The 57,411-nt window shown below is 42.1% G+C and carries 58 protein-coding genes and 1 pseudogene (2 of these 59 running past the window's edge); 31 read left to right on the forward strand and 28 right to left on the reverse strand.

Features of this window, described 5'->3' with window-relative positions; genetic code table 11:
- Together FTV03_RS00275 and FTV03_RS00280 are read left to right on the forward strand one after the other, a co-directional pair.
- Nucleotides 1–337 carry the 3' portion of a TSUP family transporter gene (locus FTV03_RS00275; protein ID WP_180008735.1) on the forward strand. The gene continues 437 nt to the left of window position 1, outside the view, so the window shows 337 of its 774 coding nt (coding positions 438–774); its start codon lies off the left edge, out of view; the stop codon is at nt 335–337.
- 125 nt (nt 338–462) lie between these two features.
- Complete coding sequence (locus tag FTV03_RS00280; protein WP_180039423.1) at nt 463–924, forward strand: hemerythrin domain-containing protein; 462 nt, start codon at nt 463–465, stop codon at nt 922–924.
- A 128-nt stretch (nt 925–1,052) separates the two neighbouring features.
- Here the strand turns inward: FTV03_RS00280 and FTV03_RS00285 are convergent, their stop codons facing one another.
- The 3 genes from FTV03_RS00285 to serA form a co-directional block, all read right to left on the reverse strand.
- Nucleotides 1,053–1,922 carry a DMT family transporter gene (locus FTV03_RS00285; protein WP_180008737.1) on the reverse strand — a complete coding sequence of 290 codons (870 nt, stop codon included), beginning with the start codon at nt 1,920–1,922 and terminating at the stop codon, nt 1,053–1,055.
- Between the two features lie 242 nt (nt 1,923–2,164).
- The gene (locus FTV03_RS00290; protein ID WP_180026081.1) at nt 2,165–3,034 is read right to left on the reverse strand and encodes an EamA family transporter; all 870 of its coding nucleotides are present in this window, start codon (nt 3,032–3,034) and stop codon (nt 2,165–2,167) included.
- A gap of 117 nt (nt 3,035–3,151) precedes the next feature.
- Entirely contained in the window at nt 3,152–4,384 is a 1,233-nt protein-coding gene (gene serA / locus FTV03_RS00295) for a phosphoglycerate dehydrogenase (RefSeq protein WP_078192852.1), read from the reverse strand.
- Nucleotides 4,385–4,754: 370 nt separating this feature from the next.
- Between serA and FTV03_RS00300 the strand changes: the two genes are divergently transcribed.
- The gene (locus FTV03_RS00300) at nt 4,755–6,164 is read left to right on the forward strand and encodes an FAD-binding oxidoreductase (protein WP_180039425.1); all 1,410 of its coding nucleotides are present in this window, start codon (nt 4,755–4,757) and stop codon (nt 6,162–6,164) included.
- Nucleotides 6,165–6,335: 171 nt separating this feature from the next.
- Here the strand turns inward: FTV03_RS00300 and tnpA are convergent, their stop codons facing one another.
- Nucleotides 6,336–6,743: an IS200/IS605 family transposase gene (gene tnpA, locus FTV03_RS00305; protein WP_180039427.1), complete on the reverse strand. Its 408-nt coding sequence runs from the start codon at nt 6,741–6,743 to the stop codon at nt 6,336–6,338.
- A gap of 24 nt (nt 6,744–6,767) precedes the next feature.
- Between tnpA and FTV03_RS00310 the strand changes: the two genes are divergently transcribed.
- The 4 genes and pseudogenes from FTV03_RS00310 (at nt 6,768) to FTV03_RS00320 (ending at nt 10,281) form a co-directional block, all read left to right on the forward strand.
- On the forward strand, nt 6,768–7,835 hold the full coding sequence (locus tag FTV03_RS00310; RefSeq protein ID WP_180039429.1) for an RNA-guided endonuclease TnpB family protein: 1,068 nt from the start codon (nt 6,768–6,770) through the stop codon (nt 7,833–7,835).
- 89 nt (nt 7,836–7,924) lie between these two features.
- Nucleotides 7,925–8,296: a hypothetical protein gene (locus tag FTV03_RS00315; protein WP_180039431.1), complete on the forward strand. Its 372-nt coding sequence runs from the start codon at nt 7,925–7,927 to the stop codon at nt 8,294–8,296.
- Nucleotides 8,297–8,505: 209 nt separating this feature from the next.
- A pseudogene (locus FTV03_RS17840) lies at nt 8,506–8,761 on the forward strand (hypothetical protein); the annotation flags it as partial.
- A gap of 290 nt (nt 8,762–9,051) precedes the next feature.
- Entirely contained in the window at nt 9,052–10,281 is a 1,230-nt protein-coding gene (locus tag FTV03_RS00320) for an MFS transporter (protein WP_180039433.1), read from the forward strand.
- A 103-nt stretch (nt 10,282–10,384) separates the two neighbouring features.
- Here FTV03_RS00320 and FTV03_RS00325 read toward each other — a convergent pair whose 3' ends face one another.
- The 4 genes from FTV03_RS00325 to FTV03_RS00340 form a co-directional block, all read right to left on the reverse strand.
- The gene (locus FTV03_RS00325; RefSeq protein ID WP_180039435.1) at nt 10,385–10,684 is read right to left on the reverse strand and encodes a DUF3817 domain-containing protein; all 300 of its coding nucleotides are present in this window, start codon (nt 10,682–10,684) and stop codon (nt 10,385–10,387) included.
- Between the two features lie 343 nt (nt 10,685–11,027).
- Nucleotides 11,028–11,576, reverse strand: a complete 549-nt coding sequence (sodC, locus tag FTV03_RS00330) for a superoxide dismutase family protein (protein ID WP_180003399.1) — start codon at nt 11,574–11,576, stop codon at nt 11,028–11,030.
- A 116-nt stretch (nt 11,577–11,692) separates the two neighbouring features.
- The gene (locus FTV03_RS00335) at nt 11,693–12,814 is read right to left on the reverse strand and encodes an AI-2E family transporter (RefSeq protein ID WP_180026123.1); all 1,122 of its coding nucleotides are present in this window, start codon (nt 12,812–12,814) and stop codon (nt 11,693–11,695) included.
- A gap of 150 nt (nt 12,815–12,964) precedes the next feature.
- Complete coding sequence (locus FTV03_RS00340; protein ID WP_180039437.1) at nt 12,965–13,609, reverse strand: ParA family protein; 645 nt, start codon at nt 13,607–13,609, stop codon at nt 12,965–12,967.
- 132 nt (nt 13,610–13,741) lie between these two features.
- Here FTV03_RS00340 and FTV03_RS00345 point away from each other — a divergent pair, with 132 nt between their 5' ends.
- Entirely contained in the window at nt 13,742–14,212 is a 471-nt protein-coding gene (locus tag FTV03_RS00345) for a Holliday junction resolvase-like protein (RefSeq protein WP_078192492.1), read from the forward strand.
- A 55-nt stretch (nt 14,213–14,267) separates the two neighbouring features.
- Nucleotides 14,268–14,861: a hypothetical protein gene (locus tag FTV03_RS00350; protein WP_180039439.1), complete on the forward strand. Its 594-nt coding sequence runs from the start codon at nt 14,268–14,270 to the stop codon at nt 14,859–14,861.
- A 47-nt stretch (nt 14,862–14,908) separates the two neighbouring features.
- Here the strand turns inward: FTV03_RS00350 and FTV03_RS00355 are convergent, their stop codons facing one another.
- Nucleotides 14,909–15,535, reverse strand: a complete 627-nt coding sequence (locus tag FTV03_RS00355; RefSeq protein WP_180039441.1) for a class I SAM-dependent methyltransferase — start codon at nt 15,533–15,535, stop codon at nt 14,909–14,911.
- Between the two features lie 304 nt (nt 15,536–15,839).
- On the opposite strand from FTV03_RS00355, the gene FTV03_RS00360 reads away from it, so the two are divergent.
- Nucleotides 15,840–16,400 carry a hypothetical protein gene (locus FTV03_RS00360; protein ID WP_111884184.1) on the forward strand — a complete coding sequence of 187 codons (561 nt, stop codon included), beginning with the start codon at nt 15,840–15,842 and terminating at the stop codon, nt 16,398–16,400.
- 73 nt (nt 16,401–16,473) lie between these two features.
- Entirely contained in the window at nt 16,474–16,899 is a 426-nt protein-coding gene (locus FTV03_RS00365; RefSeq protein WP_257220641.1) for a protease inhibitor I42 family protein, read from the forward strand.
- Between the two features lie 88 nt (nt 16,900–16,987).
- Here the strand turns inward: FTV03_RS00365 and FTV03_RS00370 are convergent, their stop codons facing one another.
- Entirely contained in the window at nt 16,988–17,320 is a 333-nt protein-coding gene (locus FTV03_RS00370) for a HopJ type III effector protein (protein WP_078189323.1), read from the reverse strand.
- A 168-nt stretch (nt 17,321–17,488) separates the two neighbouring features.
- Here FTV03_RS00370 and crcB point away from each other — a divergent pair, with 168 nt between their 5' ends.
- Nucleotides 17,489–17,872, forward strand: a complete 384-nt coding sequence (gene crcB, locus FTV03_RS00375; RefSeq protein ID WP_078189322.1) for a fluoride efflux transporter CrcB — start codon at nt 17,489–17,491, stop codon at nt 17,870–17,872.
- Between the two features lie 121 nt (nt 17,873–17,993).
- Here crcB and FTV03_RS00380 read toward each other — a convergent pair whose 3' ends face one another.
- Entirely contained in the window at nt 17,994–18,248 is a 255-nt protein-coding gene (locus tag FTV03_RS00380; RefSeq protein WP_078189321.1) for a type B 50S ribosomal protein L31, read from the reverse strand.
- Between the two features lie 104 nt (nt 18,249–18,352).
- Entirely contained in the window at nt 18,353–19,651 is a 1,299-nt protein-coding gene (locus tag FTV03_RS00385; RefSeq protein WP_180039443.1) for an AarF/ABC1/UbiB kinase family protein, read from the reverse strand.
- A 201-nt stretch (nt 19,652–19,852) separates the two neighbouring features.
- Between FTV03_RS00385 and FTV03_RS00390 the strand changes: the two genes are divergently transcribed.
- Nucleotides 19,853–20,065: a DUF1737 domain-containing protein gene (locus FTV03_RS00390; protein WP_180010499.1), complete on the forward strand. Its 213-nt coding sequence runs from the start codon at nt 19,853–19,855 to the stop codon at nt 20,063–20,065.
- Here the strand turns inward: FTV03_RS00390 and FTV03_RS00395 are convergent.
- From FTV03_RS00395 to FTV03_RS00405, 3 genes are all read right to left on the reverse strand, one after another.
- Nucleotides 20,062–20,493: a hypothetical protein gene (locus tag FTV03_RS00395; protein ID WP_180010500.1), complete on the reverse strand. Its 432-nt coding sequence runs from the start codon at nt 20,491–20,493 to the stop codon at nt 20,062–20,064. The two genes, FTV03_RS00390 and FTV03_RS00395, sit on opposite strands and share 4 nt — an antisense overlap.
- Before the next feature lie 123 nt (nt 20,494–20,616).
- Complete coding sequence (locus FTV03_RS00400) at nt 20,617–21,975, reverse strand: MATE family efflux transporter (RefSeq protein ID WP_373687932.1); 1,359 nt, start codon at nt 21,973–21,975, stop codon at nt 20,617–20,619.
- A 41-nt stretch (nt 21,976–22,016) separates the two neighbouring features.
- Nucleotides 22,017–22,475 carry a DMT family transporter gene (locus FTV03_RS00405; RefSeq protein WP_180010501.1) on the reverse strand — a complete coding sequence of 153 codons (459 nt, stop codon included), beginning with the start codon at nt 22,473–22,475 and terminating at the stop codon, nt 22,017–22,019.
- A 125-nt stretch (nt 22,476–22,600) separates the two neighbouring features.
- On the opposite strand from FTV03_RS00405, the gene hemW reads away from it, so the two are divergent.
- A complete protein-coding gene (gene hemW, locus FTV03_RS00410) occupies nt 22,601–23,755 on the forward strand; it encodes a radical SAM family heme chaperone HemW (RefSeq protein WP_180039445.1) in 1,155 nt (384 codons plus the stop codon).
- A gap of 135 nt (nt 23,756–23,890) precedes the next feature.
- The gene (locus FTV03_RS00415) at nt 23,891–24,298 is read left to right on the forward strand and encodes a hypothetical protein (RefSeq protein WP_180039447.1); all 408 of its coding nucleotides are present in this window, start codon (nt 23,891–23,893) and stop codon (nt 24,296–24,298) included.
- Nucleotides 24,299–24,341: 43 nt separating this feature from the next.
- Here the strand turns inward: FTV03_RS00415 and FTV03_RS00420 are convergent, their stop codons facing one another.
- On the reverse strand, nt 24,342–24,644 hold the full coding sequence (locus FTV03_RS00420) for a hypothetical protein (protein ID WP_180039449.1): 303 nt from the start codon (nt 24,642–24,644) through the stop codon (nt 24,342–24,344).
- A 342-nt stretch (nt 24,645–24,986) separates the two neighbouring features.
- On the reverse strand, nt 24,987–26,810 hold the full coding sequence (locus FTV03_RS00425; RefSeq protein ID WP_168379095.1) for an acyl-CoA dehydrogenase C-terminal domain-containing protein: 1,824 nt from the start codon (nt 26,808–26,810) through the stop codon (nt 24,987–24,989).
- Nucleotides 26,811–27,040: 230 nt separating this feature from the next.
- Between FTV03_RS00425 and FTV03_RS00430 the strand changes: the two genes are divergently transcribed.
- Nucleotides 27,041–29,551, forward strand: coding sequence for a hypothetical protein (locus FTV03_RS00430; RefSeq protein ID WP_180039451.1), 2,511 nt, complete (start codon nt 27,041–27,043; stop codon nt 29,549–29,551).
- An 85-nt stretch (nt 29,552–29,636) separates the two neighbouring features.
- On the opposite strand, the gene aroE is transcribed toward FTV03_RS00430, so the two are convergent.
- The 3 genes from aroE to hemF all read right to left on the reverse strand — a co-directional run bounded on the left by aroE (nt 29,637) and on the right by hemF (nt 31,920).
- Nucleotides 29,637–30,425 carry a shikimate dehydrogenase gene (gene aroE / locus FTV03_RS00435; RefSeq protein WP_180039452.1) on the reverse strand — a complete coding sequence of 263 codons (789 nt, stop codon included), beginning with the start codon at nt 30,423–30,425 and terminating at the stop codon, nt 29,637–29,639.
- A 102-nt stretch (nt 30,426–30,527) separates the two neighbouring features.
- Nucleotides 30,528–30,749, reverse strand: a complete 222-nt coding sequence (locus FTV03_RS00440; RefSeq protein ID WP_078189308.1) for a hypothetical protein — start codon at nt 30,747–30,749, stop codon at nt 30,528–30,530.
- A gap of 229 nt (nt 30,750–30,978) precedes the next feature.
- Nucleotides 30,979–31,920, reverse strand: a complete 942-nt coding sequence (hemF, locus tag FTV03_RS00445) for an oxygen-dependent coproporphyrinogen oxidase (RefSeq protein WP_180039454.1) — start codon at nt 31,918–31,920, stop codon at nt 30,979–30,981.
- A gap of 277 nt (nt 31,921–32,197) precedes the next feature.
- Between hemF and hemN the strand changes: the two genes are divergently transcribed.
- The gene (gene hemN / locus FTV03_RS00450) at nt 32,198–33,571 is read left to right on the forward strand and encodes an oxygen-independent coproporphyrinogen III oxidase (RefSeq protein WP_180039456.1); all 1,374 of its coding nucleotides are present in this window, start codon (nt 32,198–32,200) and stop codon (nt 33,569–33,571) included.
- A gap of 94 nt (nt 33,572–33,665) precedes the next feature.
- Here hemN and ribA read toward each other — a convergent pair whose 3' ends face one another.
- On the reverse strand, nt 33,666–34,268 hold the full coding sequence (gene ribA, locus FTV03_RS00455; protein WP_180026067.1) for a GTP cyclohydrolase II: 603 nt from the start codon (nt 34,266–34,268) through the stop codon (nt 33,666–33,668).
- Between the two features lie 311 nt (nt 34,269–34,579).
- On the opposite strand from ribA, the gene dxs reads away from it, so the two are divergent.
- From dxs to FTV03_RS00495, 8 genes are all read left to right on the forward strand, one after another.
- On the forward strand, nt 34,580–36,490 hold the full coding sequence (dxs, locus tag FTV03_RS00460; RefSeq protein ID WP_180039458.1) for a 1-deoxy-D-xylulose-5-phosphate synthase: 1,911 nt from the start codon (nt 34,580–34,582) through the stop codon (nt 36,488–36,490).
- Between the two features lie 112 nt (nt 36,491–36,602).
- Nucleotides 36,603–37,433 carry an inositol monophosphatase family protein gene (locus FTV03_RS00465; RefSeq protein WP_078189303.1) on the forward strand — a complete coding sequence of 277 codons (831 nt, stop codon included), beginning with the start codon at nt 36,603–36,605 and terminating at the stop codon, nt 37,431–37,433.
- Between the two features lie 457 nt (nt 37,434–37,890).
- Nucleotides 37,891–39,759, forward strand: coding sequence for a DEAD/DEAH box helicase (locus tag FTV03_RS00470; protein ID WP_180039460.1), 1,869 nt, complete (start codon nt 37,891–37,893; stop codon nt 39,757–39,759).
- Between the two features lie 407 nt (nt 39,760–40,166).
- The gene (locus tag FTV03_RS00475) at nt 40,167–40,985 is read left to right on the forward strand and encodes an ABC transporter ATP-binding protein (protein WP_218947263.1); all 819 of its coding nucleotides are present in this window, start codon (nt 40,167–40,169) and stop codon (nt 40,983–40,985) included.
- A complete protein-coding gene (mlaE, locus tag FTV03_RS00480; protein WP_078189301.1) occupies nt 40,982–41,761 on the forward strand; it encodes a lipid asymmetry maintenance ABC transporter permease subunit MlaE in 780 nt (259 codons plus the stop codon). Before FTV03_RS00475 ends, mlaE begins: the two co-directional genes overlap by 4 nt.
- Nucleotides 41,761–42,441, forward strand: a complete 681-nt coding sequence (locus tag FTV03_RS00485; protein WP_078189300.1) for an outer membrane lipid asymmetry maintenance protein MlaD — start codon at nt 41,761–41,763, stop codon at nt 42,439–42,441. The genes mlaE and FTV03_RS00485 overlap by 1 nt, the downstream gene beginning before the upstream one ends.
- A 17-nt stretch (nt 42,442–42,458) precedes the next feature.
- Nucleotides 42,459–43,094, forward strand: a complete 636-nt coding sequence (locus FTV03_RS00490) for a phospholipid-binding protein MlaC (protein ID WP_078189299.1) — start codon at nt 42,459–42,461, stop codon at nt 43,092–43,094.
- A gap of 39 nt (nt 43,095–43,133) precedes the next feature.
- Nucleotides 43,134–43,394 (forward strand): lipid asymmetry maintenance protein MlaB, encoded by a 261-nt coding sequence (locus FTV03_RS00495; protein WP_218945760.1) that lies wholly within the window; start codon nt 43,134–43,136, stop codon nt 43,392–43,394.
- 78 nt (nt 43,395–43,472) lie between these two features.
- On the opposite strand, the gene FTV03_RS00500 is transcribed toward FTV03_RS00495, so the two are convergent.
- Nucleotides 43,473–44,486, reverse strand: a complete 1,014-nt coding sequence (locus tag FTV03_RS00500) for a CorA family divalent cation transporter (RefSeq protein WP_078189297.1) — start codon at nt 44,484–44,486, stop codon at nt 43,473–43,475.
- A gap of 155 nt (nt 44,487–44,641) precedes the next feature.
- On the opposite strand from FTV03_RS00500, the gene FTV03_RS00505 reads away from it, so the two are divergent.
- Both FTV03_RS00505 and FTV03_RS00510 read left to right on the forward strand, forming a co-directional pair.
- Nucleotides 44,642–45,247 (forward strand): TIGR00730 family Rossman fold protein, encoded by a 606-nt coding sequence (locus FTV03_RS00505; RefSeq protein WP_180039462.1) that lies wholly within the window; start codon nt 44,642–44,644, stop codon nt 45,245–45,247.
- On the forward strand, nt 45,247–45,654 hold the full coding sequence (locus FTV03_RS00510; protein ID WP_180021593.1) for an NUDIX domain-containing protein: 408 nt from the start codon (nt 45,247–45,249) through the stop codon (nt 45,652–45,654). The genes FTV03_RS00505 and FTV03_RS00510 overlap by 1 nt, the downstream gene beginning before the upstream one ends.
- A gap of 46 nt (nt 45,655–45,700) precedes the next feature.
- On the opposite strand, the gene FTV03_RS00515 is transcribed toward FTV03_RS00510, so the two are convergent.
- Nucleotides 45,701–46,333, reverse strand: coding sequence for a ComF family protein (locus FTV03_RS00515; protein WP_180039464.1), 633 nt, complete (start codon nt 46,331–46,333; stop codon nt 45,701–45,703).
- A 140-nt stretch (nt 46,334–46,473) separates the two neighbouring features.
- Nucleotides 46,474–48,519 (reverse strand): ATP-dependent DNA helicase RecG, encoded by a 2,046-nt coding sequence (gene recG, locus FTV03_RS00520; protein ID WP_180039466.1) that lies wholly within the window; start codon nt 48,517–48,519, stop codon nt 46,474–46,476.
- Between the two features lie 59 nt (nt 48,520–48,578).
- Between recG and FTV03_RS00525 the strand changes: the two genes are divergently transcribed.
- Together FTV03_RS00525 and FTV03_RS17845 are read left to right on the forward strand one after the other, a co-directional pair.
- Complete coding sequence (locus tag FTV03_RS00525) at nt 48,579–49,358, forward strand: NAD-dependent epimerase/dehydratase family protein (RefSeq protein WP_180039468.1); 780 nt, start codon at nt 48,579–48,581, stop codon at nt 49,356–49,358.
- 151 nt (nt 49,359–49,509) lie between these two features.
- Nucleotides 49,510–49,749: a class I SAM-dependent methyltransferase gene (locus FTV03_RS17845; protein WP_257220642.1), complete on the forward strand. Its 240-nt coding sequence runs from the start codon at nt 49,510–49,512 to the stop codon at nt 49,747–49,749.
- A gap of 444 nt (nt 49,750–50,193) precedes the next feature.
- Here the strand turns inward: FTV03_RS17845 and plsB are convergent, their stop codons facing one another.
- Nucleotides 50,194–52,767 carry a glycerol-3-phosphate 1-O-acyltransferase PlsB gene (gene plsB / locus FTV03_RS00535; protein WP_180039470.1) on the reverse strand — a complete coding sequence of 858 codons (2,574 nt, stop codon included), beginning with the start codon at nt 52,765–52,767 and terminating at the stop codon, nt 50,194–50,196.
- Between the two features lie 287 nt (nt 52,768–53,054).
- Here plsB and FTV03_RS00540 point away from each other — a divergent pair, with 287 nt between their 5' ends.
- Together FTV03_RS00540 and FTV03_RS00545 are read left to right on the forward strand one after the other, a co-directional pair.
- Entirely contained in the window at nt 53,055–53,927 is an 873-nt protein-coding gene (locus tag FTV03_RS00540) for an acyl-CoA thioesterase II (RefSeq protein WP_111885408.1), read from the forward strand.
- Between the two features lie 250 nt (nt 53,928–54,177).
- A complete protein-coding gene (locus FTV03_RS00545) occupies nt 54,178–55,437 on the forward strand; it encodes a dicarboxylate/amino acid:cation symporter (RefSeq protein ID WP_171525930.1) in 1,260 nt (419 codons plus the stop codon).
- On the opposite strand, the gene FTV03_RS00550 is transcribed toward FTV03_RS00545, so the two are convergent.
- The 3 genes from FTV03_RS00550 to yihA form a co-directional block, all read right to left on the reverse strand.
- Complete coding sequence (locus tag FTV03_RS00550; RefSeq protein ID WP_180039472.1) at nt 55,434–55,859, reverse strand: VOC family protein; 426 nt, start codon at nt 55,857–55,859, stop codon at nt 55,434–55,436. The genes FTV03_RS00545 and FTV03_RS00550 overlap by 4 nt on opposite strands.
- A gap of 221 nt (nt 55,860–56,080) precedes the next feature.
- Nucleotides 56,081–57,025, reverse strand: a complete 945-nt coding sequence (locus FTV03_RS00555; RefSeq protein ID WP_180021608.1) for a metal-dependent hydrolase — start codon at nt 57,023–57,025, stop codon at nt 56,081–56,083.
- Between the two features lie 157 nt (nt 57,026–57,182).
- A protein-coding gene (gene yihA / locus FTV03_RS00560) for a ribosome biogenesis GTP-binding protein YihA/YsxC (RefSeq protein ID WP_180039474.1) crosses the window boundary here: on the reverse strand, nt 57,183–57,411 show its end. It continues 632 nt past the right edge of the window; 229 of the gene's 861 nt are visible here — the last part of the coding sequence; the start codon falls outside the window, past its right edge — the gene reads right to left on this strand; it ends in the stop codon at nt 57,183–57,185.

Raw genomic sequence — 57,411 nt, forward strand, 5'->3', positions numbered from 1 at the left:
GATTGGCTTTTATGACGGCATTTTTGGGCCAGGCACGGGTAGTTTCTTTATCTTCTTTTTTATTCGTTATCTACAAGCAGACTTTTTACATGCCTCTGCTTTGTCTAAAGTGGCTAACTTAACCACCAATTTGGCTGCATTGAGTTTTTTTGCGCCCACAGGCCATGTGTTATTTGCTATAGGCTTAATGATGGCTGTGGCGAATATATTAGGCTCGATCGTTGGTGTACGTGCGGCGATTAAATACGGCAGTGGCTTTATTCGAATTCTATTTTTGATTTTGGTGAGTATTTTGATTGTACGGCTAGGGTATCAAACCTTTACGGGACAAGCTTAAAACAAAACTTAACAGAGCTGCGCTGTATTCTGATGCGGATATGTTTAGTATAAAAATGAAGCACTTTATTTTGCTGAATTAAAAAAATACTCAGCTATCGCTAAGCATCAGAGGGCATCATCAGAATGAATATTTTTGAAGCTTTACGTCAAAGTCATGAACAACAAAGAGCGCTTGCAGAACAATTAGTACAAACTTCTGGTGATAGTCCAGAACGTCGGGATTTGTTTGACCGACTTAAAAATGAATTATTCGCGCATGCTGTCGGGGAAGACCGATATTTTTATATTCCTTTAATGATGACCGATTCGGGGCTGAATATTACCCGTCATGCCTTGGCTGAACATCATGAAATGGACGAACTTTTAGAGCAGTTGACTGAGACTGAATTTAGCAATCCGGGCTGGCTGGCCATTGCCAAAAAACTTTCAGAAACTGTGCATCATCATTTACAGGAAGAAGAACATGGCTTTTTTCAGCAAGCGGGTAAAATCTTAGATGAAAAACAAAAGGAAAGTTTAGCCAAACAATATTTGGCAGAATATAAAAAATACAAGAAGGCGGATAAAGACAGCCTGACTGGTTAAGTCCTTTATAGAAGCTAGACTTTTTCGAACCTTGTATTTAAAAGCTTAGATGTAGGAGTTCTTAGACAAGGTGTTGAAAAATGGCGGCAATCCCGCCATTTTTATTTAACTATTTTGCCTTTAATAATTTAGTTGGCTGTTTCCGATTTAGAGGAACGCATCGTCACCCCGACTGAGGCGAGCATAATACACAGCAGTGCGATCCATTGCCACATGCCGATACGTTCTCCCAATAAAACCATACCCGTAATAGCTGCCAGAGCAGGTGAGATACTCGACAATGTGCCATAGCTTAGCTTGCTTAGAATCTTTAAGGCTTTGAGGTCTAGGGCATAGGGAATCGCTGTGGCTAAAATGGCAATCAACAGTGCTTTAGGCCAATATTGTGTGTCCATTAAAGCTGCTGCGTTGTTATAGAGGCCGATAGGTAATAAGGTCAATGCCGATAAACTAATGGCAATGGTCAGTGCATGCATGCCAATATTTTGGTGTACCACTTTTTGCCCGAAATAAATATAAAAGGCCCAACAGAGTCCGGCAGCCAATGCACAAGCTGCACCAATCAGTGAGAAATTGCCGCTTTGAGCCTGTCCCCAAGGCACCATCAACGCAATCCCTAAGATCGCCAAAAATACCCAGATATAGTCGCTACGATTTTTTATCGACAGCAGCGCCAAACCTAGCGGCCCAATAAACTCCAGTCCAACGGCAATGCCTTGAGGGAGTTTGCCCAGTGACATATAGAATAAGACATTCATGAGGCACAGGGCTGCGCTATAGCAGAGTAAATCACGCCATTTTAAAAATGAAAGTCGTTTTAAAATGTGCCAAGAGCGAAACATTAAACAAATAATAATTGAAGCAAAACAGAGTCGTAAAATGGTCACACTGAGTGGATCAAGCACCAAAAATAATTGCTTGGCGAATGATGCACTGATCTGATAGGAAATCATGGAGAGCACCATGAAAACAACAGCGAGAAGTTGTGAATTTGGCATGCGGCACACAGTTGTTGGGCGGTGTTGAGCCCTATTTTTGAGTCAGTACAGTATAGCGGTTAATGCTGACAGTTGAGTGAATTTTAACATTTGATCAAATCATGATGGGTTCTAAATTTAATATTCTAAGGTTCGGCGGATGTAAGAGCAGGACTGAGCACATCATGATTCAATTTGAATTCAAAAAATTGAGTCTGAGATTCATGCAGTTCATCCATTGTCAGTGGGAACATATTTTGAATTTAAATGACTTTGGCTTTTTGCGTGGTATAGGTACACCCAATCGAGGCACAGATGATGACAGCAAGGGCTAACCACTGGGTCCAAAGTAATTGTTCATTTAAGAAAACAAAACCAGAGAGTGCTGCAATTGCAGGTTCTAGGCTCATAAGCGTTCCGAAACTGAGTGCCGTTAAATTGCGGAGCGCAATCATTTCTAAGCTAAAGGGGATGGCACTGGCTAAGGTGGCTAAAGCAAGAAAATAAAAGAGGCTCATCGGTTCAAAGGCATGTGCAGGAATCCCTACAAATAATGCAATTGGCATGAGCATACACATGCCGACAAACATACCTAAACAAACCGTATGGTTGCCTGAAACGCCAGAGGGTTTCTGACCTGCCACAATATAGAGTGCCCAACAGGCACCTGCGCCAAGGGCGAGGGCAATGCCAACAGGATCAAGTCGTTGTGCAGCTTGGTCAAAAGGAAAAAGTAGGATAAGGCCTAAAATAGCCAGTCCGACCCAAATAAAGTCAAATTTTCGGCGTGCAGCAAATAGTGCGACACTGAGCGGGCCCATAAATTCAAAAGAGACGGCAATGCCGAGCGGGAGACGATCAATCGACAAGTAAAATAATACATTCATCCCTGCTAAGGCACAGCCATAGCTCAGAATAGACGACCATTTCACTTGTTTAAAATTGATCTGCCAAACTTTAAAAATAATCGCCAAGATCAAAGCGCCCAGCATTAAACGCATGGCCGAAACGGTCAGTATGGGAAATTGACCGAAAAGATATTTGGCAAAGGAACCGCTGCTTTGCATGCTGATCATGGCAATAAGCAAGATCAGCGGTGCTTGGACAGCCGGTGCAACTTTAAAATTTGGCATAGACTAAATTTGTTTCGATGACTCGAATAGCGGGAGATTGGCAAAAGCCAGATTTTAAAAGTCTACTACAATAAAAAAACCACAGCCCGAAGGCTGTGGCTTCAGTGTCTAATTAATTTAGAACAATACGCGAACGCGGATGGTACCTTCCACTTCGTGAAGAGTATCCAAAGCTTCTTTAGATGCAGTTGCATCAACGTCCATCACAAGATAGCCCACATCGCCTTTAGTCATTAATGACTGACCAGAGATGTTGATACCGTGTTCAGCAAACAAGTTGTTGATTTTTGAAAGAACGCCTGGCACGTTTTTGTGGATATGAAGTAAACGGTGTTTGCCTTCAGTCAACGGTAACGCGATTTCTGGGAAGTTCACTGCAGATAAAGTCATACCTTTATCAGAGTAAGCAACGAATTTTTCAGCAACTTCAAGACCGATGTTCGCTTGCGCTTCCATCGTAGAACCACCAACGTGAGGGGTTAAAATCACGTTGTCTAGGCCACGAAGTGGAGAAACGAATTCTTCACCGTTTGCTTTAGGTTCTTTAGGGAATACGTCTACAGCCGCACCAGCAATATGACCAGATTTGATTGCATCAGCAAGATCTTCAATGATGACACATGTACCACGTGCAGCATTGAGGAAGATTGCGCCTTCTTTCATTTGAGCAAATTGGTCTTTGCCGAAGAAGTTGCGAGTTGATGGAACGTCTGGAACGTGTAGAGATACGACGTCTGCATTGGCAAGAAGTTCACCCATAGAACCGACTTGACGTGCATTACCCATTGGAAGTTTAGTTACGGCATCGTAATAAATTACGTGCATACCTAAACTTTCAGCAAGTACAGAAAGTTGCGAGCCAATCGAACCGTAACCAACAATACCTAAAGTTTTACCACGAGTTTCAAATGAACCAACTGCAGACTTGTTCCAACCACCACGGTGAGTTGAAGCAGATTTTGCAGGAACACCACGAAGTAATAGAATCGCTTCAGCAAGTACTAGTTCAGCAACTGAACGCGTATTTGAGTATGGTGCGTTAAATACTGGAATACCGCGAATCATTGCAGCATTTAAGTTCACTTGGTTTGTACCGATACAGAAACAACCCACAGCAATCAGTTTGTTCGCCGCTTCAAAAACTTCTTCAGTTAATTGAGTACGTGAACGAATACCAATGAAGTGAGCATCTTTAACCGCTTCTTTCAACGCTTCACCCTCAAGCGCAGTTTTACGGTAGTCAATGTTGGTGTATCCGGCAGCATTTAGAGTGTCGATTGCGTTTTGGTGAACGCCTTCTAACAACAAGAAACGAATTTTATCTTTAGGTAGAGAAAGATGTTGGCTCATTACGGCTCCGCTACAAAGGCCAAATTTAGTGCGCATATAATAGCATAGGAAATTAGCCGATATACATTTCCTTTATGACCCAAGACGTTGCTATTTTGGCAAATGATGTGTCAGAACAGGTCGAAAATGGTCGAATTAACCTTGTAATATTCAACAAAACATTGCAAAAACAGCTTTTTCTATCGGTTTTGTCAAAAAAAGCCAGTTATAGCTTATAATAATGCGACTCAAGCTAATCAGTACGATTCCGCTACTGATTGAATGCCCCCAGTTTCAGGCTTCTTCTTAAAATATGCATTGCCGCAGTTTTAACTGAAGATGATCTGGACCTTTAAAAAAACTTGTTTACTTCTTGCAAGGTCTGAAAACGATGAATGCTCCAGTCGCTTTAACCCCAGAGTTATTGACCCAATTGACCGCTATTGTTGGCGAAAGCCGAATTAAAACCGATGCGGATAGTCTCCAAAATTGGGGTCGTGACCATACTAAGCACTTCGATCCAAACCCGTCGGTCGTTGTTTTCCCGTCAAGCACTGAACAAGTTCAACAAATTGTCAAACTCGCAAACCAATTTAATGTAGCGATTACCCCAAGTGGCGGTCGTACCGGTTTATCTGCGGGTGCGGTAGCAGCCAACGGTGAAATCGTGGTGAGCATGGACAAGATGAACCAAATTTTGGAATTCTTCCCCGCTGACCGTATGGTTCGTGTACAAGCAGGTGTGGTAACTGAACAACTGCAAAACTATGCTGAAGAACAGGGCATGTACTACCCAGTAGATTTTGCATCTTCAGGTTCGTCACAAATTGGTGGCAACATCGGGACCAATGCCGGTGGTATTAAAGTCATCAAATACGGTATGACTCGTAACTGGGTGTTGGGTATGACTGTAGTGACTGGTAAAGGTGACATCCTGCGTTTGAACAAAGGCATGATCAAAAACGCGACAGGTTATGCGCTACAACACTTATTTATTGGTGGTGAAGGCACTTTAGGTTTAGTAACTGAAGCTGAAATTAAGCTCGAACGTCAACCACACGATCTACAAGTATTGGTTCTGGGTGTACCTGATTTTGATGCAATCATGCCGGTATTGCATGCTTTCCAAAAGAAAATCGACCTGACTGCATTTGAGTTCTTTGGTGAACTTGCAATGCAAAAAGTATTGGACAATGGTCATGTTCAACGTCCGTTTGAAACGCCATGTCCGTTCTATGTATTACTTGAGTTTGAAGCACCATTTGAACCGATTATGGACGCGGCAATGGAAATCTTTGAACATTGCATGGAACAAGGTTGGGTACTGGATGGCGTGATGAGCCAAAGCCTAGACCAAGTACATAGCTTATGGCGTTTACGTGAAGACATTTCAGAGTCGATTGCACCATTTACCCCATACAAAAATGATATTTCAGTACTGATTACGCATGTACCTGCATTTATTAAAGAAATTGATGCAATTGTGGCAGAGAACTACCCAGACTTTGAAATTTGCTGGTTCGGTCATATTGGTGACGGTAACTTGCACTTAAATATTTTGAAACCTGCGGATTTGTCTAAAGATGAATTCTTTGCAAAATGCCAAGTCGTGAACAAATATGTATTTGAAACTGTGAAAAAATATGACGGTTCAATTTCGGCAGAACACGGTGTAGGCATGACCAAAAAGCCTTACCTTGACTACACCCGTTCAGCAGAAGAAATCGAATATATGAAAGCTTTGAAAAAAGTATTCGATCCAAATGCGATTATGAACCCGGGTAAATTATTCGATCTTTAATTTTTAAAGACGTACTAGAACGCATCTTCGGATGCGTTTTTTTATGCCTTATTTTAACTCCGATTTTTTAAACAGCTTAATATACATCTATTTTGTCATGTTGATTTACCAAATGGAGCGAAAAGCCCCCCCATCGTTCATGTTGGGGATATAAGCGACCACCGTTAGGTGTTAATGTGATGATTGTTGTTTAATATATTGCTTAATAATCTCCAATGGCGCACCACCACAACTTGAAGCAAAGTAACTTGGCGACCATAAAGAGCCACCCCATAATTTGCTTTTAATTTCAGGAAATTCTTTCCTTAAGTGGCGACTTGAAACACCCTTTAAGCTATTCACTAAATTTGAAACAGCAACTTTGGGTGGATAATTGATTAATAAGTGAACGTGATCGTCTTCGCCATTAAATTCGGTTAATTCAGCTTCAAAGTCCAAACAGACTTTTTTAAACATCCTTTTCATTGAATCAAGCATTGATTTTGTAAAAACGTCTTTTCTATATTTAGTCACAAATACCAAGTGAACGTGCATATTAAAAACACAGTGGCGACCTGATCTTATTTCTTGATTTACCATGATAGACCAATTAAAATATAAAGCATGAAAACACTTAAATTACGCATAAAAGACAAACATTGCAAGGTGCTAGACCAATTGGCATCTGAGGTGAACTTTGTTTGGAATTATGTGAATGATTTAGGGTTTAAACATTTAAAGAGAAAGGGTGAATTTCTTTCATCCTATGACATTGATAAGTACACCAAAGGCGCATCTAAAGAGTGTGGATTACACAGCCAAACCATTCAGGCGATTTCTGCTGAACTCGTTACCCGAAGAAAGCAGTTTAAAAAAGCCAAGCTTAAATGGCGTGTCAGCAATAAGAAATCAGCAAGAAGATCACTTGGATGGATACCGTTTAAGAAAGTAGCGATCAAATACGCTGATGGATATGTTCAATATGGCAAACAACAATTTAAGCTATGGGATAGCTATGGCTTAAGTAAATACTGTATTAAAACAGGCTCATTTGTTGAAGATAGTCGTGGGCGTTGGTATGTGTGCCTTGTAGTGGATTCACTGAAACAAGAAAAACCGACAGCCACCAAAGCCATAGGCATTGATCTAGGCTTAAAGGACGTTGCAACCTGTTCAGATGGTACCGTGATTTCAAATCCTAAATTCTATCGAAAATATGAACAGAAACTAGGAATTGCTCAACGAGCAAACAACAAGAAGCGTGTACGTGCATTACATGCAAAAATTGCAAATAGTCGTAAAGACCATTTGCATAAGGCAAGCAGCATGCTTGTTAAGGAAAATGCATTGATTGTTGTTGGTGATCTCAGTGCTAAGAAACTCGTAAAAACTAAAATGGCGAAATCTGTTTTAGACACAGGATTTTCGGCACTAAAAACAATGCTCAAGTATAAATGCGAGAACGCAGGCGTATTGTTTGAGGAAGTCAATGAGAGTTTCACCTCCCAAATCTGTTCGTGCTGCGGTGAGATCACCGCAAGTAGTCCGACAGGTAGGATAGATTTGCGAATAAGAGAATGGCAGTGCAGTAATAAAAAATGTCTCAGTCTAAATGATCGGGACATTAATGCTGCAAAGAACATTCTTGCGCTTGGGCATAAGCGTCTAGCTGTAGGAATCACCTCCGTTTAAGGGAGGTGAGGATGTCAAATTGCTTAAATAGTGTTTTCTGTAAAAAATCTGCATGATAATGTGGTAAATCATAATTTTGAGTTGGGCTTATGAATCGTTTAATGGTTGTTTCTGCATTGTGTGTGGGGATGTTAGCGGGTTGTGCGACAACGCAGAAAATTGTGTCTAAAGTGGGTTCTTCTGCTACACCACTCGATCAGGTGTTAAAAGAACGTCCCGATTTGAGTAAAGAGCTGTCGACTGTGGAAATTCGTCAGTACTTTAACCGTGTGGAATCACCAAATGCAGGACAGGTGAAAGTGACTGAAACGGGTTTGATGGATGATTCAGTGAAATCGATTCGTACCATTTATAGTTTTAGATTTGTGGATGGGGAGTGGAATCGCGTAAATACGCAGAAGGAATATCAGTGCCAACGTGGTAAAAATACCAAGACTTTCCAAGCGACGAAGTGTCCTTAAACTGTAAAAAGATACGGTCTAAATTTTTTATAAAATATTCAGTATGGCGAGGTCCTTTCATTTAAAATTCGATGATTGGAGCTGGTATCTACTTTTGTTTCGGTAAAATGAGAAGTGTGCTTCGTAAGGAAACCAACTTGCGGAGCAACCTCCTTACCGCAAAACTCGTCAAATACCTTCTTCTATTGAGTAGGTCGCAGAAACGTTACATGTTGAAGTGTGTCCTGACTCGGACAGTTGCGAATGAGTTTCCGTGTATCTTAATTTTCATCCACGTCAATGACTCAGGTTCACCCGTGGGGGATTTTGCCCCTGTCACCTCCGTATTTTTCCCATTATGAATTGGGCAATACCGTGTCGCCTTTTTTATTGTTCGACCATTTAGGGATTAGGTTTCTGAAACCAACCCAACTGAAAAAAGGTGTGCTTGAACACCCACATCGTGGATTTGAAGCAGAATCGTTTTCTGTGTGCACTAGCCAAAACACCTGATGCTGAATAAAGCCAAAAAATACACATACAGTTAGAGAAAACGCTGCTAAACTAGATGAACTTACTCGGTACGTACGATCTGCTGTTTAAGTTCTGATGAATTTCTTATTGGCGTCTTGTGAATACGGCGCAAACCTTGCAAATTTCCTGCACTCTCCAAATTTTATATTTTAATATTTTACAGTGTTTGTCATTGAGCTGACGCGTCTTTCCACGAATATAGACTATGCCTGATTCCGACACATTTTTATATGTAGATAACAATGCAAAACGTACATACTGCAAAGTTAAGCCGTGCCACGTTGATGTTTCCTTTGGCATTGGTGTTATTTGAATTTTCAGTCTATATCGGTAACGATTTAGTCCAGCCAGCTATGCTTGCCATTACCCAAGAATTTGGGGTGAGTAGTGCGTGGGCACCTTCTTCCATGTCGTTTTATTTACTTGGTGGCGCGTGTGTCGCGGCTATTTTAGGGCCTTTGTCTGACCGCCTCGGCCGTAAAGTCGTACTGCTCGGTGGTGTGGCTTTTTTCACACTGTGTTGTTTGGCGATTTTACTGACCGACACTATTGAAAGCTTTTTAACCCTGCGCTTTTTACAAGGCTTTGGATTATCCGTAATTTCTGCTGTGGGCTATGCCGCCATTCAGGAAACTTTTGAAGAGCGTGACGCCATTAAAGTCATGGCATTGATGGCCAATATTTCCTTACTTGCACCCTTGATGGGGCCAGTACTTGGTGCCTTTATGATTGATCATGTGTCATGGCATTGGGGTTTTATTGGCATTGCTTTTCTGTCCTTTCTGAGTGGGTTTGGTTTAAAAGCCAAAATGCCGACGCAGCAGATCAGTATTCCGAAACAGCCGATTGGTTATATTTTTGATGACTTTAAACAGGTATTGAAAAATAAACGCTTTTTGGCCCTGACTTTTGGACTGCCGATGGTGGCAATGCCATTGATGCTCTGGATTGCACTGTCACCAGTGATCTTGGTGGAGGAATTAGGGCTCAGTAGCATGCAATATGGTTTGGCACAATTCCCCGTATTGGGCGGTTTGATTATTGGGAACTTGGTGTTGATTAAAATTATCGACAAATTGCCTTTAGGTCAATCGGTCATGATTGGTTTACCGTTGATGCTGTTGGGAACAGGCTTGGTAGTGCTTGGCATGTTCACACCGACTTATTTTTTAACGTTACTGATTATAGGAATGACTTTGGTCAGTTTTGGTGAAGGCATTAGTTTCTCCGTATTATACCGTTTTGCCTTGATGTCATCTGAGGTATCGAAGGGCACTGTGGCAGCAGCCGTTTCAGTTTTAATGATGATTTCATTCTTCGCGGTGATCGAGTTGGTGCGGGTGCTGTATGAAGGCTTTGGCTTATGGGCGTATAGCTTGACCGGCGTTGGCTTAATTTTACTGTGGTTTAGTTTCCCACGGTTTTTTGTTAAAAAGATTATGCAGCAGCGTAAAGCTAGGGGTGAGTTTTAAAAGTAGGCTAAACGGTAGTTCGCTATTATCTACCCATAAATCAGCGATAAAAAAAGCCCGACAATGTGTTTGATCAAGTGGTTGGGCTTTTTAAATTGTACGATTAATTTTGTGTAGTAAGTTGTTCAGACTGCTTTAATTTACGATCAAAAATAAAAGGACCAAAAGGCAAAATAGAAGCAATCAGGCCCATTAAAAACACACTAAGGGACCATTTTTGTTTTTCACAGACCACAAACAGCACCGCCAAGAATGCAATAAAGAGCACACCATGACCCATGCCGACGTATTTCACCAAAATTGGATTGTCCATCAGGTATTTCATGGGCATAGCAATAAACAATAATAATAGAAATGAAATGCCTTCTAATAGGCCCACAATACGTAAGGTCTTGATATTCATGTACAGTTTACATTCAAAGTCATTTAAGCCTTGAGTGTACCTGAAATAATGGGCCAAACCTAATATTTATTAAACAGATAAAATCCTTAAGTTGATGTATTTTAATAAATTAATTCTGAGTGATGGGCTTGGTTTAATTCAATATATGCTAAAGCCATTATTGAGTTTCGGCTTTTCATAATTAGCGTTTGAGCAATATCTATTTCGGTAGTGTGTTTTTGTGGACAATGACATGCTGAGGATATTTTGGAAAGTAGACTGAATTTTTTCAATAAACTGCTTATTTTAGGTAAGAGAAAAGCGGACTTAAAGTCCGCTTGTTCAAATCTATATGCAAAGTTGATTATTGAATCACACCACAGGCAATACGGTCACCGCCACCGCCTAGAGGTTTAGGGTCGTCAGAGTAATTATCACCACCGGCATGGACCATGATGGCTAAGCCTTGTACATCCGCCAATTTCAAGCGTGGTGCAATTAAATTCACTTTTGCTGTGCCATCCGTTTGAACTTGAAGGATCGGTAAGTCACCCATGTGACCGGTTAACGGTGTACCGTGGTGAGGTGCAGCTTTAGGGTTAAAGTGACCACCCGCAGCGAGTGCAGCACCCACTTTTCCATCTTTTTCAGCTGGGGCACAAGAACCTTTTTCATGAATATGGAAACCGTGTGGACCCGGAGGAAGCTGGGTTAAATTGGTATGAATAACCAAGCCAGCAGGGCTATCAACCAAGTTAATTTGACCGATGCTTTGACCAATACCTTGAGCAGTCACGGCATTGACCGTCACGGTTTTTGCATTCAGACCTGTTGAAGTCGAGGTACTCGCACAGCCTGTAAACATCAGGGCACTGACCGCAGCAAGCGCACCGAATTTAAATAGTGAAGACATGTTTGGCATCCTGTCTGTTTTTATGGAGTCTCAACCATTGAAACAGATGCGAATACAGGATGACAGATAATTTAAGTATTTGATTGTAATATTTGTTTAATGAATTCAAGCCTGAATTAAGGTTGTTCAGGCTTATCATCTATATTGTCTAAGTTATGTGCCAACGTTGCTTTGGGCATCATGACGGCTTCAATTTGGGTTTCATGCAACCATTCACGCCAAATGGCTAACAATACAGCCAAGATCACTGGCCCGATAAATAAACCAACAAGACCGAAACTGGCGATCCCACCCAAAACACCAAACATGATTAATAAGAATGGAATCTGCGTTGCCCCTGAAATCACTAAAGGACGAATCACGTTATCGGCTGTACTCACCACACAAACACCCCAAGCCATGACGCCAATGGCTTCAATGGTTTGACCTTGTGAAAATAACCACAACGATACAGCGGTATATGAAATCGGTGGGCCAAAAGGAATCAGTGCCAACATGAAGGTAATGATGGTTAATAACATTGGGTTAGGCACATCGGCGACAAAATAGCTAACACCGGCAAGTAAAGCTTGGGCAATGGCGGTAAGACCGATGCCATACACTACGGCACGTGTAGTATCCGAAATAGTGGCAAGATAATGATGAATACGTGGCCCGATCACCATTTCGAGGGCTTTACTGACCTGACTTAAAATGGTTTGACCATCACGATAGAAGAAAAATAAAGACATCACGGCAAAACACAGCTTAAAGATATTTTTACTGACTTCGCCGACCAGAACTTTACCGTAGTTCAAATGCCCCTGAATCCAAATTTGTACCGATTGAATAATACTGTTCGGGTCATTGTTCAGTTCATGCAGGGTACGACTGACTTCTTTACCAATAAACGGCAGTTGGCGAATAAAATCAGGCACATTGACATGACCAGAGAAAACTTGCTTTTGTAATTCAAAATACAAGTTACGGCCTTCATGTTGTAACAAGAAGATTGCAAAAATCACCGGCAGACCCACCACGAGTACCACCAGTAAGATCATCAGCGCCGCACTTAGATTTGCACGATTGCCACAAAAACGATGTACTGATTGATACAGCGGCCATGTCATATAAGCAATAATCGCAGCCCAAACGACGGGCACAATAAAGTATTTGAGTACGCTAAAGCTCAAAAAAATCAGGATAAAAAATAATCCGAACAATAAGACTTTTTGTAATGTAGGTGCGAACGTTGGCAATGCGTGCTCTGATTTTTTCATCATGTTGTGTTCAATCTTAACCGAAAAAAAAGCTCCCGAAAACGAGAGCTTGTTAACTTATGGTGAATATCTTTCAGGCTAGATCCTTGCAAGATTGGCCTTTATATCAGCGAAATGTGGAATGATGGGTTAAAACCACTCGGCTTCGTCTTCAATAATGGCATTGAGCACAGGTTGCCATTGTTGTTGCATACCGAGGTACAATTTTTGCGTTTTGTCAAAAACTGAAAGACCTTGCATGGCAAGTTGACCATAAGCGGTACGTTCAGAAATCCAAGCAACGGGCTGTTGTTCAACTTTATTGAAAAAATCTTGAATTTCTTTGGAATGAGCAGAATTGTGTTTTACACGATTGGCAAGCAATAAGATTTGGACTTTACCTTTACGAATCCGTTTAATTTCTTGCAAATGCTTTAAAAAACGACGGGTCGAGTCGATGTCAAAGAAAGATGGTTGTAGCGGGGTAATGATGGCATGGGCTTCACTGACCAACTGATCTGCATGTTCACCCGATAACGCACCCGGTGCATCGATAATTAGATATTCAATCCCTTTTGGTACATCACCAATCGACTTTTCATGACGCCAATCTAGGCTCTGAATTGGGGCGGCAGTCTCTGGGCGCTGTTTGAGCCATTGACGTGCAGACTTTTGATTGTCAGCATCTGCCAAGGCCACTTTATAACCTTTTTGCGCAAGTGCAGAGGCTAAACTGATTGCTGTGATGGTTTTGCCACAACCACCTTTTTGATTGGCAATTAATATCGTTTTCATCGACCTAAATAGATTTTATTCTGCTCATCCCTAGCATATCATTGTTTAATGCGGGGAATATGACAAAGAACCAAAGTCTAAGTTTTTTCTATACGTTTCGCTGTAATATATTAAAAAGATTAGGAATTTTAAATGTCTGTCTGGATGGCCATGCTCATTGGCGCGTGTATTGGGATTGTACTGACCACCTTAATATTAAGTGGCAGTCGCAATGGAAGGATTAAGGCAGAATACGAGCAATATATTGCAGAACTAGAATTGGAACATCAGCAGGCATTGGCCCATGCACAAAAACGCAGTGTAAATACCAGTCGTGCTGTTTTAAAAGGCAAAATGGCTGAACAAATGGCGCCGATCATGCCTGAATTTCAGTATTTACCTAGCGATGCAAAGTTTCTCGGTGACCCGATCGATTATGTGGTTTTTGATGGTTACACTGATTTTCGTGATGGTGATGGACTCGCTGAAGACATTGAAGTGGTGCTGATTGATATTAAAAGTGGTGGGGCACGTTTGACCAAAGGGCAACAAGCGATTGCTCAAGCCATTGCTGAAGGGCGAGTGCGTTTTGAAACCATCCGAATTGATTTTGAGCATATTTAAGCTCGCTTGATTCAGGCTCAGAACCGTCGAAAAGTAATAAGGACAGAATATCCACATGGAAAAACTCTTAGCGACTGCAGCCGTTTTTGCGCTCATGCTGTGGATATGGTCTGAATATTTTCGTGCCATTCCACATTTAGAGCAAACTGGTGTGCTGAAAAATTTTCAGGTCACACCGACTCAGGCATTTTCCGGTGAATATTTGCTGTTGGATAAACGCTACTACAGTGCGAGTAGTCGTACTTTACATCCGGCAGCACCGACCGTGGTGGGTGGCTTTCAAGACTTGGCCTATGTCAGCAATATTGATCTGCTACTGAGTTCAGGCGCAAATGATTTCCAGTCTTTAAAATATCATCTTGAATGGTCGCAGCAGAACCGCTGTTTTAGCGTACAAGCGAAAAATGTACCCTCGACACAAGTTGAACAGCTCAAGTCTGAATTGCAAAATGTCAGTGTGATTGCTCAATCCGAAGACGTTACAAATCGTATTCGCCGTTTAAAATCAGGGGATCGTGTGGAGATTTTGGGTGCATGGGTGGATGTGCATTCCATCAAAACAGGGAAGTCGTATCACACCTATAATGTGTTGAATAAAAAGCCCTGTCATATCCTAAAAATTAATGCCATTCGATTAATCAAAGACTAGGTATTTTTATTTAGATTTGATTGTGCTTAAACATGGCCTTGGAAGCTTTAACTCAACTTCCGTGCGCGGGCGAGCAACATGCGCTGACCAATTTTTGGAATGCCTTCAGCATCAAAATACTGCGTTTCAAAACATTCAAACTGGGCATCTTCAAGCAACTTTTGCATATGACGATCCAAATGACAGCCATCCGCGACTTTCTTTTGAATGGGCGTGAGTAAATGCTGTAACTGCTTAATTTTCCGATTTTCATTGTGTTGTACATGCTCTATTAAATGAAATGTCCCTGTTGGTTTAAGGACACGGTAGATTTCTTCAAGCGCAGTTTCAATATCGGCAATGCTGCATAAGGTCCATGTACTCACGACATGATCTAGACTTTCATCTGCAAAGGGTAATTTTTCAGCACCAGCTAAAATATGCTGTACCTCAAAAGGTGCTGCATGTACACGTTCAGCAGCTAAATGAAAAATATCGGGATTGGGCTCAAGGGCAAAAACAGTATCGACATTTTGATAAAACGCTAAATTCAAACCTGTACCAAAGCCAATTTCGAGCACCTCACCAGATACGGCTAACAGGAGTTCGCGTCGTTTATCCATCAAGCTTGGTACTTGCATGACTTGATTTAAAAGATGCGGAAAAATGTGTTGTTGATAAAATTTATAAATCATAGCGGGTATTGTTGTTGGCTTTTTTTAAAGTGTAAATCATGTCTTTTTAATTTTAAATCATGTGGTAGGGCGTGGATATGGGCCAATTGACTGAATAACAGCATTTTGTTACCAAGTTCATAAGGTTTATGCAGACTGTGTGCGTAATATAGAGTTACAACTAGTAAAAACGACATTCATCAGGCTCAACCTACGCGATTTTAAGCTCATGTTCAGGTTGGGGCATTATGTATAGATGAAGTCGGCTCAATTGCAGAATGAAAATTGAGCAATGTGAAGTATTACAGGGTAAGAGGATAACGCGATGATCAAGCGAATTGCATTAAGTACTGTGCTTGCAGGCTTTTTATTGAATGTCGGTGTCCAAGCGTCTTCAGATTATAATATTGCCAAAGGCTTAGCACCTGTTGCCAAAGGCCAGTCAATTTCTACCTTGAAAGAATTTAAAGGTGATTTCCGAATTTTAGGTTCTAAAACCTATCAAACAGATGAACAAGCAAAATTTTCTCCGATCGATTATGCGGTCAGTTGGGGCTTATTTGCAGAGCCAGAAATTGCTCGTACGATTTCAGTTAATCAATATGACCGTTTCTTAAATTGGAAAATGGATCGTGTTCCTGTACCGCAAAAGCAAGCCATGATGATGGTGTCGAATATGCACATCATTCCTGCAAACCCGCAAATTGCTAAACAAATTACTCAAGTAAAACGTGGCGATCTCGTGCGTTTAAAAGGGGATTTGGTTGAGGTGAAAGACAAAGATTTGGTTTGGACTTCATCTTTGACCCCAACAGATACGGGTGATGGGGCTTGTGAAGTTTTTCGTGTCAGTTCGATTCAGTGGATTGAAAAAGTCAAAGGCTAAATTTCGATTGCATCGAGATCGTATTTGAAATCGGTGTGCATTAGATTCAAGGTAAAATAATTTGATGATGAAAATGACGATAAAGAAAAAGTTTATTTTGAGTCTAATGATGGCGAGTGGTTTGGCGCTTGGTGGATGTACCAGTATGAGTTCAACTGTAGATGGGAAAACCCATGTATTTACTGAACAGCAAAGTTGTCCGACTTTGCTTGAGATGGATCGTGGACAAACTTTAGAAGTACTGTTAAACGAAAATCCAAGTACCGGATATGTATGGTCTTTGGCTGAGCAACCGAAACTTTTTAAAGTTGAAGAAGTGTTTCAGTCAGCTCAACAACAAGCTGCTGCGGATACGACACCAGTACTAGGCGGAGGCGGTCAAAAAACTTATCGTTTTACCGCAACGACTGCGGGTGAAGAATTACTACATTTGAAGCATGCACGAGCTTGGGAAAAAACCGCGATGGCTGAATGGACTTGCAGAGTTCGAGTGTCCTGATGTGAACAGATGATCAACGATAAAAAAGCCAGTATTTGTACTGGCTTTTTTATTGCAGACGAACTGATTTAGAACGTCTACCTAGGCATTATTTCGCGCTGAGCGCTTGACCGTCAAATTGAATACCTTCCCAACCATTTTGCATAAATTGGCGAATGTTTTGGTGGTCAGTTGCGTCTGGTGTTGCCAATACAGCAGCATAATGTTCAGCAAAAAGACTTAAGGTTTCAGCTTGGTTTAGACCATTCAATTGGGCAAAAGAAAATACTTTGGCACTGCCTTGGTTTTCAGTTGCTGCATTGGCTTGTTTGCCATTGGTAAAAGCGGTTGCTGTGTGGTTATAACGCGCTTCAATAAATGCAATCACATCTGAAAATTTCGCAGTCCCTGCTTGAAGTTGATCTAATAATTCCTGAGCCATAATGTCCTCTTTCAATAAAAAATACCGCAAAGTGTTGCAGACTATAGCAAGCTTTGGCCCAAACATTTAACACTATTTGCGTAAATTAAATGCGTGTATATTGAAGGGCGACCTTAGGCAGTCTGTTGCCTAAATTGTAGATACCAATGATGTTGAAGTAGGACAACTATGAACTGGCTTTTGGTCGCATGTGGCGGCGCAATTGGGGCAACACTTCGCTATGCAGCAGGACTGTTATTGGCCAAGCCAACCGTGCTCTTTCCGTGGGCAACATGGTGGGTGAATATTTTAGGTTGCTTTTGTGCAGGTGTGTTTTTTGCATTTAGCCAAAAATATCCCGTTCTACAAAATGAAGCACGCTTATTGCTTATGGTCGGGATCTTAGGTGGCTTTACCACATTTTCAAGTTTCGGCTTAGAAACCTTCCAACTGCTTAGACAAGGGCAAAGTGGGCTGGCATTTAGTTATGCCATTTCCAGTGTGGTGATTGGCGTCATCGTATTGGGACTGGGATATTACTTATTTCAGTCGATTTTAAAAATAGATGTTTAAAACAACGCTTGAAATCCACAAAATTTCAGACATAAAAAAAAGAAGCTCAGGCTGGAGGAGGGTAACCCTGAACTTCTTTAATGTTTTAATTTTAAAAGAAAAAACTTAATCGAAACTGAACTTATTGTGAGCGTTTGAAACGCGCAAAGCGTTTATTAAAGTTCGCAATACGTCCTTCGTTATTCACTTGGCGTTGTTCACCTGTATAAAAAGGATGTGATGCACTTGAGATATCGAGCGTCACATATGGATAAGTTTTGCCTTCAAACTCTTTGGTTTGATTGGTGCTTAAAGTACTGCCAATCACAAAAAAGGCATTGGCATTGGTGTCATGAAAGAGCACTTCACGGTATTCGGGATGGATGTTGGCACGCATTCTTCTGTTCCTTAAATTTATTGATTAAAGAAATGTTATAACATAACAATATAAAATGCAAATATTGCCCGAAATTCATCAGGCAATCAGCGCGTCATATTCACTTAAGCGCTAGGTGGGACCAACTCATCAAAAAGATCATTGAGATTGTCATGCACTTTCAAATGAATCAAATTCCAATAATGTCCTGAAACAGTCCGGTTCACCATCAGGGTGTCTGGCGACGGTTTAAACACATCCCAGTATTTAAGAGATGGCTTAATTAATTCTACCCCGTCATGGTGCGCTGAGTTTTCAGCAAAGTCGTATTGTGTGGTCAGTGGACGCATCAGTACTTCAAGCCATTGTTCATACAACTCCGCAGGGAATTTACCGAGTTCATTGAGGGAATGTAGGGCATCAAGTTGCTGTTCCATCAGTGGAATATCGTGCTTGCGTGCAGCATTAATCAATTGCTTAAAGTGCGACACGATTTCAGGAGACAGGGTTTTCACACCGCCGTAGTCATATACGATGACTGAACCATCTTCACGAAAGGCGAAGTTGCCTGGATGCGGGTCACAGTGGAAACGTTTAAGGAAGAAAATTTCACGGCCAATGGCACGGAATAAGCGCCTTCCCAAGGCATTTCGTGTTTCTTGTGACCATGTGCTGGCAGTTTCTATACTGTCGCCAAGCTCTAGACTTAAAGTCAAAATATGACGTGAAGAATAATCTTTATAGACCTGTGGAATAATGATTTTGTCATCCAGCGCACTATGAAACGCACGCGCAACATCTAAGTTTTGTGCTTCAATTTCATAGTTTAGTTCATTGTCCAAACTGTCCTGAATTTCACGAAATAGCTTGTCTTGTAACTTCCGATCAATTTTCAATACGCCCATCAGACGAAGTGCAAGCCGAACTTGTTTTAAGTCACTTTCACAGGCTTCTTCGACACCCGGATATTGCACTTTCACCACCACCTGCTGACCATTAGGTAACACGGCTTTATGCACTTGCCCAATAGATGCAGCAGCAAAAGGTTGTTCTTCAAAACTTTTAAAAATCTGTGCGAGGGGTTTGCCGAGTTCTTGTTCTACTTGAGCCTTAATTTCAGCAAAAGGCATGGCTGGCGCTTGGCGTTGTAATTTACTGATCGCTTTTGCGACTTCAGGTGGAAAAATGTCTTTGTACTGCGAGGCAATTTGTCCGACTTTCATCACCGCACCCTTCATTTCACCCAAAGTGTCTGCAATTTGCAGACCGATGTCCTGAAAAAGTTTACTGCGAGATGCATTTTTCTGTTCTTCATCGGCAGTGATATTGCGGATGGAATTGGAAACGGTTTTAGTAGCAATGCTTGCCGTCATACTGGCAAGTTTCATAAAGCGACGACCCGGTGTGCTAGCCGTTTTTGCCATGTGATGTTCCTCAAGATCATCATTTATTATCTAATACCGATCATAGGCGACAAAACACAAACTGCCTACTTTAAATTGTTAAGACTTTATTTGCATTGATAAAATGATGGACAAAAATGTAAATACTGAAAATAATTCAGGCAAATTTAAGCCACGTGCTGAATGGTTTAAAATATCGCGTCGCTAGAAGAGAACTGAACGATGAAAGTGTATCGCTATTTAACCGGTAAAGATGATGTCAATTTCTGTGCCCGTGTGACCAAAGCTTTAAATGAAGGCTATGAATTGTATGGATCACCGACCATGAGTTTTAATGGGACAGAGGTGATTGTCGGGCAAGCGATCGTGAAAGACGTAGAGGACGACAGCCAAGTGCCACAAAGTTTAAAAAATGCCATCGAGGCGCTTAATTAGTTGGTTTTTGCTGCTTCGCTCGATTCAGTTTTTTCCAGTTCTAAATGTGGACTGAGATATTTACTGCATTGGTTATGGTGTAAATTTTCATTCAAGGTGATGAGGTTTTGCGTCACGATAAAATCCTGATCATCCGCAGAGGCAAACTTTTGATTGGCCTTGATGAAGTCCTGATAGGTATACGCCATACCAGACTGCTGACAACTTAATTTTAAACGTGCGGTATATGAGTCCGCCTGTTGTTCATGATAAAAGCGAAAGGCTGTCCAAAGTGCTTGATTGATGTAATCAAATTCGGGTTGTGATTGGACTTTAATGGGTGCGTGATATAAAGGAAATTCATGTCGGTTGATCGTTTGTTCAGCTTGTAGTGACATGGAAAAGCCTAAGCTCAGACAGAGACTGATCGAGCGAAATACATGGGACATGTTTATTTTCCTCTTCTTCGTGCTTTTTATTTATGGCATTGCTATGCAGGGTGTTAATTTGCATTAATCTTCTGCATAGCGTAGCCGTATTTTTAAGTAACTTTTTAGATGGTTTTTAAGGGCTTATCCCGCTTGAGCTAAACGTTTATTCATCATAAATAAACGTGTAAGTAGCAGTATACAGGCGACAGTCAGACCCACAATTAGGCCAATCCAAACGCCTGCAGCACCAGTCGTGGTGAAGCGTGCAAGATAGATCCCGACAGGGAAGGCAATGATCCAATACGCGATCATGGTGATCCACATCGGCCCTTTAGTGTCTTGCATGCCGCGTAAACACCCTGCGGCACTGACTTGCCATGCGTCCATCAACTGATAGGCAATCGCGAACAAGACCAAATACACGGCAAGCTGAGTCACATCATAGTCATTGGTATAGAGTGACACAATTTCATTACGTAAAAGCCAAAGCAGTAGCATGGTAATCAGGGCAAATACCGTCCCTGTCAACATACCGATTTTCTGGACTTTTCGCATAGCCAGCCAGTTCTTTTCCCCATAATAGGTACCAACCCGAATGGTCAGCGCAATCGCCAGTGACATGGGAATCATAAACAATTGCGAGGTAATCGAAATGGCGACTTGATGCGCTGCAATGGTAACTTCGCCTAAGGGACTCAACACAATAGCGGCTGTACTAAAAATACTGACTTCAAAGAAAATGGCTAAGCCAATCGGAAAGCCGAGTTTTAAAATACGTTTGATCCATTCACTGTTCATTTTTTCAAAAGCAGCGAAAGGTTGGGTTTTTTGATAGGCCGATCCTTTGAAAACGTACATCGCCAAAGCAAAGAACATTAACCATTGCAAAATCGCGGTGGCAAAACCACATCCTGCTGAACCCAGTTCAGGGACTGGGCCTAAACCATACATAAAAATAAAGTTCAGTGGAATTAACACCAATAAGGCCAGCAGACTCAGCACAGTGACTGGACGTGGATGCCCCAATGCTTCTGAGTAACCACGTAAAGCTGCGTACATGGTGACAGCAGGCATACCTAAACTAATGGCGTGTAAGAATAAGCTCGCCTTCGGAAGTAATACTTCAGGGACACCCAATAACGGTAAAAGCAGCGGCATAGCTTGTAAGACTAATGCGGCAATGATCCCTAAAAATAATGCGACCCACAAAGACTGACGGGCGATGGTGGCAATTTTTTCAGGCGTGCGAGCACCATTGGCTTCTGCCACTAATGGGGTGGTTGCAATCATAATGCCGCTGAACAGCAGCATGACCGGTATCCATAAACCGACCCCGACCGCAATGGCTGCAAGGTCATTGGCGGACATGTGTCCAGCCATGATGGTATCAATGAGACCAAATCCCGCTTGCGCAAACTGCGTGATCAATATCGGGATCATTAAATGAAACAGTTGTTTTAATTCATACTTGCTGCTTGTTACAGCCGTGACAGTAGACACAGAATGTACTCATTTCTTGTGAGGTGCTTAGGAATGAGGTCTTAGCGTTGGAAAGTGAGAAGCACACCAATAAAAATCACCACGCCACCCAATAAGCGTTGCCAGTTAATCGGGGTTTTTTCAGTGCCGAGCAAGCCAAAATGGTCAAATACCATCGACATTAAGATCTGTCCAAAAATAATCAGACCCGAAAGGGATAAAAAACCCAGTTTCGGCGCGGTATAAATACTGATACTGATGGCATAAACGCCCAGACATCCTCCCAGCCATAAATACCAAGGAATTTGAGCAAAGCTTGCAAAGTCCGGTTTTTCGGCCGATTGAAAAAACACCATAAAGGCGAGGACTATTGTACCAACCAAAAAAGAAAAAAGGGCAGCTTGCAGCGGTGAATATAAATATTCACGCAATTGGCTATTGATCGCTGTTTGAATGGTCATGGCGATGCCAATACCCATCGCGAGCGGCAGTAAGTACAATAAATGGCTGCTTATTTTCATCTTGTTATCAGCAAATTCTTTTTTAATATGATTAGTCTACTGTATTCAATCAGAGTTTTCACAAGCACTCTGATGCAGTCATGTTAAAATACGCAGCATTCTTCAACGCATTTTGAGCAATCTCCTTGGCTGAATTAAATCCTGCACTCGTTCCTTTGTCTTTATACATTCACATGCCGTGGTGTGTGCGTAAATGTCCATACTGTGACTTTAATTCGCATGCGGTGCCTAATGGTGAATTGTCTTTGGACTTAGAACAAGAATATTTACAGGCGTTGGTTGAAGACTTTAAAACCCAAGTCGATTTTGCTCAGGGTCGCCTGATTCATAGTGTATTTATTGGTGGCGGTACACCATCATTGATTTCTGCCCAAGGCTATCAATGGTTATTTACTCAGCTCAAAGCGTTGGTGCCGTTTGAAGAAGGTTGTGAAATTACCTTGGAAGCCAATCCGGGCACCGTTGAGCACGATCCATTTGCCGGTTATTTAGATGCAGGGATCAATCGTTTATCCATCGGTGTGCAGAGTTTTAATACCGAGCAACTGAAAAAACTGGGTCGGATTCACTCGAATGACGATGCCATTTCTGCCATTCAGCATGCACGGGAAGCAGGTTTTGAACGGGTGAATGTCGATTTGATGCATGGCCTGCCTGAACAAACCATTGAGCAAGCGCTTTTGGATTTGAAATTGGCTGTGGAAAATGGCGCAACGCATGTGTCGTGGTATCAGTTGACGATTGAGCCGAATACGGTCTTTTTCCGCACCCAGCCGATTCTGCCTGTCGATGATGTGCTTGAAGAGATTCAAGCGCAGGGCGAAGCCTATTTAACAGCGCAAGGCTTTATCAATTATGAAGTGTCGGCATGGCGTAAAGAAAAGCCGTCGGCACACAATTTAAATTACTGGCAGTTTGGTGACTATTTAGCGATTGGCGCAGGCGCGCATGGTAAAGTGACCATGCCAGACGGGGTGTATCGTTTCCAAAAAACCCGATTGCCGAAAGACTATTTAGCCAAAGTCCCAGCGGAGAATCTTCAGTTTAAACGCATTGAGTCAGAAGATATGCCTTTTGAATTTATGATGAATGCTTTACGGCTAAATCATGGTGTAGATGCAAGTTTGTATACGCAGAGAACGGGTGAGAGTTTAGCGCCAATCTCTGAATTATTGGCTTCATTACGTCAGCGTCAATTGATGGTGAATGATCCTGAGCGTTTGTCTTGTACTGAACAGGGGCATATCTTTTTAAACTCAGTGTTGGAAGAGTTTTTGTAATGAATGCTATTGAAAAATTGTTTTTTTAATTTAAAAAGCACGTAAATTTTTATATTTCTAATGTAGTTTGCGTCCAATTTGTAAAATTAGACCTGTAATAATCCAATACATATTACAAGAAGGACTATCCTAAAAATGAAATATATTTTAAGTGCTGCAGTATTCAGTTTAGCTTTGATTGGTTGTGCAGATAAAAAGGCTACAGTAGAAAACACGGTATCAACTGAACCAGCGTCAGCAACTACTCCGTCGAATGACATTGCTATTGCTCAGGACGAGCAAGTTATTCATTTTACTGGGCCGCAAGATCTGACGATTGAGCTAAAAACCAAAGATAATTTTGAAACTGCACAATTGACGGATAATTCTGATCGGGTTTATGAGTTGAAACGAGCGGTTTCTGGAAGTGGTGTACGACTTGCCAACGACCAAGGCGTTTCTATTCATTTTAAAAACTTTAATGGTGTGAATGAAGGGACAGTTGAGTTGGTGAAAGATAAACCCATAGAGATCAAAGAATTTATTGCTGATAAAGCAAAGTAAAGATTAAAAAAGACCGCATTCGCGGTCTTTTTTTGAGTTTAACTTAACGATGTTTCGGTGGCATAGGGGGTAATTTATGCTGCGGTACAGGTTTGTGTTGATTGGCTTTAAATGCTGTGGCCTTATGGTTTTGTTTGGCAAATTTCGCATGAGCTTGTTGATGTTCTTTGTTCACCATGTGGGGCCCAGCAGATTTGTGATGTGTTGCTTTAGGTGGCACAGGTTTTTTATCAAAGTGTGCAGCAGGTGGTGGATTTTTATGATCGAATGCAGGCGCTGCCATTGCAGACATTGTCGCAGTTGTTGCAATCAGACCAATCATCAATGAAGACATCAATTTTTTCATGGTTACGCTCTCTATGAATTAATGAAGTCATCATAGGGGGAGGCTATGCAGAAGATATGAAGTTGTATGAGATACAAATGTAAAGCTAAAATTATGGAGTTAAATTTACTTTAAGTATTTAATATTTATTAAATAAAATTATGTTTTAGCGATAAGGTGTTCTATTTTTGTTGAAAAATACAACAAAATTTCTCCATATAAAGTTCATCTTTATACATTGTTATTACCTCATGAAGAAATTAAGAATACTACTCGTAATTCCTATAGATCAAAATTAAAAGAGAAGACAAAAAAGACCGCCGAAGCGGTCTTTTTATAGAGTCATTTAACTCGGTTTAAAGCTTAGTAGTCAAAGCTAAAGTGTTCAGGAGCCAAAGAAGTCATGGTCTTCGATGGGTTAACCATTGCTTCAGCGTGACCTTGTGAGCGTGGTAATAGACGTTCAAAGTAGAAGTCAGCCACTTTGATTTTTGCTTTATAGAACTCAGGAACTTCTGCACCATTGCCTTCTGCTAATTTTTCAGAAGCTACGGCAGCTTGTTGTGCCCAGAAGTAAGCCATCATCACGTAGCCAGAGAACATTAAGAAATCGACAGAAGCAGAAGATACGATGTCACGGTCTTTACGTGCTGCAAGCATGATACGAACCGTTAATGCATTCCACTGTGCGCAAAGCTTCGTTAAGTCCCACGCAAAACGACGCATGTATTTGTTACGTGCATGTTGACCACAGAACTTCAAGATTTCAGCTGTGTAGTCACGAATCACTTTACCTTTAGAGGTCAGCAGAACTTTACGACCAATCAAGTCTAGTGCTTGAACACCGGTTGTGCCTTCGTAGAGAGTAGAGATACGTGAGTCACGAACAATTTGTTCCATGCCCCATTCTTTAATATAACCATGACCGCCGTATACTTGCATACCATGGTTTGCAGCTTCATAACCCATTTCGGTTAAGAAACCTTTGAGAATCGGGGTGTAGAAGCCTAAGTGGTCATCATGTGCTTCAAACGCTGCTGTATCACCGCGGGTTAAAGCATCAGTCATTTTGTCCGCAATTTGAGCTGCATAGTAAATCATTGAACGGCCGCCTTCAGCGATCGCTTTTTGAGTTAAAAGCATACGACGTACGTCTGCATGGTGAATAATCGCATCGGCTACTTTTTCAGGATCTTTTTTACCTGAAAGTGCGCGCATAGACATACGTTCTTTGGCATATGGAAGAGCGCCTTGGAATGCCAATTCAGCATGTGCAATGCCTTGGATCGCTGTACCAATACGTGCAGTGTTCATAAAGGTGAACATTGCGTGTAGGCCTTTGTGTTTTTCACCGATTAAGTAACCAATCGCATTGTCAAAGTTCAACACAGCTGTTGCTGAAGCACGGATCCCCATTTTGTGTTCAATCGAACCACAAGTCACAGGGTTGCGTTCGCCCACTGAACCGTCTGCATTCACAAGGAATTTTGGAACGATGAACAATGAAATCCCTTTAGTACCTGCAGGAGCATCTGGAAGACGAGCAAGTACGATATGCACGATGTTATCTGTTAAATCATGCTCACCCGCAGAGATGAAGATTTTTGTACCAGAAATTGCATAGCTACCGTCAGCTTGAGGTTCCGCTTTGGTTTTTACCTGACCTAAGTCGGTACCGCATTGAGGTTCAGTTAAGCACATGGTGCCTGACCAAGTTCCAGCAACAAGGTTCGGTAAATATTGGTTTTTCTGTTCTTCTGAACCAAATTGTAGAATGGTGTTGATACAACCTACGCTGAGACCCGGATACATTTGGAATGACCAGTTTGCTGTACCCATCATTTCAGATTTGATGAGATTCAACGACTGTGGCAAGTTTTGACCGCCAAATTCTTCAGGGAAAGACAGACCTTGCCAGCCACCCTGTACAAATTGGTCATAGGCTTCTTTAAACCCTTTTGGTGTTTTCACATCACCATTTTCAAAATGACAGCCTTCTTCATCACCCGTTTGGTTCAAAGGCGAAAGGATGTTTTCACAAAAATCCGCTGCACCTTCTAAAATCATGTCGACAGTGTCTGCATCAGCAGCTTCACCATTAGACAAAGTTTTGTAATGTGCTGGGTAATCGAGCACTTCATTCATTAAGAAACGAATATCGTGTAAAGGCGCTTTATATGCAGGCATAGTCTTAATCCTAATATCTAAATTTTTTTGGATTATCTGTATTGATGATTTGATTATTCATAATTTCATCTAAAAAACATTGATGAATACGCCCTTAAAAAATGTCAGAAAGGCGAATTGTAATATTTAACCAACATGTGAAAAATAAACTTCTGATAGACTTGATGTTGATCTTTTGATCATTTTTTTCTTTTAATAAATCATAAAGAACTTAGGTCTTTCGTACAATTATGCGATTAAAATATATAACACTTTGTTTACTGGGTTTGAGTATTACTGGGTGTGCTCAACATGTCATAAAAACCAATTCAACGGATCAGTCTCTCGGGCAACAAGCCACTCAAGGCTTAAACGCAATGTTTGAAAATGCCAGTTATGACATGAAAGGGCAATTTTCAATTCAAACAGATCTTCAGTTCGATGAAAAAAAGCCTGAAACCAAGTCAAAACCTGCGATAAGCACACAGCCAGAGCTGGATCCAAAACTTAAAAAACAACTGGATCAGTTGATTAAAACCCAAAATATTCCATTTAGCCAAAAAGAAAAGAAACAGCTCTATCAAGCCATTGCCAATGAGTCGATCCCACCATCAGCGCGCTATAGCGATGAAGAGGATGGCGTTTCTCCGCAATCCAAAATTGCACAATCACTGCTGAATGTGTTGAATGATTTACAGTTTAGCTATAGCGGTTCAGTACATTTTAGAGAAAAACTTGCTGCCTTAACCTTGCAATTGAGTTATCAAAAACCGACCTTGCAGGTGAATGCACAGTTGCCGATGATCATTGATTTTAATCAACATAAATTTTATACCAACTACTTTGCGTTCATGCCGTTTATGGTGAATCGCGAAAGCCAAAGCAGCTTGGCTTATGTGGATTTTTCAAAACATAAAGAGACGATTGCTCAGTACGATTTGAAAAAATTTGCTGACTATTTAAAACAAATGAATGCTTTGCCCTATGTCTTGGCAGAGCCGAATCAAGTGCAAAATATTGCTTTAACACGTGATGAAAAAAATGCAGGGCTGACTAAAAAAATCCGCTATGTGGGTGATCTCGATGCGCTATACACCCAGCTTGAACTTTTTGATTTTGTGAACGCCAACTATTACACCACGCAAATCAAAGGTCAGCGCAATAGTGACGCTGAGCAAGATGAATCTGTGGACGCTGCTGCGCATCTCAGTGCTTCCGAAGAGGCGATGGCTGCGGCTGAAGCGGCGGGAGGGACTGCAGTAGCGGCAGCAGCTGAGGATGAAGACTATGATGCGGCTTATGCATCTGTAGAACGTGTGAATGAGCTGCTCAATGCGAAAATGCATGGCCTGATGTATCACCAACACGAAACGCAAGAAGAACAAACGTCTTCTGCCGCTGAATCTGCTGAATACGCGATCGATACTGCAAGTGCATATGCGGAGGCGACCGCGGGTGATGATGAAGAAGCCTATAGTACAGATACTGAAGTAATCGAAGCTAATGCGGCTTCTGAGGAAGATGATGAAACAGCGAACTTATCTGAGGAAGTCTGTCAGGCCTTGATAAACACCAAACAGGTGCCGATTGGTAAAATCACATTGTGTCAGGATTATCAAGATGTTCGGGTGATACCACTGCAAGAAGATTCTGTACCATCGGCCTCTGCTGCGGACGCATCCAATACAGATTCTGAGATTGCGGACGCTGTTGAGCAGTTAAAACCAGTATTCCAGCAATATCAAAGTGAACAACTTGTCGATGTAAAACAATTCCAGCAATTATGGCAAAAGCATCAAGCTGAAATTGCGCAGGTGCTGAATGCACAGGATAAAGCATCTTCGAATGTCGTGATGGATGTAGGCTTAGATCACAAAGGCCGCGTCCAAGTAATGGACTATCAATTGGCCTTTAATGAGCCACGTCTTGGTCAATTAAAGCTGAAAAGTAGCAACCAAATCTTGAATTATGGCAATGCGACTAAAATTGATCGTCAAGCCATGAAACAGGCAAAATCCATTGAGGAAGTCAGTAAAGATTCACTCTTTGAAAATATGTTGAAAGGCCTGCTTGCACCAATCACGGGAAATGATCCTCTGCTTGTTGAAGCAGAAACTGCATCGGTCGATGATGTCCGTGCTGCAAATGAAGAAATCGAACTTCCTGAATATCTAAGTATTGTAGCTTTGCAAAGTTATAAGCGCCATCAATCTGAAGTGAAAGCCTATCAAGCGGCATTTGTCGTGGCATTTGCTAATTATCGCGCTCAGTATGTGCGTTATTACTCAGCCAATGATTTGAATGAAATTGCAGAAGTTTATGCATATCGATTTGTTGATGGCTTAAAAGAACCAACAGGCAATGCGCTGAAGCGTTTAAATCAATTACGTGATAAGCATGCTTTGCATCGCTATCAAGACTTTGATGACTTAGGTTCTTCGGTCAATCATTATGTACAGTCGGGGATTGGTGAGTACAAAGCTCAGGTTGAGTGGAAACAATTGCAAAAAACCTATAAGACTGATCAGGCGATTTTTGCACATTTATATCAACAAAACTTTTTAGCCAGTTATGAACTGGAAGGAACTGAAAAAGCACATTTGGTGAAAGCATCAAAAATCTATGCGCAAGCCTTTGCTGATGATATCAAAGGAAAATTATCAGAAGCGTCATTACAAGGCCTAACAGCAGAACACGAAGAGTTGTTCAGCCAATCGGCTTATTATGAAACCTATAAGGCCATTCAAAAACACAAGAACTAAGTTGGATAAAAAAAGAACCTCAATCGAGGTTCTTTTTTTAGGTGTTTCGACTGCTCTGAAAGTAAATTGAGCAAATCATTTTGAATTATAGAAAGTCTTTTAGATCAGGTTTGACGCCATTCCAAATGGAAAAAGATTCGATCGCTTGACCAACCAACATGCCAAAACCTTCTGAGGTTGGAACATGGCGTGCTTTGGCTTGATCCAAAAATGTCGACGGTTTGCCATAGGCCATTTCATAGGCGTGGGTGAATTGTAAAGCTTCAGGCAAAATTAGCGGATCACCCGTTAAACTGGCCGATGTTGCGTTAATCACCAGATCAAATTGACCTGCTAAGTCGGCGAGGGCAATGGCTACAAGTTCGGCATTGGGGACAGCAGTTTTTAAGTCAGCGACCAATTGTTCAGCACGCGCTAAAGTACGGTTGGCAATGACGATTTTTTTGGCCCCAGCTTGTACCAGCGGATAAATCACGCCACGTGTTGCACCACCTGCACCAATGATCAATATATCGCTCTGTTCTAAATTCCAATCTAAGGCATGAATGGCATTCACCAAGCCTTGACCATCAGTATTATCACCGTGTAATTGACCATCTTGCATCCAAAGTGTATTGACCGCACCTGCAATTTTGGCACGTTCAGTAAGGACGGCACATTGTGCATAGGCTTGTTCTTTAAACGGAACAGTGACATTCATACCGATGCCACCTTCGGCAAAGAAGGATTCGACACTGTGCTGAAAACCATCGAGTGGCGCAAGTCGTTTGCTGTACTGAATGTCGAGGCCTGTTTTTTCAGCGAAGGCATGATGAAGTTCAGGTGAGCGTGATTGTTCAATCGGGTTGCCAATCACGGCAAATTGTTTGCTCATTGCACAGCGTCCATGTAGATGTGAAAGAGCAGACAATATACGCCAAAACCGAGGATGGCTAAAGTTCGGGCAGTCTTAAAATCGTGAAATAAAGGCGGAAAATTAAGGATTACAAATATCTAGGACGCTTTGAATCAAGATGCTCGCTGCACTGATGACTAAACCAATCAAGGCAACCACCATGAAGCCAATAGCCAAATTATCATTCAAAGACGTTTCGGAAAAAATATTGGTACTGATAGCGCTAATCAGCACAACAGCAAAGCTCCAAAACACCAATGCAGTAAGACTGACTGCTTTTTTATTGAGTGTTTGATGTGTCATGTGCGTTGTACTCCGTACAAGAAAATTACAGCCATAAGTTTATTGACACATTGTGCAATGACATAGCTTAAAGCTGTTTAAAAGATGTGTCATTGTTGAGCAATCTGATTACAAAGTAAATGCTTAAAAAATTTATTTATGCATCAAGATATTACATACAAATGAATACTCTAATCATCAGGCAATAAAAAGCCCCTGACGGACAGGGGGTGAATACATGTTTATCAGTTTATTTCAGCGTATTAAGCCAATCTTGCGGTTTTAAATAAAAGTCGGTGAGCTTTTTCTCGGCAGAATGTTCTTCCCATTCAGGACGATACGACCAGCCCGCCAAAGGTGGCATACTCACTAAAATCGACTCAATACGTCCACCAGTTTGCAAGCCAAATAAGGTGCCGCGGTCATAGACAAGGTTATATTCAACGTAACGACCACGACGGTATAGTTGGAAGTCTCGTTGTGCTTCGGTATAGGCTTTGTCTTGGTTTCTTTGGAAGATCGGTAAAATCGCCTCTAAATAACCATTACCCACGGCCTGCATATATTTGAAACAGGTTTCAAAGTCCCATTGGTTGAGATCATCAAAGAATAAACCACCCACACCACGTTGTTCATCACGGTGTTTGAGATAGAAATAGTCATCACACCATTTCTTATGTTCATCATAGAGTGTATCGCTAAATGGGGCACAAAGATCATGGGCAGTTTGATGCCAAGATAAGACATCTTCATCATTTGGATAAAATGGAGTGAGGTCAAAACCACCGCCAAACCACCAAATCGGATCTTGGCCTTCTTTTTCGGCAACAAATAAACGCACATTGGCATGTGAGGTCGGGACGTTGGGGTTTTTCGGGTGAATCACCAGTGACACGCCCATGGCTTGCGCTTTTGCACCTGCAATAGCGGGATGGCGTTCAGTCGCTGAGGCTGGTAATTTTGAAATGTTGATGTGCGAGAACATCACACCACCTTTTTCAATCACCGTTCCATTTTGTAGAACACGTGAGCGACCACCACCACCTTCAGGGCGCTCCCAGTCATCGATAGCAAAGTCGGCACTTCCGCCACCAGCACGTTCTTGCTGTTCCAATGCGGCACAAATTCGTGCCTGTAAATCGCGAAGGAATTCATCTACACGTTGAATATCGGCTGAAGTTGGATTCTGCATGGTGACCTTTATTAAAATAATTTAAAGATAAGTGTCATCAAAGCATAAATTACGTGAAAACTTAAGGCATTTTTCCCGATACTCAGCATCGGATCTTTGCTTTAAATCTAGATATCTAGTGATTAAACCAAAAGATCATGCAAAGTTAGCAGCAATTGCTCCGGCTGAAATTGGGGCTATTCCGACAAATTTGCTAGGTTGAATTCACTTCTGAAGCTCAGCACAATAATCATCAGGTAGATTTAAATTGAATCTCATTGATTGAAATGGTGCATCGATGTCTCAGCAGGCGAGTTCTTTAATTCAAAAATATAATGTACCGGGTCCACGCTATACCAGTTATCCAACCGTGCCGTATTGGGAGGAAGCTGAGTTTTCATTGCAACAGTGGAAACAGGGCTTGAAGCGATCATTTGATGAGACTAATCACAGCGAAGGCATCAGTCTGTACATCCATCTGCCATTTTGTGAAAGCTTATGTACGTTTTGTGGCTGCCATAAAAAAGTCACGAAAAAACATGAGATGGAGCTGCCTTATATTCAGGCTGTGCTGAAAGAATGGAACTTATATTGTCAGCTCTTGGTCGATCGGCCAATAATTAAAGAAATTCATTTGGGCGGGGGAACACCTACTTTCTTTTCTCCTGAGCATCTCACCCAGTTGATTCAAGGCATTCTAGCGCAGGCGGATATTGCCGATACCCATGAATTTAGCTTTGAAGGCCATCCGAACAATACCACACGTGAGCATTTACAAGCCTTGTACGATGTTGGATTTCGGCGCGTGAGCTATGGAGTGCAGGATTATAATGAAAAGGTGCAAAAAGCCATCCACCGTATTCAACCCTTTGCACATGTTGAACAAGTAACACAGTGGGCACGTGATATTGGCTATACCTCTATTTCGCATGACTTGGTTTTTGGTCTGCCATTTCAGGATTTAAACGATGTGTTGCATACCATTGAACAGACCAATCGTTTGATGCCAGATCGTCTAGCCTTTTATAGCTATGCACATGTGCCGTGGATTAAGGGCAATGGTCAGCGTGGGTTTAAAGATGCCGATGTCCCGAAAGATGATTTAAAGCGTCAATGCTATGAAGAAGGTAAAAAACAGCTACTAGCGCAGGGCTATCATGAAATTGGGATGGATCATTTTGCATTAACCCAAGATCCAATGTATCAAGCTTTTCAGCAGGGCAGTTTGCACCGTAATTTTATGGGCTATACCGCATCGAAAACCCAAGTAATGATTGGACTCGGCTTATCCTCGATCAGTGATAGTTGGTACAGCTTTGCGCAAAATGAAAAGAAAATTGAAGACTATTATGCACGTTTAGAAGCGAATGAAATTCCAGTCTATCGGGGGCATGTGCTGACAAATGAGGACTTAATCATCCGTAAGCATATTCTCAATTTGATGTGTACCTTCCAAACTTCTTGGGCAGGTCCAGAAATGCAATTTCCTGAGCTTGATGAAGTATTAGCGCAATTGGCTGAAATGCAAGAAGATGGCTTGCTCGAAATTTTTGATCAGTACATTCAGGTGAGTGATGCAGGCAAGCCTTTTGTTCGCAATATCTGCATGGCGTTTGATTTACGATTAAAACGTCGTGTTCCTGAAAATCGTATTTTTTCGATGACGATTTGAATTTTCCCTAACTCCTCTTTAATAAAGAGGGGGAAGCCTCCCTTTTGTAAAGAGAGGTTTGGAGGGATTAATTTATGGAGAATTTAAAGGATTTTTAAAAATCATCCTTTTGATACATATGCGACATACGATCATGTTTGGTTTTTAAATATTGTTCGTTGAATGGATTTAGACCCACAGTCAGCGGAACACGATCAACGACATTCACGCCTTGTTCTTGTAGCGCTTCAATTTTTAACGGGTTATTGGTAATGAGACGCACTGCAGTAATGTTGAGATGATTCAATATGATAGGACACATATCATAACGACGTGCATCGGCAGGAAGATCCAATAATAAATTGGCATCCACTGTGTCATGACCTTGGTCTTGTAGGGCATAGGCACGGATTTTATTGGTTAAACCAATACCGCGACCTTCTTGGCGTAAATATAAAATCACCCCTTGACCCGCTTCATTAATTAATTTTTGGGTGGCTTGAAGTTGTGGGCCGCAGTCACATTTGAGTGAAGCAAAGGCATCACCAGTCAGGCATTCGGAGTGGATACGTACTAAAACAGGTTCAGTGGGAGCTTGTTCTAGTCCTTTAGAGAGTGCGACATGTTCTTCACCGGTTTCAGGATCCTGAAAAACCGTAATATTGAATTCACCAAAAGCGGTCGGTAATCTTGACGTTGCGACAAATTCTATAGGCACTGCTTAACCCGTTTATTCGATTATAAATTGGCTAAAGTATAGCGTAATGCTTGGACATTGGTAGAATTGCAACGACGAATTTATGCAGAACATTTTCTTTTTTGTATAAAGCGAACGATAATAGTTGATAAATAGGAAGATTATTCAGGATAATCTGACTCATTCAAAATCTCCCCAACGAGATCATTGCTAAAAATTACATCGCTACAAGTTTGGCTGATTGTAAGGTGATACAATTCGACGATATGATCGAGTTACCCATTTAGACCGAGCTTAGGAATTTGCCAGGCTTTAGAAGGCTTTGCCACATTATGCTGTATAAAGAAATACCATTTCAACGCCCTGTAACACCGTTGCTGGATACGATTAACCATCCTCAACAACTTCGTTTACTCGAGCGCAGCCAATTAGAGCAAGTGGCGGATGAGTTACGTCAATTTATTTTGTATGCGGCCGGACAAAGTGGTGGGCATTTTGGTGCCAATCTTGGGGTGATCGAATTAACCGTGGCATTACATTATTGTTTTGAAACGCCACGTGATCGTCTGATTTGGGATGTGGGTCATCAAGCCTATCCGCATAAAGCCTTAACTGGTCGTCGTGAACAATTAGTGACGATTCGTGCCAAAGATGGTTTGGCTGCGTTTCCTGCCCGTGAAGAATCTGAATTTGACACCTTTGGTGTAGGCCATTCATCAACAGCGATTTCTGCTGGTCTTGGGATGTCATTGGCACGTCGCTTCAAGCAAGATCCCTGTCATGTGGTTGCAATCGTGGGTGATGGCGCGATGACAGCGGGCATGGCTTTTGAAGCCATGAACGATGCGGTGGCACACAATGCTGACCTCATGGTGGTATTGAACGACAACGATATGTCGATCTCATGCAGTACTGGTGGTTTTGCTAAGCATTTGGCTGCGATTTGGGAAAGTGGTCAATCGGTGAATATTTCTGAAAATGGCGAAGCCTATATTCAACCTCATCCTGAATGGGCGTATAACTCACGCCTACATTGTGCTGCGACCGATGCTGCAGACAACCTATTTAAAGCCATTGGCTTTGACTACTTTGGTCCTTTTGATGGGCACGATGTTGAACAATTGACACATGTGTTTGAAGCCTTAAAAAAACGCAGAGGCCCACGTTTAGTGCATGTCTATACCAAAAAAGGTAAAGGCTTTGCACCTGCCGAAGCAGATCAAATCAAATACCATGCCATCAGTAAAGTGAATGCACCTGCTGCAGTGGCAACTGCACCGAAATATTCAGATGTTTTTGGTCAGTGGTTATGTGATGAAGCTGCACAGGATGATCGTTTATTGGCGATTACTCCTGCGATGTGTGAAGGCTCAGGCATGGTGCAATTTGCCAAGCAGTTCCCTGAGCGTTTCTTTGATGTTGCCATTGCAGAACAACATGCGGTGACTTTGGCTGCGGGTATGGCCTGTGAAGGGGTAAAACCGGTTGTTGCAATCTATTCAACCTTCTTACAACGTGGTTATGACCAGCTGATTCATGACGTCGCTTTGCAAAATCTTGATGTGACATTTGGTATCGACCGTGCAGGTTTGGTTGGTGAAGATGGTCCAACGCATGCCGGTGCATATGATTATGCCTTTATGCGTACCGTGCCAAACATGGTGATCATGGCGCCGAAAGACGAAAATGAATGTCGTCAAATGTTGCATACGGCTTATTTGTATAAAGGCCCAGCGGCGGTACGTTACCCACGTGGTAATGGACTGGGTGTTGAGATTCAGCAAGAGATGATTGAGCTTGAAATTGGCCGTGGTGAAATTGTTGCAAACTTCAATGATCAGCAAGATGACACCATTTCTATACTGGCTTTTGGTAGTCGTGTTCAAGCGGCACTAGAGGCAGGGCAGGCTTTAGCGACAAAGCTAGATGTGGCTGTACGTGTGATTAATATGCGCTTCGTGAAGCCATTAGATACACAGTTGATCGATCAAATCGCAGCAAGTACGCAACTATTTGTGACAGTTGAAGAGCATGCAGTCATGGCGGGTGCGGGCAGTGCAGTAAATGAATATTTAGCCCAAGCAGGCGTGGTTAAGCCTGTGCTGAATTTAGGTTTGGCTGACGAGTTCATGCATCAAGCAACACATGCTCAAATGTTGCATCAGGCTGGACTGGATGCTGAAGGCATTGGCGCTTCAGTGACACAGAGCTGGCTAAAACATAAGCAAACAGTGGTTTGTTGAATTTCTAATTTTTAGAAACATTTTTTCCCTAAAAGCCCTTATATTTGATAAGATATAAGGGCTTTTATGCATTATTCTTTATCAGTATCTTCAAATTTGTAGTGGGTGTTCAATGGAACCTATGGTGGTTATGGCTGCGCGTGCGGCTCAATTAGTTGGTCAAGAGCTTTTAAAAGCGCATCAAAATCGTCATAAACTCGATCTACAAGTCGAAGAAAAAGGAATTGATGGTCCAGTAACGCGTGTAGACCGTTATTTGGAACAATTGACTATCGATACCCTACGTAAAAGCTATAAAAATCACAGTTTCCTAGGCGAAGAGTTTGGTCTTCAAGAAGGCAAAGGTCACGACGCTGATTGGTGTTGGATCATCGACCCACTTGATGGCACATTAAACTTTGTCAATGGTGTTCCACATTTCTGTATCTCTATTGCAGTTCAACATAAAGGTGTAACTCAACACGGTGTTATTTATGACCCTGTGAAAGATGAGTTGTTCTCTGCAAGCCGTGGTCGCGGTGCGATGATGAACCAACGCCGTATTCGTGTAAATGTAAAAGACAGCTTAGAAAACACTTTCCTTTCAGTGGGTCATGCGTATCGTAAAATTCGTAATGGCGAAGTGGTTTCTTATGCGAAAAACCATTTCAACTCATTGTTAAATGTGACTGAAGCCGGTGCTCAATACCGTCGTTCAGGTTCTGCTGCTCTTGATCTAGCATATGTTGCTGCCGGTCGTTTCGATGGTTATTTCGAACTTGGTTTGAAACCTTGGGACATCGCTGCAGGCGAACTTATTGTGAAAGAAGCGGGTGGTACTGTGGTTGATGCTCGTGGTGGTAACGACTCAATGGACAATGGTCAAGTACTTGCATGTTCTATGAAAATGCTTAAACCGCTTATGCAAGCTGTAGTTCCAGCTTGGGGCGAAGCTGCTAAATAATAGAACGCTTAGTTCGAGTTTATTGACAGAATAATGAAATAAAGCCCTCTTTATGAGGGCTTTATTTTTGTCTAATCGGTCAAAAATAATGGCTTAAACACCTATAACTTAAAGCTTCTTACAAAAAATATTCTGAAGTTGACTAAAACAGGTGACATTTAAAAACTTTCTGCTATAATCCCCGCACGCACTAAATTTCGTTCATTACCTGAACATTCTCTTCTATCATTGTGTATGCGCGTTCCGGTCCAAAGAGAGGACGATATTTCGCGCCCCACCCAATCGCTAAGCGATTCCTTCAGGTTGCGGCTGTAATCATGTGTGCGTTATACGCATCGTCGTTCTCGGATCGCCGCTGATTCTATATTTTCAGCGTCTTTTGCTGTGCCGCTTTTTGCCGATGTCCATCTGAATTTATATTTTTAATGGAGCACCCACTTTTGGGGTGAAATACTCTATGAGCAAAACTTTTGCTGATTTTCCTTTACATGAATCTTTACAACTAGCATTACAAGGTCTAGGTTTTACAACTCCGACTCCAGTGCAAGAACAATCAATTCCAGCTGCATTGGATGGTAAAGACCTTCTTGTATCAAGCCAAACAGGTTCTGGTAAAACTGCTGCATTCTTACTCCCAACTGTGAATGCATTAGCTGGTCAAGACACATTGATGTCTTTCAAAGATCGCATGAAAGCGGTTACTGCACCTTCTATTCTTGTACTTTGTCCTACTCGTGAATTGGCTCAACAGGTAAGCCAAGACGCAATTGCTTTAGTACGCCACATGAAAGGTGTTCGTATTGCTGCAATCATGGGTGGTATGCCTTTCGGTAAACAAATCCAACAGCTTAAAGGTGCACAAGTTGTCGTAGCGACTCCAGGTCGTTTACTTGACCTTGTTAACCGTCGTCAAATTAAATTAGACAACGTTGATGCGTTAATCGTTGACGAAGCTGACCGTATGCTTGACTTAGGTTTCTCTGAAGACCTAGAAGCGATCAGCGACTTGGCTGCTAACCGTAAACAAACATTAATGTTCTCTGCAACATTTGCGCCGCGTATCATTACACTTGCAGAACGCATGATGAATGATCCACAGCGTATTGCGATTGAAACTGGTCACTCTACAAATACTGATATTACTCAGACACTTCACTGGACTGACGGTTTCGAACACAAGAAAAAACTTCTTACTCACTGGTTATCTGATGAGTCTGTAGATCAAGCGGTTGTATTCGCATCTACTCAAGAAGATACAGATATGTTGGCTGAAGAACTTGCTGAAGCAGGTCACTCTGTTGTAGCACTTCACGGTGCTATGCCACAAACTGTGCGTAACCGTCGTTTACGTAGCATTCGTGAAGGCCGTGCAAAAATCTTAGTTGCGACTGACGTTGCTGCACGTGGTCTAGACGTACCAACAATTTCTCACGTAATTAACTTCGGTCTTCCAATGAAGAACGAAGACTATGTACACCGTATCGGTCGTACAGGTCGTGCGGGTCGTACTGGTAACGCGATTACTTTAGCGACTTACCGTGAACGCGGTAAAATCCGTGCTTTAGAAGACTTCTTAGATGCACGTTTAAATGTATCTGAAATTGAAGGTCTTGAGCCATCTCCACCTCCTGCACGCGGTAGCCGTGATGGCGGTCGTGGTCGTCGTGATGGCGGTCGAGGTGGTCGAGGTGGTTTCGGTGGCGGTCGCCGTTTTGAAGGTGAATCAAACTTCAAACGTCGTGAAGGCGGTGATGATCGTCCACGTCGTAGCTATGATGATAAACCTCGTGGTGAGCGTCCATCATTTGGTGGCGAAGATCGTCCACGTCGCGAATACAACAATGATCGTCCACGTCGTGAAGGCGGTTTCGAAGATCGTCCACGTCGCGAATTTAACAACGATCGTCCGCGTCGTGAAGGCGGTTTCGAAGATCGTCCACGTCGCGAATTTAACAACGATCGTCCACGTCGTGAAGGCGGTTTTGAAGATCGTCCACGTCGCGAATTTAACAGCGATCGTCCACGTCGTGAAGGTGGTTTTGACCGTCGTTCTAACGATGACAACCGTGGTAACCGTGTAGATTACAAACCAGCTCGTGAAGGTTATGGCGATCGTCCAAAACGTTCATTTGGTGAAGATCGTCCACGTCGTGAATTCAACGGTGACCGTCCTCAACGTTCATTTGGTGAAGATCGTCCAAAACGTTTCGGCGATGACCGTCCAAAACGTTTCGGCGATGACCGTCCAAAACGTTTCGGTGATGATAAACCACGTGGCGAACGCACTTTCGGTGAAGATCGTCCACGTCGTAAATTCAATGACTAATTGAATTTCGAAAGAAATATCGAAAAAACCGGTGGAAACACCGGTTTTTTTTATGGATTTAAATTAGCTTTTTAATCAGAAAAATGTATACTTGATCAAACTTTATGTGTTTAATGATAATTAATATGAACGGAAACGCGTTGGCAAATATGCGTACAGTGATGATCGAGGTACTTATGCCTTATATCGGTTTGACACTCTTATTGTGTAATATCGTTTACTATATATACAATTATTTTAACTAAATTCTTCTATTGGGTTGAAAGCAGCCTCTATAAAATCGCATTAATAATAAAAAACAATTTACCTGATGGAATGCAGGGATATGCGCTCATGCAATGGTAACATTTTAAACTTCAATCCTTTATAGTATGCATGCTGAAAAAAATGCAGGAAAATCCTCAGCTATGAATAATCAAACGTCTTCTCAGACTCAGGCACTGATCGAAGTGAAAAACCTGAGTTTTAAGCGAGGAGAGCGCGTCATTTATGACAATGTCAGTTTAAAAATTCGTCGTGGTCAGATCACTGCAATTATGGGTCCATCTGGTACAGGTAAAACGACTTTACTCCGTTTAATTGGTGGTCAATTGACTCCCGATAATGGAGAAGTGTTGCTTGATGGGCAGGACATTGCACAGATGTCACGTCAGGAACTCTTCGCTGCGCGTGCGCGTATGGGGATGCTGTTTCAGAGCGGCGCATTATTTACCGATATGTCGGTATATGAAAACGTAGCCTTTCCAATTCGTGCGCATACCAAGTTGCCAGAGCATTTGATCGCTGAAATTGTTGCGTTGAAATTAGAGTCTGTTGGTTTACGTGGTGCAGAAAAAATGATGCCCTCTGAACTTTCAGGTGGTATGAATCGTCGTGTGGCTTTGGCCCGTGCAATTGCACTCGATCCTGAGCTGATCATGTATGACGAACCCTTTGCAGGGCAGGACCCGATTGTGATGGGGGTTTTAACCCGCTTGATTCGTTCGCTACGTGAAGCTTTAGATTTAACCACCATTATTGTCTCGCATGATGTAGCTGAAACCTTATCAATTGCAGATTACATCTATGTGGTGGCTGAAGGGAAAGTGCAGGGCGAGGGAACACCTGAGCAGTTAAAAGCACATGCTTCGCCTTTTGTGAAGCAGTTCTTGACGGGTTCGGTAGAAGGTCCGGTCGATTATCAATTCAGTCATCAGCCCTATTTAAATCATGAGGTTCGTTCATGAATGCTATTGCCGCATTAGGTAGACGCGTCATTGAACGTGTTCGAGGAATCGGCGTAGCAACCATTATGTTGCTGCAGATTCTTTTTTCCATGCCGACTTTACTTGGCGTGAAATTGTTTATTTATCAGATGTACCGTGTTGGTGTGCTTTCATTACTGATTATTGTGGTATCTGGCTTATTTATTGGCTCGGTACTGGGTTTGCAGATGTATAGCATTCTGTCGACCTTTGGTAGTGAAGCGATGCTCGGCACAGCCGTTGCACTGACTTTACTGCGTGAACTTGCACCTGTGGTTGCGGCTTTACTCTTTGCAGGTCGTGCAGGTTCTGCTTTGACGGCTGAAATTGGTTTGATGAAAGCCACTGAGCAGTTGTCGAGTATGGAAATGATCGGGGTCGATCCATTAAAACGAGTGATCTCGCCTCGACTTTGGGCTGGTATTTTTAGCTTGCCAATGTTGTCGGTGATTTTCGCTGCGGTCGGCATCATGGGCGGTAAATTGGTGGGTGTTGATTTTCTGGGTGCAGATGAAGGCTCTTATTGGAGTGGCATCGAGAACAGTGTGCAATTCTTTAAAGACGTCTTTAATGGCACCATCATCAAAAGTTTTGTTTTTGCATTAATTTGTACATGGATTGCGGTCTATCAGGGTTATGCCTGTGTCCCAACTTCAGAAGGTATTGCAACGTCGACCACACGTACAGTCGTGTATTCTTCGTTGTGTGTTTTAGGATCAGATTTCGTGTTGACTGCGGTCATGTTCGGAGGTATTTAATGAAATCACGTACGAGTGAACTGGCCGTCGGTTTTTTTGTCATTCTTTTTGCTATCGCTATTTTCTTCTTGGCGATGCGTGTGAGTGGTTTGGTCGGCAATAACATCGAAGACAGTTATGAATTGACCGCGACATTTGAAAATGTAAACGGGATTAAACCCCGTGCCAAAGTCACCTTAAGCGGTGTCAAAGTCGGTCAAGTGGAGTCGTTGAAACTCGATCCTGTGACGCGCTTAGTGACAGCACATCTGATTATGGATGGCTCATTAACCTCTTATAACGCAGAACAATTAAAAGAAGTGCAAAAGAATGCACTCGAAGAACTGCGTTACACATCAGATTATGAAGCAGCAACACCTGCGAAACAAAAAGAAATGGAACAGCAACTGATTGCTAACATGAAATCCATCACCAATATCGATGAAGATGCTTACATTATGGTGGCAACCAATGGTTTATTGGGCGAGAAATATTTGAAAATTGTACCGGGTGGTGGTGTCAACTTCTTAAAACGTGGTGACCAAATTGGTAATACCCAAGGTACGATGGAAATCGAAGATTTGGTGTCTAAATTTGTGACCGGTGGTGCAGGGAACAAATCTGACAGCACAGCAGAAGCTGAACAAAAAACAGAAGCTGCTGACACAACAACGGCAGAAGAACCTGCATTTGTTGAATAATTTTTAGGAGAAATTAAGTGAACACATTGTTAAAACATACGCTTACAGCAAGTATCTTATCAACTATGATGGCAGGTACAGCTTTTGCTGCTCCAAGCGAAGCACCACCTGCATTTGTAAAAAAAGTGGCTGATGGCCTCATTACACGTTTAAAAGCAGATCACGCAAAACTACAAAATAACCCTGCAGCTGTGAAAACGATTGTTCGTCAAAACTTAGACCCGTATATCGATTCACAAGCGTTCACACGTATCGTGATGGGTACGTATGCAACGAATCAATACAGCTCAGCGGCTCAACGTGCGCAGTTTGAACGTAACTTCCGTGCAACGCTGATCGAAAATTATGGTTCAGCTTTTGCCAAGTTTAGTAACCAAACGTATAGCATGCGTCCATATAAAGCGTCGAACAGTAAGAACCCTGTTGTAACGATTGATTTCCATAACAACGGTGAAAAAATTCCAGTCTCTTTCCAGTTGGCGGATAAAGGTTCACAATGGAAAATCCGTAATATCAACGTTTCGGGTATCGACCTAGGCTTACAATTCCGTAATCAGTTTGCGGCAACTGTAAAACGTAATGGCGGTAACATTGATAAAGCAATTGCGAACTTCAAACCTGATGCTGACGCAGCATTGGACAAGAAAAAATAAGATAGGTGATGTGTGATTAAACTTCATCAACAAGAATTGATGGTTTCAGGCAAAATCGATTACAACAATGCCGAATTGTATTATCAAGACGGCTTGAAGTTGATTCAACAACAGCAAGCTTTTCCCTTAGTGGTCAATCTTGCTGAGCTTGAGCATGGCAGTACTTTGGCTTTAGCTGTTTTGGTCCGTTGGTTACGTCAAACGCCAAAAGCGCAAGGTTTGCAGTTTAAAGCAGTCCCTGAAAAAATGATGAAGATTATTCAAGCCTGTCATCTTGAGCATGACTTGCAATTGATCTAAATAAAAAAAGCACCGTAAGGTGCTTTTTTTATTGCAGTGCGATAAGAAGTTCTCGCAAGTCTACGCAATAGGAACGGATTAAATCCATTTCTTCCAGCGGAAGTACATCAATGGGCCAATAAAGAATGCCACGATGATTAAGCTGACCACGATAAAACTGGTTGTACCATGTGCGAAGGGCAGTACATCGGTGTTCATCCCATAGACGCTAGCCACTAACATCGGTGGCGCAAGCATACTTGGTAAAATCGAGAATCGACGAATCGTATCATTCTGTTCGGTGTTAATGAACCCTGAGGTGGTATCCAGTAAGAATCGAACCTTTTGGAACAAGAAGGCATCATGCTCAACAAGTGAGCGTACGTCTTCACTGAGTTCTCGGATGTCGGCATCATAAATATGACTGCCCAAGGCGCGAGGACGTGACAGGAAGGTGAGAACACGACGTAAATCGATCAGACACAGCTGTGCTTTCCCGAGCATATCTTCTAAATGTGCAAGTCGGGTAATCATGTCATCTAAGTCTAAAATCATCTCACGATGACGGTTATTCAGCACTTCTGTGGAATACTTTTCTAAGTCCTTGTGGATATCTTCCAAGATATCCGCAAGCTCATCGAGTTTGGCTTCTAAAAGACCCAATAAAATCCAAGTTGGATCTTTATAGTCAATTTCATAGTCATTACGACGCGCACGGGCACGAAAGGCACGGAAAGCCACCAGCTTTTCACCCCGTAAAGTGAATAAGCGCTCTTTATGCAAAATAAAGGCAACCGTTTGTACGGTAGCTAAGGTGCTGGCATTTTCTTCGGGTTCGCCATCGACCTGAAAATTTTTATTTTTCGTTAAAAAATAGGTGCTGATGTGCAAAATACCGTCGTCATCACGGTAGAATCGTGCACTCGACGAAATATCTTCTAATGATTTTAATGTAGGTAAATTTTGATCATAGGCATCCATAATCCATTGCTGTTCTTCCTGGGATGGGGCAATGAGATCGAGCCAGACTAAATCCTGATGTAAATCGAAGTCACCATTGATGGTGACATCTTCTAAGCTACCGCGCTCTGTCGCGTAAAAGGCTTCAAGCATGTTGTCTTTTCCCCTTACGCAGTAAGTTAAAAATGAATGGGTGTATTTTAGACAAGGATTTGCTGAAAAACACTGTTCTAATGCTTAATTTATGAAAAAATCTGTTTAAAGTTGATTTTTCCAGCATAGTACTCCTGATCTGATGGTGATTATAAATGAAATCTATCGCAATTTTCTGTAGTTCCGCCCTTGGTAACAATCCTATCTATTTACAGGTTGCTGAAAAAGTCGGTCGTCATTTAGCGGCCCAAGGTATTACATTAGTCTATGGTGGTGGCCGTTCAGGTTTGATGGGGGTTGTGGCAGATAGTGCTTTGCGTGCAGGTGGGCAAGTCATTGGGGTGATTCCAAAAGTCTTGGTCGATAAAGAATTGGCACATCCAGATTTAACCGAATTGCATGTGGTAGAAAATATGCAACAACGGAAAACCAAAATGTCTGAACTCTCGGATGGTTTTGTGGCGATTCCAGGTGGAGCAGGGACTTTAGAGGAAATTTTTGAGCAGTGGACGTGGGCTCAATTGGGCATTCATTTAAAGCCATGTGCCTTTCTCAATGTAGATGGTTTTTATGACGATTTATTGAATTTTCTAAAAACAACTGCAGAAAAAGGCTTTACCCATCCGCGTTTTATCGAAGGCTTAATTGCAGAAGATAATATTGAAACGATTGTTGAGAAATTTCAACATTTCACTGCGCCAGAGCCGAAATGGGGCATGGTTGAACGTACAGCTTTTATTGCGGATTTGGAACAAGATTGATGAAAACCATAACCGTTGCCGCAGCCATTATTTTAAATGAACAGCATGAACTCTTAGTGGTTCGTAAAAAGCACACGGCATTCTTTATGCAAGTGGGTGGTAAATTAGAACCCAATGAAGCCCCTGAAATTACCATGCTGCGTGAAATTCAGGAAGAAATAGGCTGCGCTGCGCAGATTGAGCAATTCATTGGTCGTTTTGAAACGGCAGCTGCCAACGAAGCCGATCATCTACTGGTGAGTTATGTCTATTTAGTTCAGTTGCAAGGTGAACCGAAAATTGATGCGGAAATTGCAGCGATGCAATGGGTCAGCTTAGATGATACACAAACAAAACTCGCACCTTTAACACGTGAGGTGGTGATTCCTTGGGTGAAGCAGCAGGCGCGATCTCTTGCTGAAAGCTAAACCGCTTAGCTTGCTCAGTTTCTTTATTAGTGGTTGATGTTAGAAACTAAGGCTGTGCCGCAGCAATGCATGCGGCATATACCTGCGTGCAATGTAGCTGATGTAACAGTTTGCTTAATGCATGGATTGAACTTCCCGTGGTCACCACATCATCAATGATGAGGACTTTACGGAAACGGCGTTTTTCAGTTGGGTCGATAATAAATTGCTGTTCGATATTTTCTAGGCGTTCTAGCCGACTTAAACCTTTTTGAGCGTGCTGTGCTTGACGAATCACTGGTTGCCAAACAGGGATGCGCAATTGCTTTGCCATCATGTGTGCAACGAGCAGCATTTGGTTGTATCCACGGTCCTTGAGGCGTTCAACTGAAATAGGCATGGGAACAATGGCCTGAACTCGAGCTAAGCGCATGCTTAAAAGGCTCTGTGCCAGTAAATTTTGATAGTGCAATTGTTGTTCATACTTATAGCTTTGGATGATGCGATCTATTGGGAAATCATAGTGAAAGGCACAAGAGATGCTGTGTTCATGGCGATCAACTACTTGTTTAAACCAAGGCAATTGTTCCCAACAATCGGTACAAAGCGAATGATGTTGTTGTCGATCGATACCACAGAGCAAGCAAGGGGAAACGCTCTGCATCCCTTTTTGGATGTAGTGTTGGATAGATTGGAGCATGTTTTTATTCTAATCATTCTTTTTTGTGTATTTTGCACAGTTTGTGGTGAAGTGCAATCACGACACCACAGAAACCTGTTCGACAAGCTTATTCGTTAAAGCCAATCTGTATAATTAGGATGATCGAACCATCATCCTAATTATACATAGGCATAACGGGGTGCTTCAGGCAGCCATCGTTTTAAAAGCGCTTGAGCCTGTGCAGGATAATCATTTAGGACTTGTTGAGCCACATAGTGTGCCTGATTGAGTAAATGATCATCTCGCTCCAATTTGGCTACACGAAAGCCCATATCGCCTGTTTGTTTAGTGCCGAGGAGCTCGCCGGGACCACGAATTTCCAAATCTTTTTCAGCAATGATAAAGCCATCATTGGTCTCGCGCATGATGCGTAAACGCTCTTGCCCATTTTGCGATAAGGGATTTTTATACAGCAAGGCACAGAAACTGGCTTTGGCACCACGTCCTACACGACCACGTAGCTGATGCAATTGTGAAAGCCCTAAACGCTCTGCATTTTCAATCACCATGATTGAGGCGTTCGGGACGTCAACACCGACTTCAATGACGGTGGTTGCAATCAGTAATTGCAATTCATTATTTTTAAATTGCTGCATCACTGCTTGCTTTTCATCGGCCTTCATTTTGCCGTGAACAAGGCCAATATTGAGGTCTGGAAAGCGTTCTTTAATTTCATTAAAAGTCGCTTCAGCGGCCTGAGCATCTAAGGTTTCGGATTGTTCCACTAAGGTACAGACCCAATAGGCTTGTTTACCTTCAGCACAATTGCTGGCAATCCGCTGTAGTACTTCTTCACGACGGTCAAGTGGAATAGTGACTGTTTGAATCGGTGTACGACCGGGTGGCAGTTCATCAATGACGGAGGTGTCTAAATCGCCATAAGCCGACATGGCCAAGGTACGAGGAATAGGGGTTGCCGTCATCACAAGTTGATGCGGTGTCATGCCATTGAGACCTTTGTTCCGAAGTGCCAAACGCTGATCGACACCAAAACGGTGTTGTTCATCAATAATCACTAAACCCAATTTGGCAAATTGTACATTGTCTTGAAATAAAGCATGTGTGCCGACCACTAAATTGGCTGAACCATCTTGAATACTTTGTTCTGCAGCAGCTCGAGCTTTCCCTTTTTGTTTGCCGGAAAGCCAAGACACAGTTAGACCCATAGGCTCAAACCATTTTTTGAAATTTAGATAATGTTGTTCGGCCAAAATTTCTGTCGGCGCCATCATGGCCACTTGCCAACCTTCCTCGAGCGCATGACAGGCTGCAACGCCTGCGACTAGGGTTTTACCTGCACCTACATCACCTTGTACGAGTCGTAGCATAGGTTTGTTCTTTTTCAGATCGACCGCAATTTCTTTGGACACGCGTTTTTGTGCGCCGGTCATTTCAAACGGTAGTGTACTTAAAAGTTGTTTGGTGAAGTTCTTACTTGTAGAGAATGACGGTGCTTCGATTTGTTGAATATAAGCACGGCGGCTGAGCAAACTGACCTGATGGGCAACCAATTCTTCGAAAATTAAACGTTGCTGTGCAGGATGAGAACCGTGGCTCAGTTGCAACATATTGGCATCGACAGGGGGGTGATGAATATAGTCCAGCGCTTGTTTTAGGGCATAGCCATTGGTGAATTTTTCCGGCAATAATTCAGGTAAGTCATCACTATATAACTGTAGTGCTTGTTTGACATATTCACGCAGTTTGGGCTGTGTTAAGCCTTCGGTTGCAGGGTAAATCGCAGTGAGTTGGGTTTGTGGTAAAGGTGTGTGTTCAGTAATCACCTGTAGTTCAGGATGATACATTTCTAAGCCACGAGCACCAACACGGACTTCACCAAAAATCCGTAAACGATTCCCTGGTTTCACCCGATCAGTAATGCCTTTGTAAATATGGTAAAAACGTAAAGTAACTTTGCCACAATCGTCATCCAGTAGGGCGGCCATCGATTTGCGCTTACCGGGAGGAAAGTCGATACTTTTGACCGTGCCTTCTAGTAAATAACTGCGACCCACGGTCAATTGGTTCATGGGGATGATCGTGCTACGATCTTCATAGTCGCGTGGCAGATGAAACAAAAGATCATCTGTTGTGAAAATATTTAGTTTTTCAAGTAAAGCAGCGGCGGCATTGCCAACCCCTTGCAATTGATGGACGGCAGCCATGTCCCCTCAACTTCGGTTTCTATGATCTAAATGGATCAGTTCTGAGAATAGGTCGTTTGATGCATATTCTATTTATCGGTTATGGTAAAACATCGCAACGTGTTGCTAAACAATTATTTCAGCAAGGTCACCAAATTACCACAGTGAGTCGTAGTGCGAAAGAGGATGATTTTGCAGAACATTTAATCCAAGATATTCACCAACTGGATTTATCGCAGGTTCAACCGATTGATGCTGTCTATGTTCTTTTGGCTCCTGCACGTCATGCTCAATTCAATGCTGTGGATGCTTACCGACATACTTATGTCGATTCTGTACAGCCAATTGTTCAAGCATTAGCACATCATCCAATACAATGTTTAATCGTGGTGTCGTCCACTCGTGTCTATGGTGAGCATGCGGGGGAGCGCATTGATGATGACACTGTGCCACAACCGATCGATGAGCAGGGGATGTTGTTACGCGAAATGGAGCATCGCTACTCACAAGCATTTCCTACCGAATGCGTGATTGTACGTCCATCTGGGATTTATGGCACATCGACAACACGAATGCAGAAACTGGCAGAAACGACTCATCGCTATCCCAATATCCATTGGTCAAATCGAATACATATCGATGATTTGGCAAAATTTCTGTGTCACCTACTTCACGTGGAACATCCTGAAAAATCATATATTTGTACTAATAACCAACCTCAACCTTTGCATGAGCGAATCTTGGAATTGCAAAGAGCTATGCATTTACCCGAATTGGTTTTAGAGAGCGACGCAGAAACAGGGAAAAAGATTTATGCAACGCGAATGATGGAGAGCAATTTTAAGTTGGTATACGATTGATTGTGATGTGCAGTGTAAAATTGGCGTGACGTATAAAATTTAGTGCAGCTTGGTGAGTATTAAAAGAAATTCTATAAATGAATAAGATAGGTCTTTTACAACATGTATTGTTCAAATTTTCGGATGGATCTCAAAGGATAAAAATTAAATAATGACAAAATCATTTGCAGAACTTACTCAGAATTTACCCCATAGACCGATTCTGGAAAAAGCTTTGAGTTATTTTGAGAATTTACCAAAGATCGCGATGGATTGTGGTTGTGGTGCAGGAAATGAATCATCATTTCTACTCCGACATCATTTTAAAGTATATACATTTGATCCATCTGTTGACGCTAAAAATATCTGTCTAAGTAAATTTAAAGACAATAAGAATTTTTTTATTTTCTAATCAGGCCTTTGAAGACTATAGCTTTCCTGAAGCTAGTTTAATTATTGCTTTACTCAGTTTATTTTTTGTTCAACGGATTCGCTTGGAAGTGTTTTAAAGAAAATGCAGGAATCCTTAAGTGAGTAAGGCATCTTACTCATACAACTGTTAGGGAAAGATGATGATTGGGTAAATAATTTTTCTGAAAAATTTATAGGTTTTGAACAGGAAGAGCTTAAACAATTGTTTGATGCGGACTTTGATATTATTTATATCGATGAATTTAAAGGCAATAAACCGCTAGCCAATGGAACTCCAAAATTTTGGAATGTATATACCTTAATTTAAAAAAAGAAAATATTAAATACTTTTGTATAGTCCAAAAAAAAAGAGACAAGTTTTTTACAACTTGTCCCTGATTTTGCTCATCTTCTTCCGCTTTTATGACGAAAAAATCAGAACGGTTTATTTCTTCTTACGTTTCAAGCGTTTTTTGGCTTGTTCCGCAGCAACTTTATCAAGTGCTTCTTTTAACTCTTCATCACTAAAGGTCGTAATGTGCTGCAACATTTGCAGTGTCACATCATCCAAAACGAGGTTGGCATATTGCGCAACATTTTGGAAATTTTCATCAAACACAATGGCGTTGTTTTCATTGGTGCTGATATAACCTTGTTGTGTTAAGACTTTAATAAAGCTTTGGAATAAGGCTTTATCAAAGAATTCAGGCGAGTTAAATTCATACAACACAGACAGACGTTGACCAACCAAGTGGCTGAGTTCTTCAACCTGACGCGTCGAGATATTACCCGAACCACGTTGTGTGATTAAAGCCAAAGTCATGTAGTAACGCTCTAGACTTTGCATCACGGGTGCAGCCAAGACCACTAACTGATTGTGCTGCTCTGAGTTAGGCGCAGGGGAGATCAGGTTGCCTTCAGCATCTTCAGAAATTAGCTTGGCTTTGATCAGCACTTCAGCATACGCACAGATCTGATCTTTAAGCTCTTCATCATTCCATTTGAGGAATAACTCAGCTTTTAAGAACGGATACAGTGTACGAATGACATTAATCAAATCACCACGGCGAATAGAACCATTATGTTCAACTAAAGCGGCAATGAGTGATGGCAAAATAAATGCGTGCAGGATGTTGTTACGGAAGTAGGTTAACAGCACCGCTTGATTATCAGCAATGGCAATAATATCGCCAAGGACATGATTAACACGTTTAATCAGCTTGAGTTTCAAGCCATAAGCAATGATTTCTTTACCCGATAGCGGTGTCACTTGCATGCGTTCATCGTAAGGTAAGGCATTTAAAAGATTGCGATAGGTATCTAACTGCTTAATGCAAATCTCTTCATCTAAAGTATGTTTAGATGTCGCCAATAAAATCAGTGAAAGCAATGAAACCGGGTTCACCACTGCTGCACGGTTAATATTTTCTAAAATCACGTGTGCAGAGCTGTTAATGGCATCCGAAACTTCTGGCGGAATTGGATCGTCATTTTTCTCGATTTTGATGTTGCTTGCATTGTGCTGTTTCAACATATCATCAAGGAAAACTGGCTCACCAAAGTTCAAATGAACTTTACCGAAAATACGTTCGATCTTACGCAGAGTTTTCATAATCCCGATGATTGATTCGCCTTCTTTTGGCTTACCATTCATTTCACCAACGTAGGTCGCACCTTCCATTAAACGCTCATAGCCAATATAGGTCGGTAAGAACACGATCGGTTTGGCTGGATTACGTAAATGACCATGGACAGTCATCGCGAGCATGCCAGTCTTCGGTGGTAATAAGCGACCAGTACGTGAACGACCCCCTTCGATGAAGTATTCAAGTGGTGTATTACGCGCCAAAATACTGTAGAGGTATTCTTTAAATACAGTGGTGTAGAGACCATTGCCACGGAATGAGCGACGAATAAAGAACGCACCGCCACCACGTAAAATTTGTCCTACAAATGGCATGTTCAAGTTATCGCCCGCAGCAATGTACGGCACCATCAAGCCACGCTTATAGATCACATATGACAATAATAAATAGTCGATATGGCTACGATGACATGGGGTGTAAATGATCTCGTAGTCTTTGGCCAGTTCACGAACGGTACTGAAGTTATGTACTTCTACGCCATCATAAAGCTGTGTCCATAGGCGAGTCAGTGCTAAGTCAGCAAAACGTACTGTTGATGCAGAATAGTCAGAAACGATTTCATTTAAATAACCAATCGCACGACGTTCAGCTTCAACCATGCTGATTTTACTGCGAATGCTTTCACGACGAATCGCATCTTGCACATCCGTAGATTTGATCAGGCCATGCATTACATTACGACGGTCGGATAAATCCGGACCCAAAACTACTTCACGCTGCGCATCTAAATAATCATTCAGTGTGCTAACAATATAAGTCGCAGGTGACAAGTTTGGATGTGTAGTTTTGGCATATTCAACCAAACGACGCAAAGACTGTGGCTCATGGAATTCGAGGTACGATTGACGACCGTGCAAACCAATATTCACCAACTGCTTCACTTTGCTTGGTGTAGACCATGTATCGGTAAATAATAATTTAAACCAAGAATCTTCTTTGTCGGGTTCACGGCCCCACAGCACGGTTACAGGAACGAGCTCAACATCCGCATCAGGATTTTTTTCCAAAACCTCAATTAAACGCAATAAACGAGGTGGAAAGGCATGTGGCGGTGGATTGAGTAAGTTGTCTTCATCATGATGTTGTAAAAACACCACAGATGCTTTTTCTGTTTGCGTACCCACAGTCATTGGGTCGAGTGCAGGGTGTAGCTTTAAACGACGGGTTTCACCATCGACAATTAAAGCATTACTTCGTGAATGATTTTGCAGAACGTAGCAGGTAATTTTCGTTGTCTTTACGCCGGTATCTGTATCGGTTTCAGTCACTACAGGTTCTACAGGGACTTCACCTAAAACATGCGGTGTTACCACAAGGTCAAGCAGTTTACTCGAAAGCTTTCGATACATCTGACCAAAGCCGCTCTTGGACATACAAACTCCTACTTTTCATGACCAAACCACAGAAATTCTGAGGGGAATCTATTCTGCGTAATTGTACTTAAAAACTGTATGTCATTTTCTGACAAATTGCATAGATATTGTAAGATTTTATCGTTAAAAAACGTATTTTTAGCAGTTATATTGCATCAGCAAGGTGACAGATCAGTCAGCGAATCTTTAGGGTTTTAGTCTGGATTTATGGCAAAATGGAAAACATATTTAAACATCTGTTGATGTTGCCTGCGTTAGCTTAATCCCGAATGATAGATAGGTTTGTTATGAATGCCTTAACACAAGAGTTGGTTGATTTACTCAGCCTTGAAAAATTAGAAGAAAATATTTTTCGTGGGCAAAGCCGAAATTTGGTCGGGAAACGTGTCTTTGGCGGACAGGTTTTAGGTCAGGCGCTACGTGCGGCATCTTATACGACAGATCGACCTGCTCATTCTTTACATGCCTATTTCTTATTTGGCGGTGATATCAGTGCACCAATCATTTATGAAGTGGATCGTATTCGCGATGGACGCAGTTTTGTGAGTCGTCAGGTTCGTGCGATTCAACATGGTAAAACTATTTTTATGTGTATGGTGTCATTTGCAGAGCAAGAAGAAGGGTTGAACTACCAAGTTGCAGAGCCAGAATATCCAGCTGTAGAGGATTTAAAATCTGAAGCTGAGCTAAAACGGATGATGGTAGAGTTTGTCCCTGAAAACGTCCGTACGTCTTTTATGCGCGACCGTCATGTAGAAATTCGCCCGATTGATCCACAAAACCCGTACCAACCGCAGCCTGCTGCGCCATCGTATGCACACTATATTCGTACCCATGACACGATTGCTGCCGATGTTGATGACATCTCTTTACATCAGGCCATTGCAGCATTCTATTCAGACTTTACGCTGATGACGACTGCACTACGTCCACATGGTTTAAGTTATTTATCACCAAGTTTGCAGTGTGCCAGTATTGACCATGCCATGTATTTCCATAAGCCATTCCGTGTAGATGAATGGATGCTTTATGACATGGATGCCACAGTCAGCGCTAGTTCACGTGGTCTAAATTTTGGTCGCATGTGGCAAAACGGTGAGCTGGTCTGTAGTACGACACAAGAAGGCTTGATCCGTTTACGCGAAATTGAAACCCAATAAGTTTTGAACAAGATGTGTTAAGTCGTAAAAGCTGAATACTGAAAAAACCGAATCAGAAGATTCGGTTTTTTATTACCTTTATTTATCTGTATGAGCCTACTCGTAGATTTGATCTATCTCATTAGTGTCTTTTGGCATAGGTTAAATTAAGCTGAATTCGGGCTTTGCAGAAATGCAGCAGTACATGTGACAAAAAATTCCTCGATTCCCAGTGGGGCGCATGGCATAGTGCCTGAATAAAGGATGATAAATGCAAGGCACAATGAGCTTAAATACGCAGATTTTAATTGCCGCAATATTGGGTGTGGCATTTGGCTTTTTATTAATTCAGTTTCCAGAGACGCAGTTTTTATCCGCCAGCCTGTATGGCTTGGGGATTGCCAGTAGTATTTTTATTGGTTTGCTGAAAATGATCTTGGTTCCGTTGATCTTTAGTTCGATTGTGGTGGGGGTATCGAATTTACAAGCGGGTGGTCAGCTGAGTCGAACGTGGAAAATTACCTTAGCGTGCTGCGTCACCACCACAACTTTGGCACTGATCTTGGGTCTAGCATGCGCGCATATTTTTAAAGTCGGGCAGGGCGTGGACATCGTCATGTTCCAAGATGCAATGCAACAGCATCAGAGCCCTGACACCCTCACAGCAGGTTCATTCTTTACCAATTTTATTCAAAATACACTGATCAATCCGTTTAAAGCCTTTAGTGATGGCAACGTACTCGCAGTTGTGGTGTTTTCACTATTTCTCGGTGTGGCCTTGGTCAAAGGCGGTGAAAAATTTCGAAGTGTGAGAAAGCTCAGTCAGCAATTTTTTGACATCATGATGATGATCATCGGCTGGGTGATGAAGCTTGCACCGATTGGCATTTTTGCATTATTGGCTAAATTGATTGCTACAGAAGATATTTCGGTGTTGAGTCGCCTCGCGGAGTTTGCTGCCGTAGTCACAGGGACGACGATTTTCCATGGGGCAGTGGTGTTACCTCTGCTGCTATGGATTTTTGGGAAAATGAGCCCACTGACATTTTTTAGAGGAACACGAGCTGCCTTAATCACTGCTTTTGCAACCAGTTCAAGTTCAGCAACGATGCCACTCTCGATGAAATGTGCGCAGGAAAATTTAGGCGTACGTCCTCAAACAGCAGGTTTTGTGATTCCATTGGGTACGCAATTGAATATGGATGGTACGGCGCTGTATGAAGCTGCTGCGGCATTATTTATTGCTAACTTGATGGGCTTAGATTTAACCTTGGGTCAGCAGTTAATTGTCTGTGCAACCGCCATGATTGCGTCACTCGGCGCACCGGGCATTCCAAGTGCTGGAATGGTGACGATGATTATGGTTTTACAATCGGTTGGGCTTCCTGCAGAAGCCATTGCGATATTGCTGCCGATCGATCGTCTATTGGATACGGTACGGACTGTGGTGAACGTACAGGGCGATATGATGATTAGTGTGGTGGTTGATCGTCATACGCGAGATGTAGATGAACCAGCGTTGTCGAATTAAATAGATAAAGCACTAAAATGTGGGTTGTAGACGATCTCCCACAGATGCCCATCTAAGTCTTGAAAATAGCCTGCATAACCACCGTAAAACGTGGGCAGTGCGGGTTTAATTGTTTTTGCACCTGCGCGTTGGGCTTGTTTCATGATTTGATCGACGGCTGCAGGACTGTTGACGTTATGTCCGAGAGACATTTGCGTTGGACAAAACGCTGATGTACTGATTCCGGTGTCATGACTCAGGCTATCTTGTGGCCAGAGTACGAGCTTTAAACCGTGTTGTAAATCAAAAAATGCCACAGCGCCATGTTCAAACTCAGTCCCAATAATCCCTGCGCTATTTAGACCTAAACCCTCCTGATAAAACGCGAATGCAGCGTGTAAATCTTTCACAGCCAGTGTAATAACGGAGATGTGAGCGTGCATGGAGATGCTCCTGAACGGTGTATTTTTATTTTAGGATAAGGCTGAGTATAAATACATTTTAAAGAGAATAGGGAACTTGGAATAACTGTACTTTAAACATCGAACTTATGAGCCTATCCATCTTGAGTGTGTTGATTGCTCAGTAAAAAAATGGAGCGTAATGGATGTGAGCACAAAAAAAGCAGGGCGAACCCTGCTTAATACAGATTTTAAAGTAGTGTTTAAGCAACTTTCAGTGCGGCGCGTTTTGCAGCAGGAGAGTTGTCGAGATAGGCAATCGCATCTTCAGTTTTTGCTTCATGTACAGGATCGTACCAAGGCATTAAATACCCCAATTGCTGCGACACTAACCAAAGTGGATGTGGCAATAAGCGATTGTCTTTTTGCGCGATACGCGCCCATTCACGCCAAATCCACGGTTTATATACGGCAGGTTTAATCGATGCATAGCGCGAGTCTTGCTGCATGATATGTGCTGCACCATCGACCCATAGACCAAGTACGGCAGCAATCACGATCACACTTTGATAATAGCGAGAAATATAGCCCCCACCGAGATGACGATACAAATCAAAAGCCACGGTACGATGTTCTATTTCTTCTGCGCCATGCCATTTTACTAGATCGAGCATATTCGGATCGGCACCGAGGCGTTCCCACTCTTTATTATATAAAGCATATTTGCCTAGTACACAGGTCATGTGTTCAACCGTTGCAATCACCCCTAAACGAAAGAGATCCCACTGATGATCTAAAGCTTTGGGTACGTTGAGCCCTAAAGGTTGGTCTGCAAGCAGTTTGCCAAAGAGAAAATCCATGATTTCAAGGTTGCGTTGAATACTGATATTGCGCTGAGACAGATATTCTTTATTGGCAGAGTTATGCGCCTGAGCATGCATAGCTTCTTGGCGGATAAATGCTTTAACGTCCTCGGCTAGTTTTTCATCTCTAATTTGTGGCAATACTTTGTTATACAGACGGCAAAACCAAAACTCACCAGCCGGTAAGATCATATTAATTTCATTAATAAAATAGCTGACAAAAGGTTGATTGGGCACCCAGTCAACTTGGGTATCTTGCCACTCAAATTTCACTTTACGTGGTTTAATTTTATATTCGATTGATGATCCAAGTTTTGTGTTTTTCAAGCGGGAGAGTAATTTCATGACCTATCCTTGTTTTTATGTGATCGAGTGCACATCTGATGTATTCAGTATCCAAAAAAAATCCTGCATTGTGATTAGCAATACAGGACATTTCATTATCTTCAGAAGATACTTTTTGTCAGACAATCATTCTTGTGCTGACTTTAAAATTACTCGATTAGTGGTCTGAATTTTTGCCTTCAGTTTGGGGTAAGTCTTCAGATGTAGTGTGGAAGTCATCGAATGCTTCCGCGTCTGCATCGATTTCAATATCATCTTCTGATGCTTCAGGGATGCTGTCGAGATCAAACTCTGTCGATTGTTCTAGAGTGAAGTTGAGACGACCCGCCATGACACTCGCTAATTCTTCTAAACCTTGTTTATTCAATGATGAGAACAATTGGATA

This window comes from Acinetobacter sp. YH12218 (assembly GCF_013417925.1).
In the GTDB taxonomy this organism is placed as follows: Bacteria; Pseudomonadota; Gammaproteobacteria; order Pseudomonadales; family Moraxellaceae; genus Acinetobacter; species Acinetobacter amyesii.

Excerpts from the sequence above, each read along its gene's own strand:
- FTV03_RS00345 (WP_078192492.1), top strand. The coding sequence starts at position 13,742 with ATGTCTGTCTGGATGGCCATGCTCATTGGCGCGTGTATTGGGATTGTA.
- FTV03_RS00395 (WP_180010500.1), bottom strand. The coding sequence starts at position 20,493 with ATGTCCCATGTATTTCGCTCGATCAGTCTCTGTCTGAGCTTAGGCTTT.
- FTV03_RS00540 (WP_111885408.1), top strand. The coding sequence starts at position 53,055 with ATGAATGCCTTAACACAAGAGTTGGTTGATTTACTCAGCCTTGAAAAA.
- FTV03_RS00285 (WP_180008737.1), bottom strand. The coding sequence starts at position 1,922 with ATGCCAAATTCACAACTTCTCGCTGTTGTTTTCATGGTGCTCTCCATG.
- FTV03_RS00440 (WP_078189308.1), bottom strand. The coding sequence starts at position 30,749 with ATGACACATCAAACACTCAATAAAAAAGCAGTCAGTCTTACTGCATTG.
- recG (WP_180039466.1), bottom strand. The coding sequence starts at position 48,519 with ATGGCTGCCGTCCATCAATTGCAAGGGGTTGGCAATGCCGCCGCTGCT.
- FTV03_RS00430 (WP_180039451.1), top strand. The coding sequence starts at position 27,041 with ATGCGATTAAAATATATAACACTTTGTTTACTGGGTTTGAGTATTACT.
- FTV03_RS00390 (WP_180010499.1), top strand. The coding sequence starts at position 19,853 with ATGAAAGTGTATCGCTATTTAACCGGTAAAGATGATGTCAATTTCTGT.
- FTV03_RS00525 (WP_180039468.1), top strand. The coding sequence starts at position 48,579 with ATGCATATTCTATTTATCGGTTATGGTAAAACATCGCAACGTGTTGCT.
- mlaE (WP_078189301.1), top strand. The coding sequence starts at position 40,982 with ATGAATGCTATTGCCGCATTAGGTAGACGCGTCATTGAACGTGTTCGA.
- FTV03_RS00355 (WP_180039441.1), bottom strand. The coding sequence starts at position 15,535 with ATGATTTATAAATTTTATCAACAACACATTTTTCCGCATCTTTTAAAT.
- FTV03_RS00495 (WP_218945760.1), top strand. The coding sequence starts at position 43,134 with ATGGTTTCAGGCAAAATCGATTACAACAATGCCGAATTGTATTATCAA.
- FTV03_RS00290 (WP_180026081.1), bottom strand. The coding sequence starts at position 3,034 with ATGCCAAATTTTAAAGTTGCACCGGCTGTCCAAGCACCGCTGATCTTG.
- FTV03_RS00505 (WP_180039462.1), top strand. The coding sequence starts at position 44,642 with ATGAAATCTATCGCAATTTTCTGTAGTTCCGCCCTTGGTAACAATCCT.
- FTV03_RS00500 (WP_078189297.1), bottom strand. The coding sequence starts at position 44,486 with ATGCTTGAAGCCTTTTACGCGACAGAGCGCGGTAGCTTAGAAGATGTC.
- FTV03_RS00475 (WP_218947263.1), top strand. The coding sequence starts at position 40,167 with ATGAATAATCAAACGTCTTCTCAGACTCAGGCACTGATCGAAGTGAAA.
- plsB (WP_180039470.1), bottom strand. The coding sequence starts at position 52,767 with ATGTCCAAGAGCGGCTTTGGTCAGATGTATCGAAAGCTTTCGAGTAAA.
- FTV03_RS00325 (WP_180039435.1), bottom strand. The coding sequence starts at position 10,684 with ATGAATATCAAGACCTTACGTATTGTGGGCCTATTAGAAGGCATTTCA.
- hemN (WP_180039456.1), top strand. The coding sequence starts at position 32,198 with ATGTCTCAGCAGGCGAGTTCTTTAATTCAAAAATATAATGTACCGGGT.
- FTV03_RS00550 (WP_180039472.1), bottom strand. The coding sequence starts at position 55,859 with ATGCACGCTCACATCTCCGTTATTACACTGGCTGTGAAAGATTTACAC.
- sodC (WP_180003399.1), bottom strand. The coding sequence starts at position 11,576 with ATGTCTTCACTATTTAAATTCGGTGCGCTTGCTGCGGTCAGTGCCCTG.
- FTV03_RS00415 (WP_180039447.1), top strand. The coding sequence starts at position 23,891 with ATGAAATATATTTTAAGTGCTGCAGTATTCAGTTTAGCTTTGATTGGT.
- FTV03_RS00365 (WP_257220641.1), top strand. The coding sequence starts at position 16,474 with ATGACGATAAAGAAAAAGTTTATTTTGAGTCTAATGATGGCGAGTGGT.
- hemF (WP_180039454.1), bottom strand. The coding sequence starts at position 31,920 with ATGCAGAATCCAACTTCAGCCGATATTCAACGTGTAGATGAATTCCTT.
- serA (WP_078192852.1), bottom strand. The coding sequence starts at position 4,384 with ATGAGCCAACATCTTTCTCTACCTAAAGATAAAATTCGTTTCTTGTTG.
- dxs (WP_180039458.1), top strand. The coding sequence starts at position 34,580 with ATGCTGTATAAAGAAATACCATTTCAACGCCCTGTAACACCGTTGCTG.
- FTV03_RS00555 (WP_180021608.1), bottom strand. The coding sequence starts at position 57,025 with ATGAAATTACTCTCCCGCTTGAAAAACACAAAACTTGGATCATCAATC.
- FTV03_RS00350 (WP_180039439.1), top strand. The coding sequence starts at position 14,268 with ATGGAAAAACTCTTAGCGACTGCAGCCGTTTTTGCGCTCATGCTGTGG.
- tnpA (WP_180039427.1), bottom strand. The coding sequence starts at position 6,743 with ATGGTAAATCAAGAAATAAGATCAGGTCGCCACTGTGTTTTTAATATG.
- FTV03_RS00315 (WP_180039431.1), top strand. The coding sequence starts at position 7,925 with ATGAATCGTTTAATGGTTGTTTCTGCATTGTGTGTGGGGATGTTAGCG.
- FTV03_RS00300 (WP_180039425.1), top strand. The coding sequence starts at position 4,755 with ATGAATGCTCCAGTCGCTTTAACCCCAGAGTTATTGACCCAATTGACC.
- crcB (WP_078189322.1), top strand. The coding sequence starts at position 17,489 with ATGAACTGGCTTTTGGTCGCATGTGGCGGCGCAATTGGGGCAACACTT.
- FTV03_RS00485 (WP_078189300.1), top strand. The coding sequence starts at position 41,761 with ATGAAATCACGTACGAGTGAACTGGCCGTCGGTTTTTTTGTCATTCTT.
- FTV03_RS00425 (WP_168379095.1), bottom strand. The coding sequence starts at position 26,810 with ATGCCTGCATATAAAGCGCCTTTACACGATATTCGTTTCTTAATGAAT.
- FTV03_RS00405 (WP_180010501.1), bottom strand. The coding sequence starts at position 22,475 with ATGAAAATAAGCAGCCATTTATTGTACTTACTGCCGCTCGCGATGGGT.
- FTV03_RS00510 (WP_180021593.1), top strand. The coding sequence starts at position 45,247 with ATGAAAACCATAACCGTTGCCGCAGCCATTATTTTAAATGAACAGCAT.
- FTV03_RS17845 (WP_257220642.1), top strand. The coding sequence starts at position 49,510 with ATGACAAAATCATTTGCAGAACTTACTCAGAATTTACCCCATAGACCG.
- FTV03_RS00360 (WP_111884184.1), top strand. The coding sequence starts at position 15,840 with ATGATCAAGCGAATTGCATTAAGTACTGTGCTTGCAGGCTTTTTATTG.
- aroE (WP_180039452.1), bottom strand. The coding sequence starts at position 30,425 with ATGAGCAAACAATTTGCCGTGATTGGCAACCCGATTGAACAATCACGC.
- FTV03_RS00515 (WP_180039464.1), bottom strand. The coding sequence starts at position 46,333 with ATGCTCCAATCTATCCAACACTACATCCAAAAAGGGATGCAGAGCGTT.
- FTV03_RS00470 (WP_180039460.1), top strand. The coding sequence starts at position 37,891 with ATGAGCAAAACTTTTGCTGATTTTCCTTTACATGAATCTTTACAACTA.
- FTV03_RS00340 (WP_180039437.1), bottom strand. The coding sequence starts at position 13,609 with ATGAAAACGATATTAATTGCCAATCAAAAAGGTGGTTGTGGCAAAACC.
- FTV03_RS00420 (WP_180039449.1), bottom strand. The coding sequence starts at position 24,644 with ATGAAAAAATTGATGTCTTCATTGATGATTGGTCTGATTGCAACAACT.
- FTV03_RS00380 (WP_078189321.1), bottom strand. The coding sequence starts at position 18,248 with ATGCGTGCCAACATCCATCCCGAATACCGTGAAGTGCTCTTTCATGAC.
- FTV03_RS00465 (WP_078189303.1), top strand. The coding sequence starts at position 36,603 with ATGGAACCTATGGTGGTTATGGCTGCGCGTGCGGCTCAATTAGTTGGT.
- FTV03_RS00370 (WP_078189323.1), bottom strand. The coding sequence starts at position 17,320 with ATGGCTCAGGAATTATTAGATCAACTTCAAGCAGGGACTGCGAAATTT.
- FTV03_RS00320 (WP_180039433.1), top strand. The coding sequence starts at position 9,052 with ATGCAAAACGTACATACTGCAAAGTTAAGCCGTGCCACGTTGATGTTT.
- FTV03_RS00545 (WP_171525930.1), top strand. The coding sequence starts at position 54,178 with ATGCAAGGCACAATGAGCTTAAATACGCAGATTTTAATTGCCGCAATA.
- FTV03_RS00280 (WP_180039423.1), top strand. The coding sequence starts at position 463 with ATGAATATTTTTGAAGCTTTACGTCAAAGTCATGAACAACAAAGAGCG.
- FTV03_RS00310 (WP_180039429.1), top strand. The coding sequence starts at position 6,768 with ATGAAAACACTTAAATTACGCATAAAAGACAAACATTGCAAGGTGCTA.
- FTV03_RS00385 (WP_180039443.1), bottom strand. The coding sequence starts at position 19,651 with ATGGCAAAAACGGCTAGCACACCGGGTCGTCGCTTTATGAAACTTGCC.